This is a genomic window from Bartonella sp. TT119HLJHH (assembly GCF_042193385.1).
In the GTDB taxonomy this organism is placed as follows: Bacteria; Pseudomonadota; Alphaproteobacteria; order Rhizobiales; family Rhizobiaceae; genus Bartonella.
This window is the reverse complement of record NZ_JBHILS010000006.1, coordinates 57,672-115,342: the sequence shown is the minus strand read 5'-3', so window position 1 is coordinate 115,342 and position 57,671 is coordinate 57,672. Positions and strand designations below refer to the sequence as shown.

48 protein-coding genes, 1 other RNA gene and 1 pseudogene (1 of these 50 only partly in view) are annotated in these 57,671 nt (G+C 37.6%); 32 read left to right on the top strand and 18 right to left on the bottom strand.

The features are described from left to right. Positions 1 to 446: 446 nt before the first annotated feature. The 12 genes from ACFIJL_RS04970 to gshB all read right to left on the bottom strand — a co-directional run bounded on the left by ACFIJL_RS04970 (position 447) and on the right by gshB (position 14,778). Entirely contained in the window at positions 447 to 776 is a 330-nt protein-coding gene (locus tag ACFIJL_RS04970) for a hypothetical protein (RefSeq protein WP_375623093.1), read from the bottom strand. Between the two features lie 1,442 nt (positions 777 to 2,218). Further along, positions 2,219 to 2,839 (bottom strand): ribonuclease D, encoded by a 621-nt coding sequence (locus ACFIJL_RS04965; RefSeq protein ID WP_375623091.1) that lies wholly within the window; start codon positions 2,837 to 2,839, stop codon positions 2,219 to 2,221. Then, on the bottom strand, positions 2,832 to 4,226 hold the full coding sequence (locus ACFIJL_RS04960) for a M20/M25/M40 family metallo-hydrolase (protein WP_375623089.1): 1,395 nt from the start codon (positions 4,224 to 4,226) through the stop codon (positions 2,832 to 2,834). The genes ACFIJL_RS04965 and ACFIJL_RS04960 overlap by 8 nt, the downstream gene beginning before the upstream one ends. An 84-nt stretch (positions 4,227 to 4,310) precedes the next feature. After that, a complete protein-coding gene (gene mutM / locus ACFIJL_RS04955) occupies positions 4,311 to 5,186 on the bottom strand; it encodes a bifunctional DNA-formamidopyrimidine glycosylase/DNA-(apurinic or apyrimidinic site) lyase (protein WP_375623087.1) in 876 nt (291 codons plus the stop codon). Positions 5,187 to 5,457: 271 nt separating this feature from the next. After that, positions 5,458 to 6,705: an aminopeptidase gene (locus ACFIJL_RS04950; RefSeq protein WP_375623085.1), complete on the bottom strand. Its 1,248-nt coding sequence runs from the start codon at positions 6,703 to 6,705 to the stop codon at positions 5,458 to 5,460. Positions 6,706 to 6,882: 177 nt separating this feature from the next. Next, complete coding sequence (locus ACFIJL_RS04945) at positions 6,883 to 7,719, bottom strand: cell wall hydrolase (RefSeq protein ID WP_375623083.1); 837 nt, start codon at positions 7,717 to 7,719, stop codon at positions 6,883 to 6,885. Positions 7,720 to 8,270: 551 nt separating this feature from the next. Then, positions 8,271 to 8,993: a phosphate signaling complex protein PhoU gene (gene phoU, locus ACFIJL_RS04940; protein ID WP_375623081.1), complete on the bottom strand. Its 723-nt coding sequence runs from the start codon at positions 8,991 to 8,993 to the stop codon at positions 8,271 to 8,273. Between the two features lie 21 nt (positions 8,994 to 9,014). After that, positions 9,015 to 9,773, bottom strand: a complete 759-nt coding sequence (gene pstB / locus ACFIJL_RS04935; protein WP_012230692.1) for a phosphate ABC transporter ATP-binding protein PstB — start codon at positions 9,771 to 9,773, stop codon at positions 9,015 to 9,017. A 51-nt stretch (positions 9,774 to 9,824) separates the two neighbouring features. Further along, on the bottom strand, positions 9,825 to 11,117 hold the full coding sequence (gene pstA / locus ACFIJL_RS04930; RefSeq protein ID WP_375623078.1) for a phosphate ABC transporter permease PstA: 1,293 nt from the start codon (positions 11,115 to 11,117) through the stop codon (positions 9,825 to 9,827). Continuing rightward, a complete protein-coding gene (gene pstC, locus ACFIJL_RS04925; protein ID WP_375623076.1) occupies positions 11,114 to 12,574 on the bottom strand; it encodes a phosphate ABC transporter permease subunit PstC in 1,461 nt (486 codons plus the stop codon). The genes pstA and pstC overlap by 4 nt, the downstream gene beginning before the upstream one ends. Positions 12,575 to 12,650: 76 nt before the next feature. After that, positions 12,651 to 13,697: a PstS family phosphate ABC transporter substrate-binding protein gene (locus tag ACFIJL_RS04920; protein ID WP_375623074.1), complete on the bottom strand. Its 1,047-nt coding sequence runs from the start codon at positions 13,695 to 13,697 to the stop codon at positions 12,651 to 12,653. Between the two features lie 133 nt (positions 13,698 to 13,830). Then, on the bottom strand, positions 13,831 to 14,778 hold the full coding sequence (gshB, locus tag ACFIJL_RS04915) for a glutathione synthase (RefSeq protein ID WP_375623072.1): 948 nt from the start codon (positions 14,776 to 14,778) through the stop codon (positions 13,831 to 13,833). 87 nt (positions 14,779 to 14,865) lie between these two features. On the opposite strand from gshB, the gene ACFIJL_RS04910 reads away from it, so the two are divergent. Further along, positions 14,866 to 15,660, top strand: a complete 795-nt coding sequence (locus ACFIJL_RS04910; RefSeq protein ID WP_375623070.1) for a molybdopterin-synthase adenylyltransferase MoeB — start codon at positions 14,866 to 14,868, stop codon at positions 15,658 to 15,660. Between the two features lie 337 nt (positions 15,661 to 15,997). Here ACFIJL_RS04910 and ACFIJL_RS04905 read toward each other — a convergent pair. After that, positions 15,998 to 16,216, bottom strand: a pseudogene (locus ACFIJL_RS04905) (Arm DNA-binding domain-containing protein); the annotation flags it as partial. A gap of 726 nt (positions 16,217 to 16,942) precedes the next feature. Further along, entirely contained in the window at positions 16,943 to 17,518 is a 576-nt protein-coding gene (locus ACFIJL_RS04900) for a c-type cytochrome (protein WP_375623068.1), read from the bottom strand. 104 nt (positions 17,519 to 17,622) lie between these two features. Between ACFIJL_RS04900 and ACFIJL_RS04895 the strand changes: the two genes are divergently transcribed. From ACFIJL_RS04895 to truB, 24 genes are all read left to right on the top strand, one after another. Next, the gene (locus tag ACFIJL_RS04895; RefSeq protein ID WP_375623066.1) at positions 17,623 to 18,354 is read left to right on the top strand and encodes a 3-deoxy-manno-octulosonate cytidylyltransferase; all 732 of its coding nucleotides are present in this window, start codon (positions 17,623 to 17,625) and stop codon (positions 18,352 to 18,354) included. Then, on the top strand, positions 18,351 to 19,214 hold the full coding sequence (locus tag ACFIJL_RS04890; protein WP_375623064.1) for a prephenate dehydratase: 864 nt from the start codon (positions 18,351 to 18,353) through the stop codon (positions 19,212 to 19,214). The genes ACFIJL_RS04895 and ACFIJL_RS04890 overlap by 4 nt, the downstream gene beginning before the upstream one ends. Before the next feature lie 434 nt (positions 19,215 to 19,648). Then, positions 19,649 to 20,056, top strand: coding sequence for a hypothetical protein (locus tag ACFIJL_RS04885; protein WP_375623062.1), 408 nt, complete (start codon positions 19,649 to 19,651; stop codon positions 20,054 to 20,056). Between the two features lie 864 nt (positions 20,057 to 20,920). Continuing rightward, positions 20,921 to 21,018, top strand: an RNA gene (ffs, locus tag ACFIJL_RS04880) — signal recognition particle sRNA small type. A gap of 221 nt (positions 21,019 to 21,239) precedes the next feature. After that, positions 21,240 to 23,180, top strand: coding sequence for a DNA polymerase III subunit gamma/tau (locus ACFIJL_RS04875; RefSeq protein WP_375623060.1), 1,941 nt, complete (start codon positions 21,240 to 21,242; stop codon positions 23,178 to 23,180). A gap of 14 nt (positions 23,181 to 23,194) precedes the next feature. Beyond that, positions 23,195 to 23,518 carry a YbaB/EbfC family nucleoid-associated protein gene (locus tag ACFIJL_RS04870; RefSeq protein WP_273790576.1) on the top strand — a complete coding sequence of 108 codons (324 nt, stop codon included), beginning with the start codon at positions 23,195 to 23,197 and terminating at the stop codon, positions 23,516 to 23,518. Positions 23,519 to 23,548: 30 nt separating this feature from the next. Continuing rightward, complete coding sequence (gene recR / locus ACFIJL_RS04865; RefSeq protein ID WP_273790577.1) at positions 23,549 to 24,154, top strand: recombination mediator RecR; 606 nt, start codon at positions 23,549 to 23,551, stop codon at positions 24,152 to 24,154. A gap of 66 nt (positions 24,155 to 24,220) precedes the next feature. Further along, entirely contained in the window at positions 24,221 to 25,249 is a 1,029-nt protein-coding gene (locus ACFIJL_RS04860; protein ID WP_375623057.1) for a YeiH family protein, read from the top strand. A gap of 919 nt (positions 25,250 to 26,168) precedes the next feature. Next, a complete protein-coding gene (gene tsaB / locus ACFIJL_RS04855) occupies positions 26,169 to 26,855 on the top strand; it encodes a tRNA (adenosine(37)-N6)-threonylcarbamoyltransferase complex dimerization subunit type 1 TsaB (RefSeq protein ID WP_375623055.1) in 687 nt (228 codons plus the stop codon). After that, positions 26,855 to 27,346 (top strand): ribosomal protein S18-alanine N-acetyltransferase, encoded by a 492-nt coding sequence (gene rimI, locus ACFIJL_RS04850; RefSeq protein ID WP_375623053.1) that lies wholly within the window; start codon positions 26,855 to 26,857, stop codon positions 27,344 to 27,346. The genes tsaB and rimI overlap by 1 nt, the downstream gene beginning before the upstream one ends. A 31-nt stretch (positions 27,347 to 27,377) precedes the next feature. After that, positions 27,378 to 28,754, top strand: coding sequence for a tRNA (N6-isopentenyl adenosine(37)-C2)-methylthiotransferase MiaB (gene miaB / locus ACFIJL_RS04845; protein ID WP_375623051.1), 1,377 nt, complete (start codon positions 27,378 to 27,380; stop codon positions 28,752 to 28,754). 159 nt (positions 28,755 to 28,913) lie between these two features. Beyond that, positions 28,914 to 30,038 (top strand): PhoH family protein, encoded by a 1,125-nt coding sequence (locus ACFIJL_RS04840; protein WP_375623107.1) that lies wholly within the window; start codon positions 28,914 to 28,916, stop codon positions 30,036 to 30,038. After that, complete coding sequence (ybeY, locus tag ACFIJL_RS04835; RefSeq protein ID WP_375623049.1) at positions 30,035 to 30,526, top strand: rRNA maturation RNase YbeY; 492 nt, start codon at positions 30,035 to 30,037, stop codon at positions 30,524 to 30,526. The genes ACFIJL_RS04840 and ybeY overlap by 4 nt, the downstream gene beginning before the upstream one ends. 85 nt (positions 30,527 to 30,611) lie before the next feature. Then, positions 30,612 to 31,637: a hemolysin family protein gene (locus tag ACFIJL_RS04830; RefSeq protein WP_375623047.1), complete on the top strand. Its 1,026-nt coding sequence runs from the start codon at positions 30,612 to 30,614 to the stop codon at positions 31,635 to 31,637. Continuing rightward, entirely contained in the window at positions 31,600 to 33,234 is a 1,635-nt protein-coding gene (lnt, locus tag ACFIJL_RS04825) for an apolipoprotein N-acyltransferase (RefSeq protein ID WP_375623045.1), read from the top strand. The genes ACFIJL_RS04830 and lnt overlap by 38 nt, the downstream gene beginning before the upstream one ends. Before the next feature lie 147 nt (positions 33,235 to 33,381). Further along, positions 33,382 to 33,795, top strand: coding sequence for a helix-turn-helix domain-containing protein (locus ACFIJL_RS04820; RefSeq protein WP_012754634.1), 414 nt, complete (start codon positions 33,382 to 33,384; stop codon positions 33,793 to 33,795). 130 nt (positions 33,796 to 33,925) lie between these two features. Then, positions 33,926 to 35,194: a methionine adenosyltransferase gene (metK, locus tag ACFIJL_RS04815; RefSeq protein WP_375623043.1), complete on the top strand. Its 1,269-nt coding sequence runs from the start codon at positions 33,926 to 33,928 to the stop codon at positions 35,192 to 35,194. Then, positions 35,191 to 35,892, top strand: a complete 702-nt coding sequence (locus ACFIJL_RS04810; protein WP_375623041.1) for a tRNA (guanine(46)-N(7))-methyltransferase TrmB — start codon at positions 35,191 to 35,193, stop codon at positions 35,890 to 35,892. The genes metK and ACFIJL_RS04810 overlap by 4 nt, the downstream gene beginning before the upstream one ends. 150 nt (positions 35,893 to 36,042) lie before the next feature. Beyond that, positions 36,043 to 36,669, top strand: coding sequence for a ribosome maturation factor RimP (gene rimP, locus ACFIJL_RS04805; RefSeq protein WP_375623039.1), 627 nt, complete (start codon positions 36,043 to 36,045; stop codon positions 36,667 to 36,669). Between the two features lie 47 nt (positions 36,670 to 36,716). Continuing rightward, positions 36,717 to 38,348, top strand: coding sequence for a transcription termination factor NusA (gene nusA / locus ACFIJL_RS04800; RefSeq protein WP_375623037.1), 1,632 nt, complete (start codon positions 36,717 to 36,719; stop codon positions 38,346 to 38,348). Then, the gene (locus tag ACFIJL_RS04795; protein WP_375623035.1) at positions 38,349 to 38,984 is read left to right on the top strand and encodes an RNA-binding protein; all 636 of its coding nucleotides are present in this window, start codon (positions 38,349 to 38,351) and stop codon (positions 38,982 to 38,984) included. Continuing rightward, positions 38,981 to 41,500, top strand: coding sequence for a translation initiation factor IF-2 (infB, locus tag ACFIJL_RS04790; protein WP_375623033.1), 2,520 nt, complete (start codon positions 38,981 to 38,983; stop codon positions 41,498 to 41,500). Before ACFIJL_RS04795 ends, infB begins: the two co-directional genes overlap by 4 nt. 123 nt (positions 41,501 to 41,623) lie before the next feature. Then, positions 41,624 to 42,031, top strand: a complete 408-nt coding sequence (gene rbfA, locus ACFIJL_RS04785; protein WP_375623031.1) for a 30S ribosome-binding factor RbfA — start codon at positions 41,624 to 41,626, stop codon at positions 42,029 to 42,031. A gap of 4 nt (positions 42,032 to 42,035) precedes the next feature. Beyond that, positions 42,036 to 42,998 carry a tRNA pseudouridine(55) synthase TruB gene (gene truB, locus ACFIJL_RS04780; RefSeq protein ID WP_375623029.1) on the top strand — a complete coding sequence of 321 codons (963 nt, stop codon included), beginning with the start codon at positions 42,036 to 42,038 and terminating at the stop codon, positions 42,996 to 42,998. Positions 42,999 to 43,463: 465 nt separating this feature from the next. Here truB and ACFIJL_RS04775 read toward each other — a convergent pair whose 3' ends face one another. Continuing rightward, positions 43,464 to 45,092 (bottom strand): MFS transporter, encoded by a 1,629-nt coding sequence (locus ACFIJL_RS04775; protein ID WP_375623027.1) that lies wholly within the window; start codon positions 45,090 to 45,092, stop codon positions 43,464 to 43,466. A 313-nt stretch (positions 45,093 to 45,405) separates the two neighbouring features. Between ACFIJL_RS04775 and rpsO the strand changes: the two genes are divergently transcribed. The 3 genes from rpsO (at position 45,406) to ACFIJL_RS04760 (ending at position 49,189) form a co-directional block, all read left to right on the top strand. Then, the gene (gene rpsO / locus ACFIJL_RS04770; RefSeq protein WP_005774142.1) at positions 45,406 to 45,675 is read left to right on the top strand and encodes a 30S ribosomal protein S15; all 270 of its coding nucleotides are present in this window, start codon (positions 45,406 to 45,408) and stop codon (positions 45,673 to 45,675) included. Positions 45,676 to 45,925: 250 nt separating this feature from the next. Beyond that, positions 45,926 to 48,121: a polyribonucleotide nucleotidyltransferase gene (pnp, locus tag ACFIJL_RS04765; protein ID WP_375623025.1), complete on the top strand. Its 2,196-nt coding sequence runs from the start codon at positions 45,926 to 45,928 to the stop codon at positions 48,119 to 48,121. A 72-nt stretch (positions 48,122 to 48,193) separates the two neighbouring features. Next, a complete protein-coding gene (locus ACFIJL_RS04760) occupies positions 48,194 to 49,189 on the top strand; it encodes a class I SAM-dependent methyltransferase (protein WP_375623023.1) in 996 nt (331 codons plus the stop codon). Positions 49,190 to 49,208: 19 nt separating this feature from the next. Here ACFIJL_RS04760 and hslU read toward each other — a convergent pair whose 3' ends face one another. Further along, positions 49,209 to 50,519 carry an ATP-dependent protease ATPase subunit HslU gene (hslU, locus tag ACFIJL_RS04755; protein ID WP_375623021.1) on the bottom strand — a complete coding sequence of 437 codons (1,311 nt, stop codon included), beginning with the start codon at positions 50,517 to 50,519 and terminating at the stop codon, positions 49,209 to 49,211. After that, positions 50,520 to 51,101 carry an ATP-dependent protease subunit HslV gene (hslV, locus tag ACFIJL_RS04750; protein ID WP_375623019.1) on the bottom strand — a complete coding sequence of 194 codons (582 nt, stop codon included), beginning with the start codon at positions 51,099 to 51,101 and terminating at the stop codon, positions 50,520 to 50,522. A gap of 238 nt (positions 51,102 to 51,339) precedes the next feature. Between hslV and ACFIJL_RS04745 the strand changes: the two genes are divergently transcribed. The 4 genes from ACFIJL_RS04745 to ACFIJL_RS04730 all read left to right on the top strand — a co-directional run bounded on the left by ACFIJL_RS04745 (position 51,340) and on the right by ACFIJL_RS04730 (position 55,851). Further along, positions 51,340 to 52,329 (top strand): asparaginase, encoded by a 990-nt coding sequence (locus ACFIJL_RS04745; RefSeq protein ID WP_375623017.1) that lies wholly within the window; start codon positions 51,340 to 51,342, stop codon positions 52,327 to 52,329. Positions 52,330 to 52,451: 122 nt separating this feature from the next. Further along, positions 52,452 to 53,450, top strand: a complete 999-nt coding sequence (gene coaA / locus ACFIJL_RS04740) for a type I pantothenate kinase (protein WP_273790598.1) — start codon at positions 52,452 to 52,454, stop codon at positions 53,448 to 53,450. Positions 53,451 to 53,463: 13 nt separating this feature from the next. Then, the gene (locus ACFIJL_RS04735) at positions 53,464 to 54,831 is read left to right on the top strand and encodes a M17 family metallopeptidase (RefSeq protein ID WP_375623015.1); all 1,368 of its coding nucleotides are present in this window, start codon (positions 53,464 to 53,466) and stop codon (positions 54,829 to 54,831) included. 165 nt (positions 54,832 to 54,996) lie between these two features. Continuing rightward, positions 54,997 to 55,851: an NlpC/P60 family protein gene (locus ACFIJL_RS04730; RefSeq protein WP_375623013.1), complete on the top strand. Its 855-nt coding sequence runs from the start codon at positions 54,997 to 54,999 to the stop codon at positions 55,849 to 55,851. Positions 55,852 to 57,310: 1,459 nt separating this feature from the next. Here the strand turns inward: ACFIJL_RS04730 and mutT are convergent. Next, positions 57,311 to 57,671, bottom strand: partial view of an 8-oxo-dGTP diphosphatase MutT gene (mutT, locus tag ACFIJL_RS04725; RefSeq protein WP_375623010.1) — the 3' portion only. Its footprint extends 53 nt past the window's final position; 361 of the gene's 414 nt are visible here — the last part of the coding sequence; the start codon falls outside the window, past its right edge — the gene reads right to left on this strand; the stop codon is at positions 57,311 to 57,313.

Sequence of the window (57,671 nt, the reverse complement as noted above, 5' to 3'; positions counted from 1 at the left end):
ATTATTTTTTCATCATTGTAAAGAATGCTTGTACCCTACAGAACAAGATCTTCACTACCCTATGAACTGCAACAAGATTACATGCAATTTCATCACGCTTGCTCTTTGTTTTTAATTTAGGCATTTATTCCTTTTTGACATACTTACCATTTTTTTCTTCTCTCAACCTTATAGTAAAGTCTTTTTCAGAGCTTCAGCCTTATTTGTAGGCTATCATTTCATACTCCTTTACAAGACGAAATTGAAAAAAATACCTAAAGACAGACAACCGGTATGATAAACATTAAAACTTATATAGAAATCTCCTTAAAGCTGAAAAAATGAGAAATCTTTCTTAAAGTTTTCAAACCACCCCTTGCTTTAAAAATCATGAATTTGGCAGAAAAAATATCCCTCTTTTTCAACTTCAAAGCATATATTATACTTCTTTATGTTTTTTTCACTTTTTAAAAACTCATTGGACCTCGTGCAAATAGGTTTGGCCGTCCTCTTTTCCCTGGTCTTTTTTTAGGATAATGATCTCTTTTTTTACCAGAATGTAACACAGGTACTAACTTAGCTGCTGTTATGCATTCGCTGTTATTTGTGCAAGAAAGTTCTATCTGAAAAACTTCAGATAATAACTTGCAAAGCTGTTCACCAGAAAAAAAACCTATTGGAGGAATAGTCGAAGATGCTCTCTGTACAAGGTTTTGAGACGCTAAAAAACTCGCACTCTGAGTGATAGAGATTGAAGCAAAAGTAGCAAAAGTTGTAATAAAATATTTTATATTCATAAATTTAACCTCATTAAATATCCATAATGGATTTTATCTAGTGCCTTCATTGCAAATTTCCAGAGAAAAATAATGTGTTTATAGATAAAAAGTGAAAATCCTTTAAAATAAAGCTTTGGAGAATTTTGCTTTTAAAATAAAAGAAAATTGCCCTGCTCTGCCAACATAGAAATTACTTATCGAGTAATAAATAAAGGCACGAAGTATCGTCTGAAAATAATAAACTATACGAATTTTACACCAACATATTGATTTATATATATAATCTATATTTTCCATATTGAATACCCCCCTCAAATATTAGAATATTATCTCATTTCAAACTTGTTCATTATACATTAAGCAAATTTATTCGCTTACACATCATAAATAAGGTTTGTATATGGATAAAAGTCTTGAAAAAAGGAGAAATTCTTACGAATCTGCTTAAATACAAAAGCTATTGCAACATTTTGATTGAGTAAAAAGCGCTCTTGCTGACTTGTTTCTAACAAATTTTTCTAGGAATCGTTCTTTGCATTGTTCAGTATAATCGTGGTTATCTTTATACATTAATCATATAGTATATTGATTTATAATGATAGTTTATCGTTATTCATATTGAATAAGAACCCTAAATACCATAAGATTCTCTCATTCCAAATCTTTTTCATGTTGAATCAATCAAAACCATTTGTTTGCACGTTATAAGTGGGGAAAGCTGTGTGGATAAAAAACACTAAAAAGACTAAAAATGTCTCTTATGAACCGTACCAAGGGCTAAGGACTTACACAACATTGGGAATTGGCACAGTTGTGTGGATGGTAGCGGCTTGTTACTCCATAAGCATGAAGATGGTAGTGTTCAATAGATTTTATATCATATTTTTGAGGGCGTTATCATTATACCATTCATAAGCGCCGCCGTAAAATGGACTTGGGTGCCGGTTTCTTTAAAAAAGCACATGAATTAGCAACACAAATATATTCCGTTTAGGGCGTTCTGTTTTACACGAAGAACGTAAATCCATTAAAAACATGAGAAACAAAAACATGAGGCAATGCGTAATCTCTATTATTTAACAGATATTGCTTTAAATACTTTTGAAAGCTATAAAGCAGAATTAAAAATGATGGTAAAGATGAGATTTGGTTTTACATTTACACATTCATATTCTCCCCCAATTAGGCTGTATACCGGTTTCAGAGATTTAAGTCTTCCAACCGACCGTATGTTTCCAGCCCCTCCTCAAAATTGCTTTGTTTCAAATAAAAGCTGTTACAAAAATAAAAAAATATGAATTCGCAAAAGTACTTTTATTACCTAAACTTCAAATGAAATAGCACTTAAGAATTTATTATAATTCTTATCAGAAAAGATGAGAGGATAAAATGCCCATAATGTACAAGCATTTTGTCCTCTCACATCAATAATTAACTCTATTTAAAAGCCAATTTTAAAGTTAGCTATGCGCAAAAATATCAACTTCCGCCCATCCTAAAAGATCAAGCCTAGCTCTCATAGGCAAAAATTGAAAGCATGCCTTGGCAACATTTTCTCGCTCTTCACGTCTTAAACGTTCTTCAAATATAACTTTTAAACGATGTAAATATAACACATCCGACGCAGCATATTCAATTTGTGCCTGTGATAACGTTTCTGCCGCCCAATCCGAAGATTGTTGCTGTTTAGAAATATTCACATTCAGCAGTTCATTACAAATTTCTTTCAAGCCATGACGATCCGTATAAGTGCGCGTAAGTTTCGAAGCAATCTTTGTACAAAAAACAGCTTCTGGCATAACACCAAATGTATGCGCTAAAATAGCAAGATCAAAACGCCCAAAATGGAATATTTTGGTAATTGCGTTATCCTCAAGCAATTTTATCAAATTGGGTGCACTCTTTTGTTCTTTAGCAATCTGTATAACGTCAGCAGTACCATCTCCAGAAGAAAGCTGAACAACGCATAAACGATCACGATAGGGTTGTAATCCTAAAGTCTCGGTATCAATCGCAATGGCATCAGTTTTATAATTGTCTAAGTTTGGTAAATCACCTTGATGAACGCGAATCTCAGCCATTTACCCTCCTGCTTGCTAAAGCAGCAAGAATACGCGCCCAAGACCGCTGCCCCTTATGAAACGATTTTAAATTATACTTTTCATTAGGAGAATGAATACGGTCATCAGCCAGTCCAAAACCAACCAAAAGAGTTTCCATACCAAGAATTGATCGAAAATCTGCTACAATTGGGATCGATCCCCCCATGGCTGTCAAGACAGCAGGCACTTCCCACTCTTGTGATAAGGCATCCTTCGCCTCCTTGATAAAAGATGAATCATCAGAAATCTGAAGTGCCGGAGAAGAACCGTGATTCTTAAATTCAACCTTACAATCAGCAGGAATTGAGCTACGTACATAATCACGCAACGCTTGGCGTATTTTCTCTGGATCTTGCTTATGCACCAAACGACACGATACTTTTGCACTCGCTTGAGAAGCAATAACCGTTTTCATCCCTTCCCCTTCATAGCCGCCACTAATACCATTAATTTCCATGGTAGGACGTGCCCATACAAGCTCTAAAATGCTCCGCCCTTTTTCACCAGCTGGAACGGAAAGTCCTATAGGACCAAGAAAATTTTCAGCAGTACAATTAAGCGCATTCCATGATTGTAAAATATGTGGAGGTGTTTCTTCTACTCCATCATAAAAACCAGGAAGTGTTACCCTATTATTTTCATCGTGAAGTCCTGCTAAGATTTTCGTTAAAATACGAATGGGATTAGCTGCTACTCCTCCAAAATAACCAGAATGCAAATCACGATTAGCTGCTGTGATAATAATCTCTTCTGCCATAATTCCCCGAAGAGAAAGAGCAATAGATGGTGTATTCGCATCCCACATTGACGTGTCACAAACCAATGCATAATCTGCCTTAAGTTCATCTGTATTTGCTTTTAAAAAAGGAATAAGGGAAGGAGAAGCACTCTCTTCCTCGCCTTCACATAAAATAGTAACTTTAATAGGAAGCTGCCCTGTTTCTTTCTTAAATGCACGACATGCTTCAATAAAAGTCATCAACTGACCTTTGTCATCTGAAGCTCCACGAGCACAAATAACTTTCTCTCCATCTCTCTCTTTTAAAGAAGGTGTAAATGGATCATCCTCCCATAAACTCAATGGATCAACAGGTTGAACATCATAATGTCCGTAAAACAACACATGCAAACAATCATCTGAAGGTCCTGGATGATGTCCAACAACCATTGGATGACCTGGTGTATCGCGCCGTGAAGCCTCAAAACCTATTGTTTTTAAATCTTCTACCAACCAATCAGCTGCTTTACGACATTCATCCTTATAAGCTAAGTCGGTAGAAATCGATTGAAAACGTAAAAGAGAAAAAAGGCGTTCAAGGCTCTTCTCTATATTTCCATCAAGATGTGTTAGTACTTTATTCAGCATAAAAAAAACCTTTCAAGCCTTGTGTAATTATATTATAGATACGATGACTTTAAGCCTCTTGTAAGATTTTGCAAGACGCCTTATTCATTTTTGACATTGTGAGCAGTAAAAACTTGAACGTCCAGCCTGTAAAATGCGCATAATAGGCGCTCCACATTCCAAACATTGCTTGCCTTCTCGTCCATAAACTGAAAAAGCATGCTGAAAATAACCAAGTGAACCATCTATACGCATATAATCACGTAAAGAAGAGCCACCAGACAAAATGGCTTCAGAAATCACATTGCGTATATTTTGTGCTAAAGAATCTGCAAATTCACATGCACGTGTCGTTTTTGATGCCAATGTAAATGCACCACGTTGTGGAGACAAACGACTCCGCCAAAGTGCTTCGCAAACATAAATATTCCCAAGACCTGCAACAATAGACTGATCAAGTAAAACACCCTTGAGAGACATTTTTTTATTAACAAAAGCCTTTTGTAAATAACGACCAGAAAACGAATTACTCATAGGTTCAAGACCTAGCTTATTTAAAAGTGGATGTTCATAAAGCTTATCCGTATCGACTAAAAGCATAAACCCAAAGCGACGCACATCATTATAAATAAGACGATAAACGTCACCATTCTTTGTCTGAATATCCATGACAAAATGATCATGTTTAACTAATTTACTTGACGCTGAGCAAGTTTTTCTTAAAAAATCATTCTCTATACGCCATGAACCAGACATTCCTAAATGGCTTAAAATCGTTTCATCCTGAGAAAGATGAAATAATAAATATTTCGCACGCCGACCAAGTTCTATAATTGTTCTGCCAATAAGGCGCTCAGAAAAAGCCTCAGGAAAAGGAAAGCGCAAATCTCTACGATTAAGTTTGACAGATACTATTTTTGCATCAGTTACAACGGGCTCAAGTCCACGACGAACTGTCTCTACTTCAGGAAGCTCAGGCATTACTCTTCTTTAATAATTATACACTTTCCAATCGTATCACTGATAAATTGACTTCTTCCCCCCTCAAAAAACGAAGACTTCCTCTACATCTACTAAACAAATTCTTGATGAGTGGATTTTACTCGGATTCCTACTCATGTGAGTCATTTAACTAAAGGCTTTATGGTCAAGCCCTGCCTTGAATATATACCACACACTCTAAAATACTTAACGTATCAATGAGACTTACATCCCACCCCACCTCAAATGACGGTGTTTTATGGTAACAAAATTAAGCCCATTCACCCTTACGAAATACAGGAACTCTTACACCATCTTGGGTAATGCCATCTATGTCAATTTCACCAGAACCAATCATCCAGTCAATATGAATGATACTTTTATTCCCACCACGCGCTGCAATCTCTTCTGCTGTCAATGACGCTCCATCTAAAAAGCATTTGGAATAACACTGCCCTAAAGCAATATGACATGCAGCATTTTCATCAAATAAGGTATTATAAAAAAGGAGGTCACTCTTAGAAATTGGTGAAGAATGGGGCACAAGGGCAACTTCGCCCAACCGGCTTGCACCCTCATCACTTTGCAAAACCTGCTGTAAAACTTCTTGGCCTGTTGATGCACGAGCCTCAACAATACGCCCTGCTTCAAAACGTACTTCAATATTATCAACCAGAGTTCCTTGATAGGAAAGGGGCTTTGTTGAGCGAACGAAACCTTCAACCTTATGAGCATGAGGAGTCGTGAAAACTTCTTCTGTCGGAATATTCGGATTGCAAATAACACCATTTTGAGCAATGGATGCACCACCATGCCATTCATGATCATCTGCCAAACCAACAGTTAAATCAGTCCCTGGCCCTGTAAAGTGTAAGGCAGAAAAACGCTGCTCATTAAGCCAAGATGACCGTTTCTTCAAATGTGCATTATGGACAGTCCACGCCTGCACCGGATCTTCTCCTGTAACACGTGAAGCAGAAAAAATTGCATCAGCTAATTTTTTAATCGCCTCATTAAGTGGTAAAGAAGGAAACATTGCCTCAGCCCATCCTGCTGTTGGATAAGCAACAATCGACCAATTCATAGCAAAATTTGATATTTGCTTGAGTGCCGGCTGGTAAGCTATTGAAGTGGCTTTATTTAAACGTGAAACCTTATCAAAATCCTGATTGGAAAGGAGCAAAGGATTATCACCAACAATCGCTAAACGCGCTGCCCCATTTTCAAAAGCCTTTGCCATTCCCTCATAGAGCCAAGAAGGGGCACAATCAAAACTAGCTGTATGGGCATTTTCAAACCGTGTAAGTGATAACATATCATCACTAAAAATTGGTGTAATGACACCAGCACCAACCTTATAAGCATGATATGCAATACGCCGAACAAAAGGTAACGCTGAAACTGGAGCAGTTAAAACAAGATCCTGCCCCTCTTGTAAATTCAACCCCACTTTCACTGTAATTTCTGCAAGACGATTAAGCATTTCAGGCGAAATTGTCTCATGAATATCAAAGTACATTACCAATACCCTTCTTTAAATAGAATGCGTTCTTTATGTCGTCATATTATAAATTGTTTTTCAGATCCTTTGAATTTACTTTCCTCACCTATATTTGTAAGTGTTATCATCGCCAAAGGATTTACTTAATTCATAAACCGCAAGGGATGATAAAACCCTTCTTTGGTCGTGCAAAAATTATCGGATTGTGTACCGCTTTTCTAACATTGCAACAATTGCATTTAACTGATCTGATGAAGGCAACGCCATAACCGATTTATTTTCCTCTTTCCTAGCTGGATGTTGAGGCGCATAGGCGGGAATGGGAACTTTATCAAGCTGTACCATCGCAAAAGACGTAGGATGGTCCGTCTTGGACTGTGCTACCTGTGTAGAAGAAGATATACTCTTTTCTGTTCTTATTTCTCTACTTTCTAAACTTTCATCTACAAAGCTTGGCGTATTACCAGAACGTTCTTGGGCAAAGGCATAAGCAACATCATAAGGGCGATTATTCGTAGGAATTTGAAGCGACCCATCACGTGATCGTTTTTCATAAAAAGCATTTCCCCCTGCAACCTGAACATAATGCATGTTTTTATACGGAAAAGACAAACCAGCGGTATGAAAAAACTTAGCGTTTTTAACTTTCTTATCTCGTTCACCCCGTAAAACAGCATCAGCCGCCTCTCTTACACGAGCAACAGATGCTTTTTCCGTCATAGGACGCGTTAAAACACCAGGAGCAAATTGCCTATATTGACCAACAACACCACAAATTGTCTTAGGATAGGCGGTTGAATTAACACGATTCATAACAACCGTTCCAACGGCAATCATCCCTTCTCGGCTTGTGCGATTTGATTCAAAATACATCGCTCTCATAAGACATTGACGCTCTGTCAATGGATACGTAACCGTTTTTGTCTTATTATTATTTACTTTTCCAGTATCTAAATGACTTGAAGCACATCCCACAACAACTAATGGCGCTACACAACAGGTAACAAAAACATTCAAACGATTTTTTTTCATCTTATGCAACACATTCCTATAATCTCTGAGCTATTCAAGTTTTGAAATGAGCTTTAAATGTATCTCTCAATAAAGTACATAGCTAATTGTTACCACTCAGCAAAATTTTAATACAAGAGGTAATCAAAAAGTATCTATGCAAAATAAAAAATAAAAAACTCTTAATTTACAGATCAATATTGTTATTCTTCATGGTTCAATATAGGCTATAATAACCTATACGTTTCAATTATAATAAAATAACACTATCCATTTCTTCTACATACGAAAAAAATAATACAGATATCCCCTTTGAATATAAAATTTTAACAAAATGATCTGAAAGGAAATTCCCCTAGAAAACTCCCCTCCTGCCACAATACGAGTGATGATATCATCTAATATACAAATATGTCAAACAAAGAGTTAGCAATCTGCCATGCTTCTCTGAAAAAACTCTTTGTTGCTTCTTTGTGCTTTTCCATAAGATGGTTATCTTATTCTTTCTATAGCTGCACTGTAAGAAAATACTCACATATCTACAAACTTATTTTATACATATAAGAAAAATTTTAATTTATTTTCTTCTCATCTACCCCAACTTTATAAGTAAGGTCATCGCGAGGACGATCAGAGGACATATGGTAACCCGTTATGATATAATGCAGCATTTCAGCAATATTAGTAACATGATCACCAATTCGTTCAATATTCTTTAAACAAAACAGTAAGTGCGTACAAACCGTAATATTGCGCATATCTTCCATCATATACGTCAAAAGTTCACGAAAAAGAGAAGTATACAAAGCATCAATCTTCTCATCACGCTCACGCACCGCGTCAACACGCTCTAATAAGCGACTCGTATAAGCATTTAAGACTTCTTTTAATTGATTGAGAGCTAAAGCTGTAATCGCTTCAAGCCCATGATAAAAGGAAGTAGATTGACGTATTTCTGAAAGTGCAACAGTCCTCTTAGCAATGTTTTTGGCCATGTCCCCAATCCGCTCAAGATCAGAAGAAATACGAATGGCTCCAATAATTTCACGCAAATCTACAGCCATCGGTTGACGTTTGCAAATAATAGCAACCGCTTTTTCATCAATGTCACGTTCTGCTTCATCTAAAAATACATCATCGGCAATCACTGTCGTTGCAAGTTGAAGATCACTACACACAACCGATGCGACAGAACGTTCAATCATCCTTTCTGCATGGCTCCCCATTTCTGTAATCCTTGCTTTTAAATATTTTAGTTCTGCATCATAAGAACGGACAGTATGATTCATAGACATATCTTATACTCCTCAATTCACCTATCCAAAACGTCCCGTAATATAATCTTGCGTCCGTTGTTCTTTTGGTGAGGTGAAGATCATTTCAGTCGCACCAACTTCTACCAAATGCCCTAAATGAAACATAGCTGTATATTGAGAAACACGTGCGGCCTGTTGCATGGAATGCGTTACGATAACAATTGTATAATTCTGCCTCAATGCATCGATAAGCTCTTCAATCCGTGCTGTCGCAATGGGATCAAGAGCCGAACAGGGCTCATCCATCAAAATAACTTCAGGACTAACCGCAATGGCGCGTGCAATACACAAACGCTGTTGTTGTCCTCCTGATAAACTTGTTCCAAGATCATGAAGTCGGTCTTTTACTTCTTCAAACAAACCTGCCTGCCTCAAACTCTTTTCAACGACATCATGCAATTCAGAACGCGTTTTAACTAAACCATGAATGCGTGGTCCATAAGCAACATTCTCAAATATAGATTTTGGAAAAGGACTAGGTTTTTGAAAAACCATTCCTACACGTGCACGCAATTCTACAACATCAATCCGTGTGTCATAAATATTCTCCCCATCTAAAGTAATAAGACCCGTTATTTTAGCGCCTTCAATCGTATCATTCATACGGTTAAAACAACGCAAAAAAGTCGACTTCCCGCATCCTGATGGACCTATCAAAGCCGTCACTTGATGTTCAGGAATATCAAGTGTAATACCATGGAGTGCTTCTTTGTCTCCATAAGAAACCTTCACATCCTGACCACGCATTTTAATTTTCATTATAAAAATTCACCTTACAAAAATCTTATCGAAGTTGTTATTTTATTAAAATTACTGGCGGCGTTCAAATCGTCGACGTAAAAAAACCGCAGAAATATTCATGATCGCCAAAAAAATCATTAATACAATAATAGCCCCCGACGTCTTTTCAACAAAAGCGCGCTCTGCTTCACCCGCCCACATAAAAATTTGAACAGGCAAAGCTGTTGCTGGATCCATGGGGGTCGTAGGAATATTAACAACAAAAGCAACCATTCCAATCAAAAGCAAAGGCGCAGTTTCACCCAAAGCCTGAGCTACTCCAATAATTGTGCCTGTCAAAATACCAGGTGCTGCTAAAGGAACAACATGATGAAAAATCATTTGTGTTTTTGATGCCCCCAACCCTAACGCTGCGGCACGAATAGAGAGAGGAACAGCACGCAAAGCAGAACGTGTCGCAATAATGATCGTGGGGAGTGTCATGAGCGCTAAAACAAGACCACCAACCAAAGAAGCTGAACGTGGTAACCCCAAAAAATTAACAAAAACCGCGAGTCCTAAAAGACCAAATACAATCGAAGGAATAGCAGCAAGGTTATTGATATTAACTTCAATAAAATCTGTAAATTTATTTTTGCGTGCATATTCTTCCAAATAAAGAGCCGTCGCTATGCCTATCGGGAGTGAAACCAATAAAACGATGCCTATCATATAAAGAGAACCAATGATCGCAACACCTAAGCCCGCAGTTTCAGGACGACTTGAAGCGCCAAATGTAAAAAAACCAACATTAAATGTTTTATAAAGCGTACCATCATGCGCTAAACGCTTTATCCATTCTACTTGTCGATTAGAAACTTTACGGTTTTTTTCTGCTACATGCAGATCAATCTGCCCCTTATAAGCAGAATCGATATCCGCAGCTGCCAAAACTTTGATTTTTTGCATTGTGCCAATCAGTTTTGGATTCTTTGTCACCATTTCACGAAGTTGAACACGGACGCCATTTGAAAACATACGATTAACATCCCGCAGAGAAGCTCGATCATTTTGATCGATATCAAGTTTCTTTGCTAAAGCATTGCGTACAAGAATCGGATAATTCGCCGTTATGAGAACCTGTGGATTTGTTTTACGTTGACCACCTGGATCAATGATCTTTTCATCCAAATAAATTGATAATGTCATTTGACTTTGAAAAAAAGCTGTATAACCTTGGCTAATAATAGAGCATAAAAGTGCAAATAAAAAAAACAAACCAATAAAAATGGCAATTAAACCATAGGCACGAAAACGACGTTCAGCCCAATACCGACGTTTGAGGCTAATATTGCGACGAGGAAAAAGAATTTTTTCATTCATTCATATTGTTCCCGATATTTACGCACAATATAAAGAGCTAGAATATTCATCAAAAGTGTCATAACAAAGAGTGTCATTCCCAAGGCAAAAGCCACCAGAGTTTGTGGAGAGTTAAACTCAAAATCACCGGTTAATTGATTAACAATCTTAACAGTCATCGTAGTCATTGCTTCGAAAGGATTGAGTGTTAAGTTTGCTGCAACACCTGCCGCCAAAACCACAATCATTGTTTCTCCAATTGCACGCGATGCCGTCAACAAAATTGCTCCCATAATCCCTGGAAGCGCTGCAGGTATAACGACTTTCTTAATCGTTTCAGACTGCGTTGCTCCTAAACCATAAGAACCTTCACGTAAAATACGTGGAACAGCTGTTATAACATCATCTGACAAAGAGGAAACAAAAGGAATTAACATAATTCCCATCACAACTCCAGCAGTCAAAACACTTTGCGCCATAATAAAACTAACCCCGTCTGAGAGAGAAGCAGAGAGATCACGTAAAAATGGTCCTACAACCTTCAAAGCAAAAAAGCCATAAACAATCGTTGGAATGCCAGCAAGAACTTCTAACAATGGCTTCACAATTGCTCGCAATCGCGAAGAAGCATACTCGGCCATATAAAGAGCTGAAAATAATCCTATAGGTACAGCAAAAAGCATGGCAACAAATGCAATATAAAGCGTACCAGCAAGAAGCGGTATTAAACCAAATTGTCCTACTTCATTGCTTGAACCGCTCGCAGAAAAACGTGGATCCCAAACCGTTCCTAAAAAGAAATTCGAAAAGGATACAGACTGAAAAAAGCTTATTGTCTGAAAAAACATAGAAAGTGCAATGGCTATTGTCGTCAAGATAGCAACGATAGAAGCACAAGCCAAGCCAATAATAATCAAAGATTCAACCTTATTACGCGCACGCTGTTGAGGAGCAATTTGCATCATTCCACAGATAAAACCAAAGAACGCAATAGCAAAAAGGAAACCATGACCAATAAACTGAAGCTTTTCAGAAGAAAATACCCATGATTGTGCTATTTTGAACACATCATCCGATGCTTCATGAGGTAAAACAAACCCTTTCGTGAGTAATTGTTCCTGCACTTTCTTATAGGAAACGGTAGAAAGGTCCCCTTCAAAGTGATGAAGCATTTTGACGAGACTTCGAAGTGTCTCCCAAAGTAGATCATGATTTACAGGCTCTGTTACATGCGCACTATACGCCCCAAGCTCTTGAGAGGCATTATATTCTAAATAAATTGTACTCCCCGCATCCCAAAAAATTAAAAAAATAAAAGCTGGAATAACAGTAATCAAAAATGTCCACCAGCCATAATAATACGCACGAGAATGCATTTTATGTTGTCTGTCTTCAAGAAAGCGTGCTCGCATATAAGAAATACAAAAGCCACAAAATCCAAGAGTCAACAACAGCAAAACAATGAAGGAAATGCGCATTTTATCTTTCAGTTCTTATAAAAAAATAGCAACAAAAACTCTTACTTTGGAAATCCAACAAATTATTCCCAGCCAATTATTTCAATGTCATTACTCGACCAGCAGAAAAATCAGAACGCTGTGCTTGACGTTCCTTTTCAGGAGAAACAATCAAACCATATTCAGCCAAAGGACCCTCTGGACCAATCATTTGATCAGAAAGAAAAAAATCAACATACTCTCGCAAACCTGAAATAATACCTAAATGTGCTTTCTTAATATAGAAAAAAAGCGGACGAGAAACCGGATATTGTCCACTAGAAATCGTCTCAACTGTTGGCGCAAAACCGTTAATATCGGCAACCTTTAGCCTATCGGCATTATTTTGATAAAAAGACAAACCAAAAATACCAACCCCTGTTTTATTAGAAGTTAGACGCGCAAATGTTTCAGAATAATCACCATCAATATCAACCGCTTTTCCATCCTTACGTACTGCAATACAAGCAGCGTATATTTCCTTATCATCCATCCCTAAAGACTTCATCGTCTCAACCGCTCCACTCTCTTTACAGCCTACAGCAAGTAATTTTTCTTCAAAAACTTCACGCGTTCCATGCTTCTCTCCAGGAATATACGCTGCTATCGTCCAGTCAGGAAGAGCACTATTGACTGCACTCCATTTCAAAACATTATTCGGTTGCAACTTTCCGTCTATAATAATTCGAGCAGCAAGGGCTTTATAAACATCTACTGGCTGTAATTTCCAATCAGGTCCCTTAATATCAGTTGCAAAAACAATGCCATCATACCCAATACGTATTTCCTCAACATCTTTTACACCAGCATCAAAACAAGACTGTAATTCACTCGGTTTCATTGCTCGCGAAGCATTAACAATATCAACAGTGTTCTCCCCAATACCACGGCAGAATTCCTTAATACCAGCTCCTGTTCCTCCCGATTCGATAACAGGAACCTTAAAATGGGGATAAATTTCTCCAAATGTTTCAGCAACAATCTTTTGATAAGGTAAAACTGTAGATGAACCAGTAATCTGTATTTGATCGCGCGCATTGCCTCCATTTGCTGACAGCAGTAGCGCAAAAATCAATCCCACTCCAATTGATAATACTTTGTTCATCTATAAACTCCCTAAAAATTGAAAACAAAGCCTCTTAATTTATATTATACGGTCATTCTAGTTCACATTTGCAACATAACAAATATAAAAAACAACATGGATCATTTTTTTAAAACCATGTTTTTGTCCTCTGTCAAATAAATTCATTTGAACGCTTGAACTCAATAACATCCCAAAACAAATGAGCAACATCTGTACCGCAGAAGCGTTTAATTTCACGAATTCCTGTAGGAGACGTCACATTAATTTCTGTTATATAATCTCCAATCACATCAATCCCCACAAAAAGAAGACCGCGTTCCTTTAAAGCTGGACCAATGCGTTCACAAATCTCATAATCACGTTTTGTTAACTCAACATTTTCCGCGCGACCTCCAACATGCATATTAGAACGAACATCTGTTTCTGTCGGAATTCGATTAATAGCTCCAACAGGTGTACCATCAAGCAAAATAATCCTTTTATCTCCTTTTCGTACTGCCTCTAAATAGCGCTGAACAATAAACGGTTCGTGATAAATTTCTGCAAACATTTCCAACAATGATGCTAAATTGCGATCATCTTGTTTTAAATAAAAAATACCAGCGCCCCCATTTCCATAAAGTGGTTTAACAATAATATCGCCAAATGTCTCTCTAAAAGCTGTTATTTCTTCAATATCTTTGGTAATTAATGTTTCTGGCATCAGATCGGAAAATTCAGTAACAAAAATTTTTTCTGGACTGTTGCGTACCCATGCCGGATCATTCACAACGAGTGTTTTAGGATGAATACGTTCTAACAAATGAGTTGTTGTGATATAATTGAGATCAAAAGGTGGATCTTGGCGTAAAAGAACCACATCCATATCTGTTAATTCAGTGCGAACAGGCTTTTCTAATTGATAGTGGCTTCCCTCTTTATCATGTACAATCAATGGCTCTAGTCGTGCAATCACACAACCATTACACAGAGATAAACGATCTGGTGTATAATGGAAGAGAGAGTGTCCACGTTCTTGTGCTGCTAAAGCGAGTGCAAATGTCGTATCTCCTTGAATCCGAACTGTTGAAATATGATCCATCTGAATGGCAATTTTCATCAATAAATCCTCCCTATCCTAAAAGCAGACTGGTCTATGCACCATAAACTTAGTAAACAATAAAAGAACTATGACAAGAGAAAATTTATGACACAAGAAACAGATATAAAATTAAACAACAAAGAAATCGAACGCTATGCACGCCATATCATTTTGCCTGAAATTGGTGGCGCAGGACAACAAAAGCTAAAAAAAGCACGCGTTCTTGTTGTGGGCGCCGGTGGTCTTGGTGCTTCTGTCTTAACCTATTTGGCTGCTGCAGGTGTTGGAACCCTTGGAATTGTCGATAACGACATCGTTTCACTTTCCAATTTACAACGCCAAGTTATTCATAAAACAAATGCAATAAACAAAAGCAAAACAGACAGTGCTGAAACCACTATAAAAGCAATAAATCCCCATGTTGTAGTTGAAAAACACACCCTACGCTTAGATAAAAGTAATGTGGATAAACTGCTCAATGCTTACCACATCATTGTTGATGGAAGTGATAATTTTACGACACGCTATCTTCTTGCTGATCACGCTGCCCAATGCAAAAAACCTTTAATAAGTGGTGCTGTAGAACGTTTTAATGGCTCATTAACCGTCCTTATGCCGTATAAAGACAATAATCCTCACTATCGCGATTTATTTCCCACCCCTCCAGCTCACGGGACTATCCCAACATGCGCTGAAACTGGAATCATCGGTGTTTTACCTGGCGTTATTGGGACCCTACAAGCAATGGAAGTTATTAAAATGATCACAAACATCGGAGAGCCATTAGTAGGAAAGATTCTTCTCTATAACGGATTATTAGCGCAATTTAATGTTATTACCTATAAACGCTCAAATTATAAAGAAAATGCCATAGTTATTAAGAAGCTTGGAGAATCATGATGATGTCCTCTCTTCCACTAATTTTTAGCACTCTCGCAACATATATTGAAATACTAGTATTTTATCGCAAATCATCGAAACACTGTAACCCATGGAAACTATTAGATTTATCACAAATATGGAAAACCTTTTGTGAAAAAATAATTCTCTATAATGGATTATCGACATAATTTCATGTCATCGTCTATAAATGGACAGAGACTCATGCAAATGTAGCGGCCATCAGTGTTCTTGTGTAAAAAATTTTCGGCGTAGATAAAAATACAATCAGCGGAATTCTATTCAGCTATTTTACTATTCACACATAAAAATTGTTTCACATGGCAGTGCTTACTTCAGACCGCCATGGGTTTTCCAATTCACGGGTTTGTTTTAAAGAGACATGTCTTAAGGCACCCAAGCTCATTTCGCGGCGCCGACCGTGAATGGTATAACGATACAGCCATTGAGCACCTCCATCTTTACGCTTATGAAGAAGCAAGCCGGCACCATCATTATATTTGCCAGCCCCCAATGTTGCGACAGATCTTGCATTAAGCCGATTCATCAGAATCATTTTTACTCCTTTCTTTTATAGTTTTTACCCACACGCCAGCCCCGCTTGTGACGTGCAAGCAAGTGATTTTGATTGATTCAAGATACACAGATTTGAAATGAGAGAATTCTACGTTATTCGGGGTTCTAATTCAATGTGAATAACGCTAAATTATAATTATAAATCAATGTCTTATACAGACAACAACCTATAAATAATCTAAGTCATATTTTAGTGACCGATACTATAAAAGGTCAACGATCTGTACCTACACCTCTAACCTTAAGAGAAAACGTCTATTCATCAAGCATCATAAAATGCAGCTTAGGATCATTGCACGTATAAGAACAATCAATTGTCTCTGTTCATAAAAAAATACATGGGGATTGATGTGTATAGAAGGATTAAGATAAACTTCATGGAGAGCTTTAATTACATAATTATTACATTCAGAAGCAGAAAGCTGCGGCTCATGAATTGATAATCCTTCAGCTATAATTTTACAGACAAGTATATGTAGAAAAAGTGAAGCCCACAAATCTTGAAAACCAATCCGCAGATGACAGCGTAAAGAGTGCATTTTTATAAAAGATCTCTTTAAAATAAGCGAGTAAACATGCAACGTTAAATGTGTTCTGCTTTACGTGAGGGGCGTTCCCCCCCTAACAAAACATCAATAAGAGCTCTTTTTATAAAACCGTGAAACTAAAATTACAAAAAAATCAGACTTCTTTCTAAAATTAACATCTATGGTATAAGTGAGTTTGGCTCGTTCGCTTTATTATTATCCGTTGGTAAAGGAACAGGATGATCGGACAAACTGCGTAAATAAAGCAAAAGATCGGCACGATCTTGGTCATTTTTAATTCCACGAAAAGACATAATGGTCCCAGGAAAAGCTTCACGTGGAGAATGTAGATAACGATCCAAAGTGATAAAATCCCATTTTTGGTCAGAATGCGCGCGCAATGCCCGTGAATATGCAAAACCTGCTGCTGATGCTAAAGGGCGATCAACAATCCCCCAAAGAACTGGACCAACACGCCCTGCTTCATTGCGTCCAGAAGTATGGCATATGGCACATTGGCGAAAAACTTTACGGCCATTTTCAAAATTGCCTTGTTGAAGGCGGCTATTTAGTGATAAGGAAACATCAGGTGCTTTTTGTTTTTCTTGAAATATATCATTCTTGGCAACTGTATGATGATATTGGACTGATGTAGGATGATCGTAAATTATATTGCTGAGTGTGGAAATCCCCACAATAATGACCAGCACACATAAACAAGCACAAATAAAATAAATAAATCTCGGGCGATTCATAAAAACTCAAATGTTCACGGTTTCATTACCATTTTTAGTTTAAGCTTTTTCTTTATAACACACAACATCATAAATGCATCACAGATGACATTGGGAATCTTACAATGGCTCTTGAACCAATTATTCTTATTCCTGCCCGTATAGGCTCAACCCGTCTTCCTCAAAAAGCTCTCGCTGAAATTGGTGGAAAGCCGATGATTGTTCATGTCGCAGAACAAGCCAAAAAAGCCGCAATAGGACGTACAATCGTTGCAACAGATCATCATGATATTGCTAAAGCTGTTGCAGATTATGGGCATGAATATATCATAACACGAGGTGATCATAAGTCTGGATCTGATCGTATTTATGAAGCTTTAATGCGCATTGATCCTGCACAACGCTACAACGCCATTTTAAATATACAAGGTGACCTCCCAACAATAATGCCTCAGGAAATCATTCGTGCGCTATGCCCTTTAGAAAATAGCCTTACTGATATTGCAACCTTGGGTGCTCAAATCATTGAAGAAAATGAAACAAGAGATCCCAATGTTGTCAAAATCATTGGTACACCGCTTTCTCAAAATCGCCTTCGTGCTCTTTATTTTACGCGCGCCACAGCACCCTATGGAGACGGTCCTCTTTATCACCATATTGGAATATACGCCTATAGGCGCGAAGCACTTGAGAAATTTGTATCATTCAAACCCTCACCACTTGAGCAACGTGAAAAACTTGAACAATTACGCGCATTAGAACACAATCTGCGTATCGATGTGGAAATAATCGATACAATTCCCTTAGGTGTGGACACACAACATGATCTCGATAGAGTTTGTGAGATTTTAGCATGAAAATATTTAAAAAAACCAATAAAATTTCTTTCCAAGGAGAATACGGCGCTAATTCCCATATTGCTTGCTCCAATATGTTCCCCCATATGGATACTATTCCCTCTGCTACTTTTGAAGACGCCCTTAATTTAGTGGAAAGCGGGAAAGCTGATCTTGCTATGATCCCTATTGAAAATACTCTTGCGGGACGCGTTGCAGACATTCATCATCTTTTACCTCAATCATCTCTTTATATTATTGATGAATATTTTTTACCTATCCATTTTCAACTCATGGTTTTGCCCGGCGTTACACATGACGAAATTAAAACCGTCCACAGCCATACGCATGCTCTTGCACAATGCCGAAAAATTATACGAAACAACGGTTGGAAACCTGTTGTTTCTGCCGACACCGCTGGAGCTGCAAAATTTATTAAAAAAAATGCTAAACGTTCACAGGCTGCTCTAGCACCTTTAATCGCAGCAGAACTCTATGGACTTGATATTCTTGAAAGAGATGTTGAAGATAACCCTCATAATATTACCCGTTTTGTCATCCTTTCACGCTCCAAACGACATGTCCCTAAACCTCAAAATGGCGAAAAAATCATCACCAGTCTTCTTTTTCGCGTGCGCAATGTCCCCGCTGCTCTCTATAAAGCTATGGGAGGATTTGCAACGAATGGTATCAATATGACAAAATTAGAAAGCTATCAAATTGGTGGAAATTTCAATGCAACACAATTCTTTGTTGATATTGAAGGACATCCTGAAGACCCGATGATGAAACTTGCCTTAGAAGAATTATCTTTCTTTTCTGCAGAACTGCGTATTATCGGTACTTATCCAGCACAAAACGATCGAACATCGTATATATAAAAGCAATTAGGCTGCTATCATTCTTTGCTGATATCAAAGAGCATCGTAAAAATTTCATAATGCAACGCATCTTGAAAGATCTCGTTTTTTCTACTCAACACCCTTCATAAACACTGAAGAAGAAAAAACAGTAACCAAAAATAAAAACGCTTGTACCATCTATTTCCCTTTCCACATTAAAGAGAGGTTCTTGAGAAAAGTCATTTCCTATGACAATTTATTCCAATAAAGATAACAAACTTCTAAATTGCTCTCAAAACAATTCAAATTATTATACATAATAGAGCACTCAAATCTCTTAGATTAATATCATTTTAAACATGGTTTAAAACTAGAAAATGCAACTTAGCCCTGATTTTAGCGTTAAGTTTGAACTTTTATCTTTATAAAAACTGATTTATATTCCACCTAACTTTAGAAAAAAGGAGAGGATAATGAAAAAAATCTTCACGCAAGGATTATTAGCTGCCAATATTCTCGTCTACTCTAGTGTTGCATTCGCTGGCTTTGGTGAGAAAAAATGGAATTTTGGGCTGGATGAAAGTGTTGTGATCATACCATCTGATACAATCCATCAAGGAGCTGAATACTCTTGTAGTATCTTTAAGCCGAAGAAAGTATCCTTTACTTTATCATACTCTGCCCCTTCTGATTTAAACAAATTGAGAATTTTTGTTGATGATGAAAAGAAAATAACCCATGATAAAGAAAAGAAGATCTTTACCCTAAAAAATATAAAATCTCTTCATATAAGTTTTCCTTCGTCAGGACATTATATTTTTAAAAATATTACGAAGAAAAAAGTTATTGGAACAAATTGTGACACAGGAGATTATGATTAATAATATTTCTAATAGCATCTAAATGTGAGTAAAATTATTCTTTTGTTCAGGTGTTTTTTTCAAAATAGGTTATAATGAGCTATTAAAACTTATCTCTGAAGAGGTGTTTTGTAATGATATGGAAAACCTTAAGCTACTCATAAAATTAGATATTAAAGAACTTTTGCGACAACTAAATGACTAAACTTAAATTGTTCTTTACTCTCTACCATCAGAGCTAATTTTTAAATAAGAATATAACTTTTACCTTCGCAAATGCTTCATTTTAATTACTATAAAGTACATCGTACCCAAATCATTTATAGATTAAGAAGAGAAGTAAAAATTGTTTTATAGAGGCATTCCTCATTGCATTTTAATCATATTCATTCAAGATTCTTGTAAAAAATTCATCTTGCTTTTCTCTTATCGTCAAAAAATATAATTATTTCAAGCTATAAAATGTCGTGTATATAAAATACCATTTTTACAGTTATGAAATCATAAATCTGTGCCATCATTATTATTTTATAGCTTTTAAATTGCATCGTCTCTTGTAAGAGTACAGTCCTTAAAAGATATGTGAAATCTTTTCTCCAATAATGGGAACGCATATATTGATCCATCTGGTGATGAACCCAACGTCTTTAATGAAGAAAATCAGCACTCAAGAAAAAAGAGCGATAATATCTACTCAAGATTTACATTCATAGATGTTAAAAGAAAAAATATGAAGAGCTATTGTTATGAAAACTGATAAATCCTCAACTTCTTTGTTGTTTATATGTTAATAAATTAAACGCAAAGGAAAATTCTTCATCGTTCTTATAATATTTTTTGTTTCTGAGCTTGATTTTTCATTCTAAATCGACAATATGGATTTTGGGAGGTTGGTGGTGGACGAACTACTCGCCAACTGGGTCAGGTCTGGAAAGAAGCAGCCCTAACGAGTTCTGGTACGGGTCATCGTGCCAGCCTCCTGTTTTGCTGAAGAAATTATTTTTATGCTATCTTTTAGCGAAGTATTTTAAATCTTCAGAGCAGCGTTTGTATGCAGCGGTAAAGGGATTTGGTTGTCTTTAAACAAATTGTCCCATAAATAATTTGATTAAGAAAAAATCCTTTTATATGAGAGTACAGTATTGACCTATGCTTTTGTATTATCAAAATGTATGCATAAAGAACTTTGAAGTTGGAAACATTCATGGAAAATGTACCGGTAGAAACAGCCTATCGTGTTCTTGCTCGTAAATATCGACCACAAAACTTCTCTGACCTCATTGGTCAGGAAGCTATGGTGCGTACTCTCACCAACGCCTTTGAAAAAGGTCGCATTGCACAAGCATGGATGTTAACAGGGATTCGTGGCATAGGAAAAACCACAACAGCACGTATTTTGGCACGTGCGCTCAATTATAAAACAAAAGATATTGACCAACCAACAACCGTATTGGACTCTCTTGGTGAACATTGCACACAAATTATCGAAGGACGCCATATTGATGTTATAGAAATGGATGCCGCTTCTCATACAGGCATTGACGATATTCGTGAAATTATTGAACAAATACGCTATCGTCCTGTTTCTGCACGCTATAAGGTTTATATTATCGATGAAGTCCATATGCTCTCAACACAAGCTTTTAATGGTTTGTTGAAAACTCTTGAAGAACCACCATCCCATGTAAAATTTATTTTTGCCACAACAGAAATTCGCAAAGTTCCTATTACAATCCTTTCACGTTGCCAACGTTTTGATTTGCGACGTATTGAATCAAAAGCTTTGTGTGCACATTTGCGCCAAATTGCGAAATATGAAAAGGTAGAAGTAGAGGATCAAGCACTCTCTATGATTGTTCGCGCTGCAGAAGGCTCTGCACGTGATGCATTATCCATTTTTGATCAAGCGATTGCCCATAGTAATGGCAATGTTAATGCTATTGCGGTGCGTACAATGTTAGGACTCGCAGATCAAGCACGTATTATTGATCTTTTTGAATTTATTATGAAGGGCGATATTGTCAATGCATTACATGAATTACGCAGTCAATATGAAGCAGGGGCTGATCCTCTTACTATATTGACAGAACTGGCCGATTTTAATCATTTGGTCACACGTTTACGTTTTACACCAGAAATAGTGGAAGATTTTTCGCTAACTGAAGAACAACGTTTAAAAAGTGTAGACTTTTCAAAAAAACTTTCCGTTCCTATTTTATCTCGAAACTGGCAAATGTTACTCAAAGGTTTACAGGAAGTTAATCAAACTGCACGTCCACTTCAAGCTGCTGAAATGCTTTTAATTCGTCTTGCTCACACGGCTGACCTTCCAACTCTTGATGAAGCTTTAAAAAAGCTTACGCAAGAAAAAACACCTCTCACACTGGTTAAAAACTCTTCTCATCAAGAATCTACAAATGCAAATAATATACCAAAAGAAACAATGGTCGATACCCATGTTTCCTCGAGCATTTCAAATACATTACCCGATCAATCAGATTTAAAAACATCTTTGAAAAACCAATTAGATCATTCCTTACAACCGGAAAATTTAGTTAAAAATCAAACTTCTGAAAAAACCAACGCTCAAGAAGTAACAGAGGTTCTAGAAACTTCTCAATCTACTGATCTTTCTGGAAAGATTGCAAATTTATCGCATTCTGTCACGCAAACAACAGAAGAGATTACTGAACCTAAAACTCTCGTGATTAATTCTTTGCACGATATTATTAAATTAGCCGAACAGCATGATGATGTTCCTTTCAAACTCCTTGTTAAAGAATTTGTTCATCCTGTTTCTTTTGAAGCTGGGCATATTACCTTGAGACTTTCTGAAAATACCCCACAATTTCTTGCTCATGATATAGAAAAAAAGATATCTCAATGGACTGAAAAACGCTGGACAATAACTTTTGTTAATGAAGGAGGTGGCCCAACCTTACAGGAGGAAAGTATAGCGATTCAAAAGACTCTTTTTTCTAATGCAGAAACAGATCCTGATATCGCGAAAATCCTCAATCATTTCCCAGAAGCAAAAATTGTCGATATTCGACTCAATAAAGAAGAAAATGATCTTGATTTACTCTCCAATACCTTTAAAAATGCTGATATTTTTAAAAATAAAAATGATATCAATGATGAATAAGGATACCTATTCCTATGCGTGAAATGATGAGCATGATGAAAAAAGCCAAAGAAATGCAAGAAAAAATGCAGAAGATTCAGGAGGAAATAGCTAATCTACAAGCTGTGGGTACTGCAGGGGGTGGTCTCGTCAATATCACTTTAAATGGCAAAAATATTATAACAGCAATTCAAATTGATCCTTCATTACTCAAACCTGAAGAAGCTGAAATTCTTGAAGATCTCATTATGGCAGCTTATAATGAAGCAAGAACAAAAATCGAAATCGCAATAGAAGAAAGAACCAAAAGTATAACGGCAGGGCTACCACTCCCATCAGGTTTCAAGCTTCCATTTTAATGAAACGGATTTTTTCCGTGGGACAAAAATATGTCTAAATACATTGCAGGACCTGAGATTGAACGTCTCATTCAGATTTTATCACGGTTACCAGGTCTTGGTCCACGTTCAGCGCGTCGTGCTGCACTGCATCTTATCAAAAAAAAGGAGACTTTGCTGGAGCCTTTAGGAGCAGCTATACAAGCAGCTATCGAAAAAGTCGGCATTTGTTCTGTTTGTGGAAATGTCGATACCATTGATCCTTGTTCAATTTGTACAGATTTGCGCCGCGATGATACAACAATCATCGTTGTTGAGGATATTGCTGATCTGTGGGCTCTTGAACGTGCAAAAACTTTAGCCGCACGTTACCATGTGTTGGGTGGACGACTCTCCCCCTTAGATGGAATAGGTCCAGACGAACTCAACATTGCCACCTTAATACAACGTGTTGTACAAAATCCTATTACGGAGATTATTCTTGCTGTCAATGCGACTGTCGAAGGTCAAACAACTGCTCACTATATCACTGATCAGCTTTCTAATTTTCCAGTTAAAATTACGCGACTTGCTCATGGTGTGCCTGTAGGAGGCGAGCTTGATTATCTTGATGATGGAACTTTAGCAGCAGCTGTACAAGCACGAACAAATCTTTAAAACTTTTTCTTATCTGTTATCTCTTTTTGTTTGCTATCATTTCTTTGTTATGGGGGAAATATTAAAATGATAAAGAAAAAACTTTCACTTTTAAACGACTTTGGTCCTGGTATTTTAGTATGTTTACTCATATCAGCCTTAGCTTATGGCTTAGAAGTTGTAGAAAAACAGCTTTTTGGACAAGCATGGCTTGAAAGCCTTGTTTTGGCAATTCTTTTAGGATCGATTATCCGTAGTTGTTTTTCTTTGCCAACATATTTTCAAAAAGGTATCACCTTTTCTGCAAAAACACTTCTTGAAATTGCTATCGTTCTTCTAGGAGCAAGCATTAGCATTAACGCAGTCCTTTCAGCTGGTTGGAATTTGCTTGCTAGTATCATATTCGTGATATTCGTAACGATTATCCTGAGCTTTGCTATCGGCCGACTTTTCGGGCTTTCTACACATTTGGCAATGCTGGTCGCTTGCGGGAATGCTATTTGTGGCAATTCAGCTATTGTCGCTGTTGCACCTGTCATTAAAGCAAAGCATGACGAAGTAGCCGCATCAATTGCTTTTACTGCTCTTTTAGGAATTCTTATTATTTTATTTCTACCCTTTTTACATCCATCTTTGAATTTGTCATTTAGCCAATATGGCGTGCTTGCTGGTATGGTTGTTTATGCTGTACCGCAAGTTTTGGCAGCAACAGCATCTATCTCTTTTGTAAGCGTCCAAATTGCAACAATTGTTAAATTGGTACGCGTTCTCATGTTAGGTCCTGTTATTTTTATTCTATCAATTATCTATCATCGCTCAGCACAAACACGTTTTCGTCTACATACTCTTGTGCCATGGTTTATAATCGGTTTTATTATCATGATGCTTATCCGCTCAAGCGGACTTATTCCTGAAACGGCTATAAATCCGATCAAACTTATTGCTCAGGTATTCACTATCATTTCAATGGCAGCATTAGGTTTAGGTGTTGATATACGATCATTAAAAAAAGCAGGATGGCGCGTCATTTTGACTTCAACCTGCTCCATAATTATTCTCGGTATTTGTAGCCTTATCATGATACAATTGAATGATTTAAATCATATAACATTTTGAAATATGCATTGATTGTTTCTTTTTTCAACGGAGTATACAATCAATCCAAAGTCTTACTACTACTAAAATCAGCTCTTTCATAAAACCAGCAAAAATTCTAAAAATTTGCCTATTATTCTATACAAAAATTGAAAGAGCTATAATATGAAGCGCAAACTGCCAAAATTACTTTTTAACCCATAATAATTTGCAGCGATATAGTATTAAATACGTAAATCATACAAAATAATGCTATTTCTTTCATCTCTAATCTCATTAAATTAAAGTTTGTATAAAAGATTGATAAATATACACTTTAATGGGGTTACGTCTCTCACGAAGAACAAAACGCCCAAAACAGAATATATTTATGTTGTGCATTCACGTTCTTGTAAAAAAACACCTCTCAACGCACTTGAGCTCCCTTTCACGGCAGTGCCTATGAATAACATACTGTAAAATCCCCATGACGTGTATAAAATACATTATACTCCCCATCTTTTCGCTTGTGAAGTACAAGCCGGAACGTTATACTATCGGCTCTATTTCTAGCTCCCAATGTTGCCGATAGCGCTTGCATCAAGATGATTCATAAGAGCCATTTTTAGTCCTTTCTTAATAGTTTTTTACCTACACACCAGCCTCGTTTGTGGTGTGCAAGCAAGTGATTTCAATTGATTCAAGATAAGCAGATTTAAAATAAGAAAATCTTACAATGTCCAAGGATCTTATTTAACATGGAAATAATAAATATCATTATAAATCAATGTATTAACAATAAAAACAAATAAGAATCAAATCAATAGCTCATTCTATTCTATAAAAGATATTGTTGCTTATTGGCACTAGTAACTTTCTTATAAATGGAATATACAACAGTAAAAAGATTAAAAATATAACAGGCCTTTTGTTTATCGTTTTATTCAACTAAACTATTTTTATGCTTATCCTTGCTATAGATACTGCTTCAATTTATTGTGCTGTTGCACTCATTTGCCATAAGTCTGTTATTGCGCGCATCAATGAGCGCATGAACAAAGGACATGCTGAAAAACTTATTGGGCAGATTACACAAATAATGACACAAGCCAATATGACGCTTGATCAAGTTGAACGTATTGCTGTCAATATTGGACCTGGATCGTTTACTGGTGTACGTGTCGGTGTTGCAACAGCGCGCGCTTTGGCATTAGCACTTGAGATACCAGCTGTTGGAGTGAGTGCTCTTGAAGCATTAGCCGCACAAGTAACAACCAATGAAAATTCTACATCGGCAATTACTGTTGTTATTGAAGCAGGAAGAGATATGTTTTACCATCAAAATTTCCATAAAGATCTCACACCTTTGGGAGCGCCGGGATTAAAAACAATTGAAAATATCCTCGAAGATTTGCCAAAAAAAACCCGACTGACTGGCTCAGCCGCTGATGTCGTTGTACAGTATATTAAAAACCATAAAATAAACGAAAAAATTGTTCTAGAAAAAATCCCCTGCGAAGCGGCTGATATTGTAAGCTATGCTTATCTTGCTGCCAACAAACAACCACAAAACTCACCTCGCCCACTCTATCTTCGCAGTGCTGATGCAAAACAACAAACCGATTTTGCTTTACCACGAAAAAAATAATGTCCAAATTTTCATTGACAAAAAAAAATTTTGAGATTGCTCCGCTACAAATTAATGATAGTGCTGCTCTTCATCAAATTCATCAACATTGTTTTACCCCTGCTTGGACAAAACAAGCTTTTGATAATTTCTTAACAGATCACTCTATCTTCGGGTACAAAGCTTTTCTCCTTGATCACCCTGATCAAATTTTAGGCTTTTGCCTCTGCCGTCTCATCCTTGATGAAGCAGAAATCATCACAATTGCTGTCCACCCTCATTATCGTCAACAAGGAATTGCTACCCTTCTTGTCGATCGCACAGTTTGCCATCTTCACAACAAGCGCGCTATAAAATTATTCTTGGAAGTAGAAGCTACAAACCTTTCTGCTTTGAACCTTTATCAACGCTTCAAATTTCAAAAAATTTCTGAACGTCTTGCCTACTACCCGTCAAAAAATGGTCGCGGTGATGCAATTATCATGCAAAAAACTTTTAAGCAAATAGATTGAGATTTGTGTAAAAAACATTTAGACATGCGCTATGAATAAAGTAAATCCTAAAAATACGCCTCCTGTTGCTCCTAAAAAGGTTTTCATCAAAACCTATGGATGTCAAATGAATGTTTATGATAGCCAACGGATGACTGATAGTCTCAGTTCACAAGGCTATGTGACAACACAAACTCCCAATGATGCCGATCTTATTCTTGTTAATACCTGTCATATTCGTGAAAAAGCAGCAGAAAAACTTTATTCTGATCTTGGTCGTTTGCGCGTTATGCGTCAAGAACGCACACCTGATAAACCCTTGACAGTTGGTGTAACAGGTTGTGTTGCACAAGCTGAGGGAAGTGAAATTTTGCGCCGTGCTCCAACAGTGGATCTTGTTATTGGTCCGCAAATGTATCACCGCTTGCCAGAATTGTTAGAACAAGTCAAACAAGGAAAAAAAATTATCGAAACAGACTATGCTGTTGAAGATAAATTTGCTCATTTGCCGCCTCACAATAAACATGCAGTAAGAAAACGGGGTGTTAGCGCATTTCTAACAGTACAGGAAGGGTGCGATAAATTTTGCACTTTTTGTGTTGTTCCCTATACGCGGGGTGCCGAAATATCACGGTCCGTCGAGCAAATTACCGAGGAAGCCCGCCAACTCATAGAAGCAGGAGTTAAAGAAATTACGTTGCTTGGACAAAATGTTAATGGTTGGCATGGACAAAGTGTTGATGGAAAAACTTGGCGTCTTGGCGATCTTCTTTACCATCTTGCAAAACTTGATGGTTTAAAGCGTTTGCGTTACACAACCAGCCACCCACGTGATATGGATGATAGCCTTATTGCCGCGCATCGAGACCTTGATATGTTAATGCCTTACCTCCATCTGCCTGTTCAATCAGGTTCAGATCGCATCTTAAAAGCCATGAACCGACAACACAAAAGCTCTCATTATCTTCATCTTATCGAAAAAATTCGAAGCGCACGGCCAGATATTGCCTTTTCAGGCGATTTTATTGTAGGGTTTCCAGGAGAAACAGATGAAGATTTTGAAGAAACTATTAAACTTATTCAACAAGTGCAGTACAGTTCAGCTTATTCTTTTAAATATTCCCCCCGTCCTGGAACAGTGGGAGCCACAATGAAAAATCATGTTGATGAATCTGTAAAAGATGCCCGACTTCAACATTTACAGCTCCTTCTCCTTGAGCAACAAGATGCATTTTTGCGTTCTAAAATTGGTCAAAAAACGAACGTTCTTATCGAAAAACCTGGACGTCACTCAGGGCAAATGGTAGGACGTTCCCCTTGGCTTTTACCTGTTGTCGTCGATACAGAAGCCTCTACAGGTAGCGTGATAGAAATTCATATTAAAAATGCAAGCTCAAACAGTTTTGTTGGTGAAATGATAGATAGATAAATATGCCTCTAAAACCTTGTTCAAAAATAAATATTTTGGAAAACTCTTTTATTTTAAAAGAAAATGATTACATCTAAAGCGTGCACTTTTTGTAAAAAATTGTCTTTTATAAAGTTTACTTAACAAAATGTGCAATATTTATATAGAATGGAGAATAGGCTGAAAGCTTCAACCGAAAAAATAAAGCGTATTAAAGAAAAAGTAAATACGTCCCTTGAAAAAACTGATACCTTGAAACAAACAAGCGTTTCAGATGTGAGCCAAGTTGTTTTGATTTTCGAAAATAATAAATATGCAAAAGCAGTTTTTGGTAAATTTGACGAAAATCTCGCTTATATCGAAAAAAAACTCGAACTTCGTATTCATCCGCGTGGTAATGAAGTCTTAATCCGTGGAAATATTTCTGTTATAAAACGTGCGCAATATGTATTGCAGCAACTTTATGAACGTGCCAAAACACATCAAGAGCTCACTTTATCAGATATAAAAGGAGCGATTGCTATGGCAGATATACCAAAGAAGCAGAAAGAAGATACCATAACACACAAACCTGCAACGAAAACTATACCAGCACGGTTGAGTACCCATAAAAAAATAATTCATCCAAGAACTCCAACACAAGATGCTTACATAAGCGCTATGGAGCATACTGAACTTGTATTTGGTGTAGGACCAGCAGGAACAGGAAAAACGTATCTTGCTGTTGCTCATGCTGCAATGCTTCTAGAACGTGGTATCATTGAGCGAATTATTCTCTCACGTCCAGCTGTGGAAGCTGGAGAACATCTTGGTTTTCTTCCCGGTGATCTCAAAGAAAAAATCGACCCATATTTACGACCACTTTATGATGCCCTTTATGATATGATGCCCGCTGAAAAAATAGAACGTATTTTAGCTTCTGGTGTCATAGAAATTGCTCCTCTTGCCTTTATGCGCGGACGAACACTTGCCCATGCTGCTGTTATTCTTGATGAGGCACAAAATACTACGCCCATGCAAATGAAGATGTTTCTCACACGTCTTGGAGAAGGAACGCGTATGATTGTTACCGGTGACGTAAGCCAAATTGATTTGCCTACAGGGCAAAAATCAGGTCTCATTGAAGCAATTCGCATTCTTTCAAATGTAGAAAATATTGCAATCGTGCATTTTGATGAAAAAGATGTTGTACGCCATCCACTTGTTGCTGCTATCGTTCGTGCTTATGATCGTGATTCAGAAATACAAAATAAAAAAAAATCATTCGCATGCGATGCATTAAAAAATGAATTTGATTCATCATGATTATTATTGATATAATGATTAAAAGCGCAGGGTGGAATGATGAGAAAATGCTTTATAATATCACTGAAAAAGCATTAATGGCAACTATGCATCATGTTTCATTGGCAAATGTTGTAAGCGAGATTAGCTTGCTTTTTACGGATGATGAACATATGGCACAAATCAATGCACAATGGCGCAACAAAAACAAATCTACTAATGTATTATCCTTTCCTGCTTTTCCACTTAAAGCTGGAAATCGACCTGGTCCCATGCTCGGTGATATTATTATTGCCCGAGAAACTGTTGTTTTCGAAGCAGAGAAAGAAGGAAAAACATTTCAAGACCATTTAACACATATGATTGTTCATGGTATCTTGCATCTGCTTGGTTATGACCATGAAACTGATGATGAAGCATATAAAATGGAAAAGCTCGAAAGAGAAATTCTTCAAAAGCTTTCCATAAAAGATCCTTACGCTGAATTGTCTATCAATGATAAAATTTAACTTTTAAAATTAATATTATAAGCATACCATTTAAAGCCTCTTATTTATCTATTATAAGAAAGAAAGTTTAGAAGATTTCAAAACCATGGACAACAAAATAAATACACAAAATAATAGTCAAACATCTTCTAACAATGAAAAAAAAACTTCTCAACAGACGAATCATACAGAAAAATATTCTCTGATGAATCATTTATTTTCATTCTTACGTGGTCGTAATTGTGCACCTACGTCACTGCGCGATGATCTTACCGTTGCCCTCACGACTAACAATGAAAAAGATACCGCCCCCTTCTCGCCTGAAGAACGTACTATGCTGCATAACATTTTACGCTTACGTGAAGCACGCGTGGATGATGTTATGATACCTCGTTCTGAAATCGAAGCATTAGAAATAAACACTTCACTTGGAGAAGCACTTAAATGTTTTGCAAAAATTGGTCATTCTCGCATACCCGTTTATGCTGAAACTTTAGATGATCCGCGCGGCATGATCCATATCCGCGATATTCTTAACTATATGATTCGCTTTATTATCAATCCAACAAAAACCGAACAAAAATCCGATTTGCTTCAATTAAACCATACAGACTTACATACTCCAATCGGTGAATTGGACTTAATCCGAACAGTTCTCTTTGTTCCCAGTTCTATGCTTGCAAGCAAATTATTAACACGGATGCAAACGACACGAACTCAAATGGCTTTAGTTATTGATGAACATGGAGGAACAGATGGTCTCGTTTCAATGGAAGATATTGTTGAGTTAGTCGTTGGGGATATCGAAGATGAACATGATAATGTCGACAATGCTATCGTACGTGAACCAAATAATAAATGGCTCGTTGATGCAAGAACTGAACTAGAAGATGTGGAGAAAGCTCTTGGTCCTGATTTTATCGTAGGGGAATATGGTGATGAAGTTGATACTATTGGTGGTTTGATCGTCTCCATTCTTGATCGCATTCCTGCCAAAGGTGAAATTGTTGAAGCTGTACCTGGCTATAGATTTCGTATTTTAGAAGCTGATAAACGCCGGATTAAACGGTTGCGCATTTTTCGCATTCCAAAAAATGAGAATCTTGAAAACAATGCCATCCCTAAAGAATAGTCCAGCGTTTTTACACAATTTCATCGTTTTTTTGTTCTCTGTTACAGGCTGGAAACGCCAAGCATGGATATTTCTGTGTGGTGCTCTTACTTCTTTTGCACTTCCACCCTTTTATTTAACACCTCTTTGCTTTTTAACTTTCCCTCTCTTTATTGTTTTACTTGACTCAATACAGGCCACAAAAAATAATAAAAAACATTTTTTTACTTACGCTTTAAGCTGTGGAACCTTTGGTTTTAGTTATTTTATTTGCGGACTTTGGTGGCTATGCAATGCTTTGTTAACAGATCCAGATTCTTTTGGTTGGGCCGTCCCATTAGCCATTTTATTCCCTCCACTCTACCTTTCTCTTTATTGGTTTTTTTCTGGTTTCATTGTCGGTTTATTATGGACAAAAGGAATAGCACGCTTTTTTGTTTTAGCCTTTGCATTAGGATTGTCCGAGTGGTTGCGTGCGTTTTTATTCACAGGATTTCCATGGAATTCTCTTGGCTATACAGCCATGCCAACCCCAATGTTCATGCAATCTGATGCAATCGTAGGACTTTACGGAATGAATATTCTTGCTGTCTTAGCCTACAGTTTGCCAACTGTTTTATTAACGGATGAAAAAAAGAAAGTGGCACTTTCTCTTTGCTTATCACTTATCTTCATTCACTGTGGTTTTGGGTTTTATCGTCTTCATACTATAGAAAACACAGCTGAAGATCAAAAAAGTGCTTATTGGGTGCGCATTGTTCAACCGTCCATCCAACAAAATATAAAGTTGCGTGATAATACACGAGAAGCTATGTTGGAAGCGCATATGAAGCTAAGTGCAACACCAACAACCGATCAAAATTCAGAACCTGATTTTATCATATGGCCTGAAGCTTCCGTTCCTTACCTTCTTTATGATAACTCATCTATCACAATGCACATTGCCTCTCTTTTAAAACCTAAACAATGGGCTATTATCGGAGCAATACGCGCCAGCAATGATCTACCTCATTCTCAAACACAATATTTTAATACAATTGCAGTCATTAATGCTCAAGGTAATATTTTAAATACTTCTGATAAACTTCATTTGGTTCCTTTTGGTGAGTATCTTCCTTATCAGAATTTATTGAAAAAAATTGGATTGCGTACCCTTGCCGATACTATTGGTGGATATAGTGCTGCAAGTGTGCGCAAAATTGTTACAATGCCAAACGGATTTTCTTATCTACCCTTGATTTGTTATGAAGCAATATTTCCCCATGAAATGACTTTTAAAGGTTCCCCACCTCAAGCAATTATTAATATTACAAATGATGCATGGTTTGGTGTAACGCCTGGACCCTATCAACATCTTCAACAAGCACAGCTTCGTGCCGTTGAACTGGGAATCCCCCTCATACGGGCAGCCAATAATGGCATATCAGCTGTTATTGATTCTTATGGACGAATCGTTGTAGCTCTTCGACAAAATGCTGTGGGCATTATTGATTCACAAGTTCCATCATCCATTACCCCTATAGGAAGCAATGAATACAGAACTTTCTCTACTTTTATCTTATTCATCCTTATGCTATTGTGTCGTATTGGTTTTGGTTTTACAAAACAGCTTAAATGATTCAAGTGCCCTTTGTACGGTATTATGTTGCGTGTACCAGTAATATTGGGAAAAAATATTACATATTGTTTTAATTATATGATAAATCAGCTGCGCATAAATATGATGTTGATTTAGAAAAAAGTGCTGGAAATAAAGAGTTGCATTATGACCGAAACTAGAAAAAAACCTGACCCTATAGATATCTATGTTGGAACTCGTATCCGTTTACGTCGTAATATTTTAGGACTCACTCAAGAGAAACTAGGTGAAAAATTAGGAATTACTTTTCAGCAAATCCAAAAATATGAAAAAGGAACAAACCGTATTGGTGCCAGTCGTCTTCAAGCGATAGCGGAAATTATGGATGTTCCTGTTTCTTACTTTTTTGATAAAGGTATTACCTCCCAACAAGTAGAGGGTTTTGCCGAAAGTGATCACAATTTTATAGACTTTTGTTCTAGCAGCGAAGGGATTCAGCTCATGCGCGCTTTTACAAATATATCTGATGCTAAAGTGCGTCGAAAAATTATTGACTTAGCAAAAGCACTTTCTGAGGAAGATTTGACAAATAAGTTATAAATTAAAATTATATCTTTTCTCTTTTATTCATATAAATTTGCATTGACTATTTGCTGTAGAATTAGCAAATGGTGACGACTTTAGTAAGCAATTGATTAAATCGTTGGTTTTCTTTTTTGAAGGAGTTCCTATGCCGCATGAAGATTATCTTTTTACGAGCGAATCGGTATCGGAAGGACATCCTGATAAAATTTGTGATCGTATTTCCGATGAAATCGTTGATATGATCTATAAAGAAGCTGAAAAGACTGGTACTGATCCATGGTTAGTACGCGTTGCCTGTGAAACTCTCGTTAGTGTCAACCGTGTTGTTATCGCTGGTGAAGTACGTGTTCCTGATACGCTATTAAAAAAAGATAAAAATAAAGAATTCATCTATGATGAAACTAGCTTTCCACTCATTAATCCTACACGTTTTCGTACAGCAGCGCGCCGTGCTATTCGTACCATTGGCTATGAACAAGCAGGATTCCATTGGAAAACTGTTAAAATTGATGTTCTTTTGCGCCCTCAATCAGCTGATATAGCAAGAGGGGTTGATAATGCTACGGATCGGCATGGTGAAGAAGGAGCAGGTGATCAAGGCATCATGTTTGGATATGCTTGCCGTGAAACACCTGATCTCATGCCTGCGCCAATTTATTATGCGCATAAAATTCTCAAACTTCTTGCCGCAGCCCGTCATAAAGGAGAGGGAGAAACTGGAAAATTAGGACCAGATGCTAAAAGCCAAATAACCATACGCTATAAAAATGGAAAACCGATAGAGGTCACATCCATTGTTCTTTCAACGCAGCACCTTGATGAAAGTTGGGATTCCAATAAAGTACGTACAGTGGTTGAACCTTACATTCGCCAAGCTTTACATGACATTCCCATCGCAGCTCAATGTAGGTGGTATATTAACCCAACAGGAAAATTTGTCATTGGAGGCCCTCAAAGCGATGCCGGATTAACAGGACGCAAAATTATTGTGGATACTTACGGAGGTGCTGCACCCCATGGAGGCGGTGCTTTTTCAGGAAAAGATACAACAAAAGTTGATCGTTCTGCTGCCTATGCGGCACGCTATCTGGCTAAGAATATTGTTGCTGCTCATTTAGCAGAGAGATGCACCATTCAACTCTCCTATGCAATTGGTATTGCACAACCTTTATCTATTTATCTTAATCTTCATGGAACAGGAAAAGTCGATGAAAAAGTTATTGAAGAAGCCATCCGCAAAATAATGGACCTTTCACCTACCGGCATTCGAAAACATCTTGACCTCAATAAACCTATTTATGCGAAAACAGCTGCCTATGGTCACTTTGGCCGTAAACCAAAACACGATGGTTCGTTTTCATGGGAAAAAACTGATCTCGTGAAAACGCTTCAAACAATGATCCAAATCCCATGATTAAACATAATATACGCAAGAGTGAAGCATTTTTTGGACGCCGACAAGGAAAACAACTTCGAAACAGTCAGCTTACACGTATAAAAATGCTTCTCCCCAAATTTAATATTGATTTAAATGTTCCTCCTCCCCCAAACCTTACATCCTTATTTTCAAGCAAAGTAAGAGAAATTCGACTTGAAATCGGCTTTGGTGGAGGTGAACATTTACTTCATGAAATGGAATATTTTCCAAAAACCGGTTTTATCGGCGTCGAGCCCTTCATCAATGGCATGGCAAAAATATTGTTGTCTCTTGAACAGTATCAAAACCATCAAAATCGTCTTCGCCTCTATAATGATGATGCGACACGCTTCCTTGATTGGCTCCCTGATAACTCGCTTGATGGAATAGACCTCTTCTATCCTGATCCTTGGCCGAAAAAGAAACACTGGAAACGACGCTTCATCAACATAAAAAATCTTAACCGTTTTGCTCGTGTTCTTAAAATAGGGAAATTTTTTCGCTTTGCTAGCGATATCGACAGTTATGTAAACTGGACTTTGTACCATTGCGCACAACATGATCACTTTGAATGGAAAGCAGAAAGCCCTCAAGACTGGAAACTCCCTTATCCACTATGGAGTGGGACCCGCTATGAAGCAAAAGCTTTACGCGAAGGACGAACGCCTGCCTATCTTATCTTTATCAAGAAATAAATGATCAAGCGCTTTTCTCATAAACAACTTGAAAAATTTTGAATTTAAGAGTATCAATAGTTAAATTCTTGGTCTTATGATGAAGAGTGGGCCGTTGGACCCGCTCTTTTTTAATATCATAAAACTGATGAAATAACTTGGATAAAATGTATGAACGAAGCTGAAAAAATAAGCAATCTTGACGAACCGCGCTTGTTTGAAGAAGATGGTATCGAAGCACAGGTTGCTGCTCTTGTCATACCACTACTTAAACCTTTAGGTTTTCGTTTGGTTCGTGTAAAACTCCTTGGTCAAAATGGTTTAACACTTCAAATTATGGTTGAACGTGCCGATGGTTCTATGACCATAGAAGATTGTGAAACTGTTAGTCGAACTGTTTCCCCACTCCTTGATGTGCAAAATGTTATTGAACGCAAATATCATTTAGAAATCTCATCACCTGGAATTGATCGTCCATTGGTAAGAAAATCTGATTTTTTTCATTGGCAAGGGCATCTTGCAAAAATTGAAACTAAAATAACAATTGATGGGCGCCGAAAATTTCGTGGGACACTTACGAATATCACGCAAGATGGATTTATTTTAAACACTGACAAAGCAGCTTATGGAGAAGCCATGTACACCCCTATTTCCTTTTGTGATATCATAAATGCGCATTTAGTGCTTACCGATGAGCTTATTCGTGATGCATTGAAACAAAATAAAAATTTAAGTCAACAATTCATTGCCGAAGAGAACGCTAACGACTCTATACAGACGCTCAATTTCAAAAAATAATATCACTGGGAAATACCCATCGTGTGACACAAAGAAGGAGAAAATTGATGGCTACAAGCGCTAACAGGCTTGAGATTCTGCAAATTGCAGATGCTGTTGCACGTGAAAAGTCGATCGACCGTGAAATTGTCATTTCTGCGATGGCTGACGCTATTCAGAAAGCAGCACGTTCTCGTTATGGTCAAGAGACCAATATCCGTGCTGAAATCAATTCCAAAACAGGTGAAATTAAATTACAACGCTTGCTTAAAATTGTTGATGTCGTTGAAGACTATACAACGGAAATTACTTTGTCCGATGCACTCAAACGTCAAGCAGAAGCAAAAGTTGGTGATTTTTTTGCTGATCTTTTACCTCCTATGGATTTTGGACGTATCGCAGCGCAATCTGCTAAACAGGTTATTGTACAAAAAGTACGTGATGCAGAGCGTGATCAGCAATATGAAGAATTCAAAAATAAAGTTGGTGAAATTATTTCTGGTACAGTTAAGCGTGTGGAATATGGTAACGTCATCGTTGATCTAGGGCGCGGTGAAGCTATTGTGCGCCGTGATGAATTAATTCCTCGTGAATCATTCCGCTATGGAGATCGTATTCGTGCTTTCGTCAATGATGTACACCGTGAAACGCGTGGACCACAAATTTTCCTTTCACGCACACATCCCCAATTTATGGTAAAACTTTTCACTATGGAAGTGCCAGAAATTTATGATGGTATTATAGAAATCAAATCTGTTGCTCGTGATCCAGGTTCACGGGCTAAAATCGCCGTTGTTTCACGCGATGGTTCCATTGATCCTGTTGGAGCATGCGTTGGAATGCGAGGAAGCCGCGTACAAGCTGTTGTTGCTGAATTACAAGGCGAAAAAATTGATATTATTCCTTGGTCGCCTGATGCGGCAACATTTGTCGTTAATGCACTTCAACCTGCTGAAGTTTCTAAAATCATCCTTGATGAAGATGCTGAGCGGATTGAAGTTATTGTACCAGATGATCAACTTAGCCTTGCTATTGGACGACGTGGGCAAAATGTCCGCTTGGCTTCGCAACTAACAGGATGGAACATTGATATTTTAACGGAAAAGGAAGAATCTGAAAATCGTCAAAAAGAATTTACTGAACGCAGTAAATTGTTTATGGAAGCCTTAGAGGTTGACGAAATGATCGGACAGGTTATGGCATCAGAGGGTTTTTCTTCTATTGAAGAAATCGCCTATATTGATCTTGAAGAAATCGCTTCTATTGATGGTTTTGACAATGATACCGCCGCTGAAATCCAAAGTCGTGCCCGCGAATATCTTGATCATCAAGAAAAAGAACTTGATGAAAAACGCAAAAAACTCGGAGTTTCTGACGAATTACGAACACTTCCCGGAATGACAAGTGCTATGTTGGTTGCTGTTGGTGAGGATGGTGTAAAAACAATAGAAGACTTTGCTGGCTATGCCGTTGATGATTTAGCTGGTTGGAGAGAACGTAAAGAAGGTCAAACACAGAATTTTTCTGGTATTCTGACCCCTTTTGACATTACACGCGCTGATGCAGAAGCTATGGTTTTAGCCGCACGTGTACAAGCAGGCTGGATAGACCAAGCTGATCTTGTTACAGAAAATCCTGTAGAAAATGAAAATTCTACAGAAAATGAAAAAACAGATGATTTGGATGTGGATACACTTTAAATGAATGAACGGACTTGCATTGTGACCCGAAAAAATGCTTCAGCACAAACGCTGATCCGTTTTGTTATTGGTCCCAATAACCAAATTGTTCCTGATCTTAAAGCGAATTTACCAGGGCGTGGCGTTTGGATTTCTGCCCATCACGCTGTTATTGAGAAAGCAATTGAACAAAAAGCTTTTCATAGAAATTTTAAAACAGATGTTGAGGTTGCACCAAATCTTGTGCATGTTGTTGATACGCTTTTACTAAAAGCCGCTCTTTCAAGCCTTTCCATGGCACGAAAAGCGGGAGCAATTGTTATGGGAGCAACAAAGGTTGACGCTGCTATCCGCTCTGGTAAAGTTATTCTTGTACTTCATGCTAAAGAAACAACAGAAAATGGGAAACAAAAAATTGCACAGGCCATCCATTCAATACAACAACAAACAAATCAGACTATAAAAACCATATCTTTATTTACAAGTGATGAAATGCGCGTGGCTTTTGGCTCTAATCCTGTAATGCACGCCGCTTTATTGGACACAAAAGCTGCTGAAGGATTTCTCAAAGCGACATGTAAATTGATCAGCTATCGTGACGACAAGCATAGTAAGTCTAGTGAGATGACGGCACAAGCCGTGAAGGAAGTACAATGAGTGAAAATAACAACGACAAAACAACCGTCAAGAAGACACTAACTCTCAAGAGGTCTGTCTTGGAAACGAGCACGGTCAAACAAAATTTTAGTCATGGCCGTACGAAGGCTGTCGTTGTCGAAACCAAACGGCGTAAAATTACGCGACCTGATGAAAAAACTGAAACCCTACAGCCCATTACAAAGCCGCATGTGGCCCCCCAGCGTTCTAAACCGCGTTTTGAGGGAAAAAAGCCTCAAGAATCTGTGGCCAAAAGCAATCTTTCATCAACTGAAATGGAAGCAAGACTTCGCGCATTAGAAGAAGCACATATCCAAGAAAGAATAACGCGAGAACAAGCCGAAGAAGAAGCAAGACGCGCTAAAGAGCGTGAAGAAATTTTACAGCAAGAAATTAAAGAAAAAGAAATACATCTCCAACAAGAAGAAGAAATATCGCTAGTACAGACTCCACCTGTTCCCCCTCTCATTGAACAGACAGATATTCCTATTGCGCCTAAAAATACAACCGTGGTTGAAAAACGCAAAATAGATGACAATAAAGAGGAAGAACGGCATAGTCGACGTGCTAATCCTGCTAAATCAGAAATACGTGTACCAAAAGTTGTCAAAGGAGCTGATGAGCGGCGACGCGGAAAACTAACTCTGAATAGTGCACTGGATGAAGAAGGAAGCGCACGTGGGCGCTCAATGGCTGCAATGCGGCGTAGACAGGAAAAGTTTAAGCGTGCACAAAATCAAGAACCAAGAGAAAAAATTTCTCGCGAAGTTGTTCTTCCTGAAACGATTACCATTCAAGAGCTCGCACAACGTATGACTGAGCGTTCTGTTGATGTGATTAAATTCTTGATGAAACAAGGACAAATGATGAAACCTGGCGATGTTATTGATGCAGATGTTGCCGAACTCATCGCTGTTGAATTTGGACATACTGTTAAACGTGTTTTAGAATCTGATGTAGAAGAAGGTATCTTTAATATAACAGATAATCCTCAAAACATGCAGCAGCGTCCCCCTGTTGTGACCATTATGGGCCATGTTGACCACGGGAAAACTTCTCTTTTAGATGCTATTCGCAAAGCAAATGTTGTTTCTGGCGAAGCAGGAGGTATTACGCAGCATATTGGTGCCTATCAAGTAGAACAAAACGGTCAAAAAATTACCTTTATTGATACACCAGGGCATGCTGCATTTACGGCTATGCGTGCACGTGGAGCTCGTGTTACTGATATTGCTGTTCTCGTTGTAGCCGCTGATGATAGTGTTATGCCTCAAACGATTGAATCAATCAATCATGCGAAGGCCGCTGGTGTACCTATCATTGTTGCTATCAACAAAATTGATAAACCAGCTGCAAATGCACAAAAAGTACGTACAGAACTTCTACAACATGAAGTGTTTGTTGAAACTATGGGCGGAGAAACTTTGGACGTTGAAGTTTCTGCTAAAACTGGTCAAAATCTTGATAAACTTCTCGAAGCTATCCTTCTTCAGGCTGAAATGCTTGATCTGAAAGCAGATCCTCAACGAACTGCAGAGGGCGTTATCATTGAAGCCAAATTGGATCGCGGACGCGGATCTGTTGCAACAGTTCTTGTTCAAAAAGGTACATTACACCCTTCTGATATTATAGTTGCCGGAAATGAATGGGGGCGTGTGCGTGCTTTGATTGACGACCATGGCCGCCATGTCAAAGAAGCCGTTCCCTCTACACCAATTGAAATTTTAGGCATGCAAGGTACACCACAAGCTGGAGACCGTTTTGCTGTTGTCACACATGAAGCAAAAGCACGTGAAATTTCTGAATATCGTCAACGATTAGCACGTGATAAAGCTGTTGCACGGCAAACTGGTTCACGTGGTTCTCTTGAACAGATGATGACAAAATTGCAAACGACTGGTGTTAAGGAATTTTCTCTTATTATAAAAGGGGATGTACAAGGATCAATTGAAGCAATCGCTTCAGCATTAGAAAAACTCGGAAATGACGAGGTTCGTGCGCGTATTGTACATTCTGGTGCTGGAGGAATTACCGAAAGTGATATTTCCCTTGCGGAAGCTTCTAACTCTGCTGTAATTGGCTTTAATGTTCGAGCCAATAAGCAAGCACGTGATTTTGCTAAAACACAAGGAATTGAAATTCGTTATTACAACATCATTTATGATCTTGTTGACGATATCAAGGCTGCTATGTCTGGATTACTCTCACCAGAACAGCGTGAAACTTTCCTTGGTAATGCTGAAATTCTAGAAGTCTTTAACATTACAAAAATTGGAAAAGTTGCAGGATGTCGTGTTACAGAAGGTAAAATAGAACGAGGAGCCGGTGTTCGCCTTATCCGCGATAATATCGTTATTCACGAAGGAAAGCTGAAAACACTCAAACGCTTTAAGGATGAAGTCAATGAAGTGCAAAGTGGTCAAGAATGTGGAATAGCCTTTGAAAATTATGAAGACATGCGCGCAGGAGACATCATTGAGACCTTCCGTATCGAACATATTAACCGCACATTATAAAATAATCCAATAACTTTCCTCATTTCACGACAGAGTTAAAGTGATTGGATTTTATAAACAATGTCTCTTTTTTCCTTATCTTGATGATTAAAAAAGAGATCTTGTAGCAGGGATAAAACTTTGATGAAAAATGCAGGGCCATCACAACGACAACTTAGAGTAGCAGAGCAAGTACGTCACGCAGTAGCGCATATACTACAGCGTGGTATTTTACTTGATGATGTCTTGAAAGATATTGTTATTTCTGTCTCTGAAGTACGCATGTCACCAGATTTAAAAATTGCTACTTGCTTTGTATCACCTCTCAGTACTCTTAAAAATGCTTCTCATACCGATGTTGTTGATACCCTCAATAAACATAGTCGTTTTCTCCGTGGAGAAATCAGTCATGCGTTGCGACAAATGAAATATATGCCAGAACTGCGTTTCCGACTTGATAATAGCTTTGATAATTTTTCAAAAATTGATGCCCTCCTTCGCTCGCCTGAGGTTGCACGCGATCTTCACCATAGTGATACAGATGAGGATTAAAGATATGGCGCGGCAACACAAGAAAAAAGGGCGTCCTGTTTCTGGCTGGGTCATATTTGATAAACCAAAAGGAATGAAATCAACAGAAGCTGTCTCACAAATCAAATGGCTCTTCCATGCTCAAAAGGCAGGACATGCGGGTACACTTGATCCTCTTGCTTCTGGTCTCCTTCCCATTGCATTGGGCGAAGCAACCAAAACCGTCCCTTACGTGATGCAAGGCAAAAAAACTTACCGTTTTCATATTGCTTGGGGGCAAGAGCGCTCAACAGATGATCTAGAAGGAGAAATAACGAAAACTTCTCTCAATCGTCCAACACAAGAAGAAATACTTGCTCTTCTTCCTCAATATACAGGTGTTATTTTACAAACACCTCCACAATTTTCAGCAATCAAAATTGCCGGAAATCGTGCCTATGATTTAGCGCGTGAAGGAGAAGTTGTTGAAATTCCGCCCCGTGAAGTGGAAATAGAAACTTTCAAGTTATTAGAAATGCCTACCAAAGAGCATTCTGTCTTTGAAATAACCTGCGGAAAAGGAACTTATGTGCGCTCTTTAGCACGCGATATGGGACGTGATCTCGGTTGCTATGGGCATATTGCTGATTTAAGACGTATTGCCGTTGCACCTTTTGATGAAGAAGATCTCATTACATGGGAGGAACTAAAAGCGGCCATTCCGCCAAATAAAAACACTACAGATGAGAATAATCGTTCTTTTGAAAAAAACTTCTCAACACTCGATGGGCTCTTAATTGACACAAGTGCCGCATTGGATTGCCTCCCTCACTATATCCTTAATGAAACTCAAGCACAGAGAATTATAAATGGTCATTCTATCCTCTTGAATCATCATAAAATACCTCTTGATGAAGAGGAAGTTTGTGTCCTCTATAAGGAACAACTTCTTGCTATTGGCATTCTCGACAAAAGTCTATTTAAACCAAAGCGGATTTTCTCAATTTAATCGATTCTTTTCCACAACCACCTTTTGCGGAAAGATATTTTTCTCTATCAATTAAGAAAAATATGGTGCTTTTCATTGTCTATATTTACCGTATTCATATCAAAATTTAAGTCAGTGCTATAAGCTAATACCACCACACACTTTTTCCTCTTAATGTCGCAATAATCCTTGCATTTCAAGAGATTCATAAGTGGTTTTTTATTTCTTTTTCAATCGTTTTTTACTCACATTTTAATCCTCGTTTGTAATGTGCAAGCGAAGATGTAGACTGATTTACTCTAAACAGATTTGAAATGAGAACAGCTTAAGATTTTTAAGACTATCACTCAACATGAAAATGGCAAATAATCATTATAAATCAATTAATTAACTATTAAAACAGCAATTTTTTGTTATTGTACTTATGCTAACAAATTAATCGAAATAACATTAACATAATTAATATTTACAAAAACTGTTTTAACCTTAAGGGAGATGATCAGAGGAAACTTTTAAAAGCATCTCATTGGCTTGCGGTATTGTTTGGCGTTCAATCATGCGGTGCACTCTTATACCATTAGGAGCACAATTTAAATGGCGCAGACGCTTATTGACTTCTGCATCTGCTTTTGTACGACGATGATTATGGCGTAAATAGTCTACCCATGTTGGCATATGATAAGCCTCTGTCCAATATTCAGGTCTTTCAAGATCTCGTAACAGGACCCACTGACGCGCACCATCACGTAATCGAATATGGCGTCGACGCGTCATCACTTTGAGAAACTCTTCAAGATCATTTTCATGAATTTTATAATCGATCATTATCATGATCGGGCCACTTCTTGCTTTGAGGTCAAGTAATAATTCCGGTTCTCTAAAATGATCAAGAGGATTTAAATCTATCTGAGGAATTTCTTGAATGCTAAATTTTACCCCCGCAAGAGCGCCAAAAATCAAGAATAGAGAACAAACGCTCAAAGCAATTGTTGGAGAATAACCATCAGCCAAAACTCCCCAGATTGCACTTCCAATAGCCATCCCCCCATAAGATGCCGTTTGATAAAGTGCTAAAGAACGTGCAACAACCCAGCGTGGTGTAGAGAGTTGTACAGATGTATTAAACAATGATAATGCCAAAACCCAACATAACCCTGCAGGAAATAAAGCAATATGGCTTATAATCAGGGAACGGCTGATTCCCAATAAAAAGCAAGAAAAGGCAAAACCAATAAATGCACTTGCAATAATTGTTTCTGAACGAAAATGATGCCGTACAACTGCATTAATAATACCTGCGGTCATGGCTCCTAACCCAAAACAACCGAGCAATGTACCATAAAGAAGGGCACTTCCTCCAAGAACTTTATGTGCAACAATTGGCAAAAGTGCTAAAATCGAAATTGCTCCTATACCGAAAAGGAACGCTCGAACCATAATACTTAAGAGATTAGGTGACATCGCAACATAACGCAAACCATCTGAGACAGCTCCTAATAGCCTTTCTCGTGGTAATGAGTTGTTTTCATAATTCGACTTCCAGAAAAATAACGCACCAATAAGAGGAATATAGCTTATAGCATTAAACAAAAAAGCAGCAGATGCCCCCAAAGTTGCAATGATGGCACCACCAATAGCAGGACCAACACTCCGCATTAAATTAAAGCCGACACTATTCAAACTAACAGCAGCAGGAATATTTTCCCTGCTCACAATATCTCCTATCGTAGCTTGCCAAGAAGGATTATAAAAAGCTGTGCCACATCCAATCAAAAACGTAAAACATAACAAAAGCCAAGGTGTTAGAAATCCCATATAGGCTAAAACAGATAAACTCATGGATATGACCATCATCATAATCTGTGCACACAACATAATTTGACGCCGATTAAAATTATCAGCTAATGCCCCTGCCATCAAAGAAAACATAACAAGTGGTAATGTTGTGGCACTTTGAACTAGCCCAACCATGGAATGCGAAGAACTAATCAACGCCATTAACCACCCTGCTCCAACAGCCTGTATCAGCCCCCCTAAATTAGAAATAAGAGTAGATGACCATAAATTTCGAAATACCGCATTACGAAAAAGTTTTAATGTTGAAATGCTCTGCATCTTTTTCCTCCAACGGTATTTATCACTTTTGTTACCACACACACACGCTCATAATCTTTGTATCAAAAGGATGCATAATTCTTTAAAAACTTCTCATAAAACTCTATTTAAATCAATATTTCAAAACAAAAGCTTTTATTTAAAGAAAGACTTCAAAATGCTGTCAAGGACTAGTATTTTAACCTTCTTTCCTATATAAGAACGAAATTAGGTAAGAGTCTTCGACTTTTCCTGTTTTCTCACAGACCCTTGCTGAACGACATCTCGGCTATGGGTGACTTTATGTTTCTTCGTTTTTGGAAAGGATAATACGATGTCGATTACAGCTGAACGTAAACAAGCTCTTGTCGCAGAATACGCAAACAAAGTTGGTGATACAGGATCACCAGAAGTACAGATTGCTGTACTTTCTGAACGTATTTCTAATTTAACAAACCATTTTAAATCTCACAAAAAAGATAATCATTCTCGTCGTGGTCTTTTGAAGATGGTGTCTCAACGCCGGCGCCTTCTTGATTATCTTAAAGGAGTTGATCAAAATCGTTATCAGACACTTATAAAGAAGTTAGGTTTACGTCGCTAAAAGAAAAATGGAGGTGGTATTAAAAAAACCACCCATTTTTTCAATGTGTTGCCTTTAATTAAAAATTTTAAAAACTGATAAGTTATTATGGGATAGGACTGCTCATCGTTTCACATTTAATACGATTTACTTCTCTCTTCGTCGTAACAAAGGAAGTAATTTGTTGTTCACCCCAGAATTTGCAAATATGCTATGCACAACCAGAATGTAAGCAATCAAAGATTTAAACACTGGTCATTAAGGATAAAAAATGTTCAAAACGCACAAGATAGAAATTGAATGGGCTGGGCGTCCTCTCACCCTTGAGACAGGGAAAATAGCGCGTCAAGCTGATGGTGCAGTGATTGCTACCTATGGAGAAACTATTGTCTTAGCAACCGTTGTATCGGCCAAAAGCCCAAAACCAGACCAGGACTTTTTTCCACTCACTGTTAATTATCAAGAAAAATCCTATGCTGTTGGTCGAATACCTGGAGGCTATTTAAAACGTGAAAGTCGACCAAGTGAAAATGAAACTTTGGTTTCACGTTTGATTGATCGCCCAATTCGTCCCCTTTTCGTTGAGGGATATAAAAATGATACACAAGTTATTGTTTCCGTTATACAGCATGATCTCGAAAACAATCCCGATATCCTTGCGATGATTGCATCTTCTGCCGCATTGACCCTGTCAGGTGTTCCTTTCATGGGACCTATAGCTGGTGCACGCGTTGGCTATTGTAATGGACAATATGTTCTTAATCCTCATATCGATGAAATGCCCGAATCAAAACTTGATCTTGTTGTTGCTGGAACAGAAAGTGCTGTTTTGATGGTTGAATCAGAAGCACAAGAATTACCAGAAGATATCATGTTGGGGGCCGTGATGTTTGGTCACAAAGGCCTTCAACCTGTCCTTGATGCCATTATAAAGCTTGCTGAAGTTGCTGCAAAAGATCCTCGTGATTTTGTTCCTGAAGATCTTTCTGAACTTGAAAAAGCGATGCAGAAAATGGCAGAAAAAGATATACGAAAGGCTTACACAATTACTGATAAGCAAGAACGTTATGCTGCAATTGATGCACTAAAAACAGAAATCATCAATAAATTTATGCCAGAAACAGAAGAAGACTGTCAATTCAGTACAGATCAGATTGCAACGGTATTTAAACAATTGCAAGCAAAAATTGTTCGCGGGAACATTCTTGATACACAAAAGCGTATTGATGGACGCGATCTTTCTACTGTGCGCCCAATCCAATCAGAAGTGAGTATTTTACCCCGTACACATGGATCAGCACTCTTTACTCGCGGAGAAACGCAAGCTATTGTCGTTGCAACACTGGGAACTGGCGAAGATGAACAATATGTTGATGCCTTAACGGGTATGTATAAGGAAACGTTCCTTCTCCATTACAATTTTCCACCATTTTCAGTGGGTGAAACAGGACGCCTTGGTTCTCCTGGTCGTCGTGAAATTGGACATGGCAAATTGGCATGGAGGGCAATTCACCCCATGTTGCCAACGAAAGAATCTTTTCCTTATACCATTCGTGCTGTCTCAGAAATCACTGAATCCAATGGATCTTCTTCTATGGCAACGGTTTGTGGAACCTCACTTGCTCTCATGGATGCTGGTGTTCCTCTCGCACGCCCTGTTGCTGGTATTGCTATGGGTTTGATTAAAGAAGGAGAACGCTTTGCTGTTCTTTCTGATATTTTAGGGGATGAAGATCATCTTGGAGATATGGATTTTAAAGTCGCAGGAACAGAAAATGGTATTACTGCCTTGCAAATGGATATCAAAATTGATGGTATTACCGAAGAGATTATGAAAATCGCGCTTGAACAAGCCAAAGGTGGCCGAATCCATATCCTTAATGAAATGGCGAAAGCTTTAACCAGTGCACGTGCTGAGCTGAGTGAATTTTCTCCGCGAATCGAAGTTATGAATATTTCTGTCGATAAAATCCGTGATGTTATCGGCTCTGGTGGTAAAGTTATTCGGGAAATCGTGGAACAAACGGGAGCAAAAATTAATATTGATGATGATGGTACCATTAAAATTGCTTCTGCTGATGCTAAAACCATTGAAGCAGCAAAACGTTGGATCCATTCTATTGTTGATGAACCTGAAGTTGGTGCTATCTACCAAGGAACAGTTGTAAAAACTGCAGAATTTGGTGCATTTATAAACTTCTTTGGTTCTCGTGATGGGCTTGTTCATATCTCTCAACTTGCATCAGAACGCGTTGCCAAAACAACCGATATTATTAAAGAAGGTGATAAGGTTTGGGTTAAATTAATGGGCTTTGATGAGCGTGGAAAAGTTCGGTTATCAATGAAGGTCGTTGATCAAACAACCGGAAAGGAAATCACCGGTGATAAAGCGATGAATGAAGAAAAGTGCGTGGATGAAAAAAAACAACCTGAAAATAAGCGCCGTCGTAAGAAACAAGAAGAGTAAATTTTTTCTCTTATCGTATCATGAAATGCCATCCCAATATTGGAGTGGCATTTTTCTTTGAAAGAGCCCTATGTGTTATTATTTTTGCCTTTTGAAAATCATGAACTCCCGTATCCTGACCCAAACCAGTGTTGGCTAAGTTTTGGTTTAACAGAAATCCCAGCTCCAGAATGGGCACAAAATTTAAAAGTTATTACGCCTTGGCGACCAGATTTTTTAAAATTTGTCGATACTCAATTTCACTGCTCTCCTCAAATAGATAAAACCTTCAGCTATGATGGTGCATTTTTACATTTGAGCAAATATCGTGGTTTGAACCAAAATTGTTTTCTTGATTTATTAGAATGCGTTAAACCCAATGGATGGATTGTAATCAGTGGGAATAAAACTGCTGGCGCTGCTTCAATGATGAAATGGGTCAAAACAATTGTTCCCATCACCAATAAATTATCTAAAAATCATGGTCTTGTATTTTGGTTACAAGTTCCTCCACAAATTGAGAGACATAACATTGCGCAATTGCGCTCACCACCGCTCACTTTTGGTAAATTTCAAACCGCTTCTGGTATGTTCTCACACGGTCGCATTGATCCAGGATCTGCTGCCCTTGCTTCTTATATACCCAAAGTTATTTCTGGAAAAACAGCTGATTTTGGTGCTGGCTGGGGCTTTCTTTCTCACGTTGCACTTGAAAGCAATGTAAAACTTACGTCCCTTGATCTTTATGAAGCAGACTACAACGCTTTGAGAGCAGCAAAATGGCACCTTAAATCCATAACAGCTCCTTTTCCAATTCATTTTTATTGGCATGACCTGGTGCATGAGCCTGTCACAAATCTGTATGATACAATTATTTCAAATCCACCGTTTCACACACAACAAACAACAGATGTTTCATTAGGAAAAAATTTTATTATAAATGCTGCAAAGTGCTTAAAACCAAGCGGCAGTCTGCTTTTTGTTGCAAACCGCCACCTGCCTTATGAAACATTATTAAAAAATATTTTCCGCACAGTGTTGATACATGAACAAGCCCATGGTTTCAAAATTATCGAAGCGCGCAGATAAACAAAACAAGCAATAACTTTCAAAGAATAAAACGGGAAAGATCGATATCAGCAGCAAGCTCGCCAATAGATTTTCTTACGTAAGCAGCATCAATTTTAAACGATGTTCCAGCTTTATCAGGCGCCGTAAAAGAAATCTCATCCAAAACGCGCTCCATCACTGTTTGCAAACGACGTGCCCCTATATTTTCAATCCTTGCATTTAAATCTACAGCAATATCTGCTAAAGCATCAATTGCATCATCGGTAATTTCTAAATGAACCTCTTCCGTTGCCATAAGAGCAATATATTGTTTAATCAAACTGGCTTCTGGTTCTGTTAGAATGCGTCGTAAATCTTCCCTTGTTAAAGGATTGAGCTCCACACGGATGGGCAAACGCCCTTGAAGTTCCGGTAATAAATCAGATGGCTTGGAAACATGAAATGCACCTGAGGCAATAAAAAGAATATGATCTGTTTTGATTTGCCCATATTTTGTAGCAATTGTTGTTCCTTCCACCAAAGGCAAAAGATCACGTTGAACGCCCTCACGCGAAATCGCAACACTTGCTCCACCATCTCTGGTTGCAATTTTATCAATTTCATCAATAAAAACAATACCATCATTTTCAGCAACACGAAGCGCCTCTTGAATAATTTGCTCCTGATCAAGGAGTTTTTCAGATTCATCATCAATGAGCGGTTTAAAAGAATCCTTTACTGTCGTTTTACGGACTTTTGTACGACTGCCCATTTTGCCCAAAATATCTGATAAATTCATAATACCCATTTGTGCCCCAGGCATACCAGGAATATCAAAGGTTGAAGCACTATTGCTATTATTATCGGCTACTTCAATTTCAATCTCTTTCTCATCCAATTCACCTTCACGCAATTTTTTACGAAAACTATCACGGGTAGCAGGACTTGCTGTTTTACCAACAAGGGCGTCTAAAACGCGCTCTTCAGCATTCACGTGAGCCTTTTCTTTTATTTCATCCCGTTTCTTTTCACGTACAAGAGAAATGGCAATTTCAACAAGATCTCGAATAATTTGCTCAACATCACGTCCCACATAACCAACTTCAGTAAATTTCGTCGCTTCTACTTTCACAAAAGGTGCTCCAGAAAGTTTTGCTAATCGACGTGCGATTCCTGTTTTACCAACACCTGTTGGCCCTATCATTAAAATATTTTTTGGCATAACTTCTTCACGCATCGGCTCATCAAGCTGTTGCCTACGCCACCGATTGCGCAGTGCAATAGCTACAGAGCGTTTGGCATCATTTTGGCCAATAATAAAACGATCAAGTTCTGAAACAGTCTCACGAGGGGAAAATACAACACACATTTAAATAGCTTTCTCTAAAGAAGATAATTCTGCATCCAATGTTTCAATCGTAAAATGATCATTGGTGTAAACACAAATTTTAGCGGCAATAGCCATAGCTTTACGAGCAATAGTTTCTGCATCCAAATCCAAGTCCATGAGTGCCCGCGCAGCCGAAAGAGCAAAATTTCCTCCAGAGCCAATTGCCATAACCCCATCTTCTGGTTCTAAGACATCACCAAGCCCTGTTAGAGCCAAAGTTACTTTCTTATCAGCCACGAGCATCATCGCTTCAAGACGACGCAAATAGCGATCTGTTCGCCAATCTTTTGCAAGTTCTACACATGCACGCATAAGCTGATCAGGATATTGCTCAAGCTTTGTTTCCAATCTCTCCAGTAATGTAAAAGCATCTGCCGTAGCACCTGCAAAACCAGCAACAACCACTCCGCTTTTTCCAAGACGACGGACTTTACGTGCATTGCCTTTCATAATCGTTTGTCCAAGAGAGACCTGACCGTCGCCAGCCATCACAACTTTGCCACCTTTTCGTACCGTAATAATCGTTGTACCATACATTATATCTGGCTTATGTTCTGTCATAAGGAGACTCCTTAATATTAACTTTACTTTTTAATATTGATTTCTTTTCATACAATGTAAAACTCAATTACTATTGTCCTATTTAATACTATTGTCCTATTTAAGAACATATACAGAAAAACACAATGATTCAGCATAACTCAATTTTTTAAAATTGAAAAAATGATATCATTGTTGTCAATGTAAATTACTGCTAAATAGCTTTATTTAAACAGTTTGTACCCTTTAGAGGAAAATTATGAAAAAAATAGCCATAGGAACCTTAGGTGGAACAATTGCAATGACTGCTGATAGTTCTGGCCATATGCAACCGACTTTAACCTCAGATAACCTCATAAAAAATGTTCCTAATTTAAATGACGTTGCTGATATTCATGCACAAACATTAATACAAATGCCAAGTGGATCTTTATCTTTTAAAATTCTTTTTGAAATAATCGCTTGGGCAAAACAACAAATAAACGCTGGTGCAGAAGGTATTGTTTTAACGCAAGGTACTGATACTCTGGAAGAAACAGCTTTTTTTCTTTCTCTTTACTGGAAGGAAGCTGAACCACTCATTATAACTGGTGCTATGCGTATGCCTCATGAAGCAGGCGCTGATGGACCAGCTAATATTTTAGCAGCAACTCGTGTCGCGGCAGCCCCACAAAGTCGTAACAGGGGCGTTCTCGTTGTCATCAATGACACAATTCATTCACCTTATTGGCTGTATAAAAGCCATACCGTCAAAATTGAAACATTTCAATCAGGCCTCGCAGGTATTTTGGGAACTATTTTAGAAGGAAAACTCATTTATTTTAATGATCGAAAATTTTTCCCAAAAACGTTTGATCTTCCCCAAAATCACGATCATCAAATTGCACTCCTCTATTCCTCTTTATCATCTGATGCACAATTAATGAGATTCTGCCTTGAAAGTGGGTATTATGCTGGGCTTGTTATAGCTGGTTTTGGTTCAGGACACTGTAGTTTTCAAGAAGCAGACCTTGTACAACAATATGCACAAAAAATACCAATTATTATTGCTAGTCGTTGTTGTAATGGCTCAACAACTCGTATAACTTATGGCTATAAAGGCTCAGAAATCGATATGATTGCTTCTGGTGCTCTCATGTCTGGTTATTTATCAGCTGTAAAAGCGCGTCTACTTTTATGGGCTTTTTTGGCGCAAGGGTACTCATTAGAACAAATCCGTGCAAACTGGAATGACTGGACTGTAAGTTAATGAAAAATGATCTATTATCTTAAAAGAAGAGAGCATGCAAAACAAAATTTATTTGAAAATAAAGCCGCTCATCTGTCTGCTCTTAATCAATTGCTGCTGCAAAAAAATCTCGACAAATACAAATGATTGATACGACTATACAAAAAATTAATCAGAAAGATAATCTGGTCAAATCCGTTTCTGACCGATATTCACCCTATCGTGTTTTTACTGCACAAGAATGGTCAGAGTTTCGTGAAGACACACCTCTTACTTTGACTTTTGATGAAATTAAGCGTTTACGCTCTATTGATGATCCTATCGATCTTAAAGAAGTCCAACGCATTTATCTTTCTTTATCGCGTCTGTTATCATGCCATGTTGAAGCAGTACAGGAACTTTTTCACAAACGTCAGCAGTTTCTCCATCAAGAAGAGAGTAGAAAAACGCCCTTTATTATTGGAATTGCTGGTTCTGTAGCTGTAGGAAAATCAACCACGGCTCGCATTCTTCAAGAACTGTTGAAACGTTGGACATCTAGTCTTAAAGTTGATCTAATCACAACGGATGGTTTTCTCTATCCTAACGCAATCTTACAGCAAAAAAATCGTATGAATCGTAAAGGATTTCCTGATTCCTATGACATTAAAAAACTGCTGTGCTTTCTTTCGGCTATAAAAGCAGGTATCGGAAATGTCCGTGCCCCACTTTACTCACATATGACCTATGATGTTCTAGAAAATCAGACAATTACCATTGATCGTCCTGATATTTTAATTGTTGAAGGTATTAATGTATTACAGGTCAGTGATCTTCCTAAAGATGGAAAAGCTATTCCTTTCGTATCAGATTTTTTTGATTTTTCAATCTATGTCGATGCCGAAACAGAAGTCATTCGTCACTGGTATTTGGAGCGCTTTAAACGTTTGCGTAAAACAACTTTTCAAAATCCTGAATCCTATTTTCATCGTTATGCCCACCTCAATGAAAAAGAAGCCTCAAAAATCGCTGAGGATCTTTGGCAAACGATTAATTTAAAAAATTTACAGGAAAATATATTGCCAACACGACCACGGTCCAATCTCATTCTACGAAAGGGAAAAAATCATTTGGTCGAATATGTCGCACTTAGACGACTATAAGGATCTCATAACTATGCAGCACCACCACATTCATTTTACCTCAACGCGTATCGATAACAGTTGCCCTATCATCTTGGTAAACCAAAGAAGTCTTGCTAACTTATCACTTGATGCATCAACAACAGCATGGATAAAAGTTAATGACTTTACTGGCAAAGCAGGACAAATACTCTTTGTTCCTCACGAAACGGGGCATTTAAAAAAAGTTTTATTTGGAATTGGCGATGGTAACGATCCTTTTATCACAGGAGTTCTTGCTCAAAAACTTCCTGCTGGTCAATGGCATTTAGAAGGTACAACCTCTGATGAAATAAATACCTATCTTGGATTGGCATTTGGTAGCTATCAATTTAATCGCTATCGTCAAAATTCTTCTTTCAAATCATTATCCATCCATGTCAATGAGGCCGTTGATCTTAATGAACTCCAACGAATTTATGAAGCTGTCTTTTTCGTCCGTGATCTCATTAATATTCCAGCCAATGATATGAACACTGACGCTCTCGAAGAAGAAACTCGCCAACTAGGGAAAATTTATGGTGCTCATGTCCAAAGTATTTGTGGAGATGATCTCTTAACCCATAACTTTCCAATGATTCATGCCGTGGGACGAGCAGGCAGTACTGCACCACGATTGATTGAGTTACTCTGGGGGCAAGAACATCATCCTAAAATAACGTTGGTGGGCAAAGGCGTAACTTTTGATACTGGAGGACTCGATATTAAATCAGCCAATAACATGTTGCTTATGAAAAAAGACATGGGGGGTGGGGCAAACGTTTTGGGATTGGCTAAACTTATCATGGATGCAAAATTGCCTTTCCGTCTCCGTGTTTTGATTCCAGCTGTAGAAAATGCAATTTCTGCGAATGCTTACCGACCAGGCGATATTCTCAAAAGTCGTAAAGGCTTAAGTGTTGAAGTAGGCAATACAGATGCTGAAGGGCGACTTGTTCTTGCCGATGCACTCACCTATGGTGATGAAGAAAGTCCACAATTCATGCTTTGTATGGCTACTTTAACAGGGGCAGCCCGTATAGCATTAGGACCAGATCTTCCCGCATTTTATTGTAATGATTCAATATGGGCACAACAAATTTCTGAATCTGCTCATGCTGTCTTTGATCCTCTTTGGCAAATGCCCCTTTGGAAACCTTACCAAGAGATGTTATCATCACCAATTGCTGATCTTAACAATGTAACTGGAAATAGCTTTGCTGGTTCTATAACAGCTGCTTTATTTCTTAATTCTTTTGTTGAAAAAGCTGAACATTTTGCGCATTTCGACCTTTATGGGTGGGTTCCAAAAGAAAAACCAGGGTACCCTATTGGTGGATCAGCACAAACTATTCGTGCCCTTTATAATATTTTTAAAAAATGAATTTTGACACAAAATATCCACAAAAATGGACAATTTTGCAATTTCAAGAACAATTGCTATCGTTTTAAACTGTGTTCTTAGTTGTGTTTGAAGATAGAAACCTTACCAATAGAGTTTCCATGAGTTTATTTAAAGGTGAGAAACAAAAAAATGGAAAGCAAAAAGATGAACTCTAAAGACCCAAGACTCCATGCATTCAGAGATGATCTAGCAGATCAACGTCTTGAAACAGAAATTACCGCTCAGCGCTTTGTTCAAGGTGAAAAAAGACGCGTTAATACAGCGATTGCTGGACTTTTTAAAGAAAATAATAAAAAAAGTGAAAGACAAACAGAATGCTTATTCGGAGAAGAACTTCTCATTTTTGAACAAGGGGAAACAATGTCGTGGGGACAATCACTCAAAGATGGTTATGTTGGTTATATTGATACAAAAGTTCTTTGTACATCAACCATAAAACAAACGCATGTGGTTTCGGTACCACGCACATTTAAATATTTACAAGCTGACTTACATGGACCGATAGAGTTCCCTTTATCTATGGGAAGCAAAGTCAGTGTTGCTGATGAAATTGAAATCCGTGACACACAGTATTCTATTCTTGAAAATGGAACAGCAATCATTACGAACCATCTCAGCCCCATTGGACGCGTATATGAAGATTATGTTACGGTTGCAGAAACCTTTATCCGTACACCTTATCTTTGGGGTGGGGTCAGCGGTTTTGGAATTGATTGTTCAGGACTCATCCAACTCTCGATGATGATGACCGGTCAAATAGTTTTACGTGACACTGATATGCAGCAAAAAACTATAGGCAAGCTTCTTACAGACACTGATAAACTTCAACGAGGCGATTTGATTTTTTGGAAAGGTCATGTTGCTATTATGGTTGATCATGAAAATATTATTCATGCAAGTGGTTTTTCTATGGACGTTATGATCGAGCCATTGGAACAGGCAATTACGCGTATCGCTAAAAAAAATCAATATCCCATCGCAAAACGCCGTCCAATTTAGGAGACTTAATATATACCTCTTATAAAAAATTAATTGAATGTTTTTATTATACAATAAATTGATTTATAAGGATAATTATCCATCATTCACTCTGCGTCAAGAATTCTAAATATCGTAAAATTCTCTTATTTCAAATCTGTTTTTATGTTGAATCAATCAAAATCGCTTGCCTGTTTATCGCAAGCGAAATTGATGTATAAATAAAAATATCCCTTCTGAATGCTCTCAAATACCAAGAGCTATCATAATAACATTGGGACCAGCTTACTCCTTCATAAGCGTAAAGATGGTGGTGCTCAATGGCTTTATCGTTATACCATTCAGGCGCCAGTGTGAAATGGACTTGGGTACTTTAAGAAATGCCTTTTTAAAACAATCTCATAAATATGCAACGCAATAGCGTTCTGTATTATATGAGGAGTGTGCCCCCATTGTTCGAAAAGAGCATTTTTGATCTTTTCTTAAAGCTCATATCCAATATTCATTTAGAAGTCTTTATTAATATTCGCCTATCTTTAAATAGTGTAAAGACTCATCAACAGGCTTACTGAATAATATGTATTAAAATATCATACAGTTAATTATAATCATAAACTCGTATGACACCATTTGAATCAGCGTTTTCGATATTATCATATTTCACTGTTTCAAACACCTTTATTACAAACCAATAGAGAAATGAGCGTATTCTTTTCAAAAAAAAATGAAGATTGCACAATTCCTTATATTTTTATCTCTTCCATTCTGAATGAAATATATAAACTTCATAAAACACTCTCACATTAATTTGTATTTCTCATTTATATACTTAAGTCAGATAGCTTTTTCCTCATCTCTCATACTATAATACAATCCCCTAAGTACTCTTCTCTTCATGTTTTTCTTTTATATTTAATAGTTCATTAGCCATATATTTTATTCAGTTTAAAATTATTTTTCACATTACATACTACCCTTTTTATGAGTACGTTATTGAATTTTTTTGATTGAGAAACAATAGAGCATCAAGAGAAATAATGAAGCGATAATGTATAATTATCAATCATAAGCTATTATGAAATAAATACTCCTAATATTTTTTCGGTGCATCCAAGACAATCTCTCAATGATAATCGCAAAAAGTATAAATCCATTATCTACCACCATTTTTATGCTTATGAAGCGTACAAAGGAACCATTATACACTTTTGCCCATTCTCAATATTGCGATACCCCCTAGTTGTTGGAGAGCGTTTTTTCAGCACGTATTTTATTTTTTTCTTAAATAACTTTATCCACATGACCCTCTCCGCTTGGAACGGGCAAAAGAATGGTTTTGATTAATTTAACATAAAACAGATTTGAAATGAGAAAAATTTTTACGACTCTGAACTTCCTCATTCAACATGAAAATTTAAAATTATCATTTTAAATCAATATATTGAATTATATTTAAACAATATTTGCTTCTTATAACACATTAAAGAAGATGATTTTTCAATACCTGAACCAATGGTTTATCAGCATTAGGCATAGGGTATTTATCAAGATCATTAATAAAAACCCATTCTAAATTTTGCCCTTCTCGTCCTTGCGCAACGCCCTCATAATGGTAACAAAGATACAATGGCATTAAGAGATGAAATGTTTCATAGCTATGGCTCGCAAACGTTAAAGGGTGTAAATTATTTGGTTGAACATAAATACCAAGCTCCTCTTCTAGTTCACGAATCAATGAAATTTCTGGAGTTTCACCTTGCTCAACCTTTCCACCAGGAAACTCCCATAAACCAGCCAGTGATTTTCCTTCAGGACGCTGTGTAAGCAAAACACGATTATTC

What these genes read in the sequence shown, in the direction of transcription:
- ACFIJL_RS04970 (WP_375623093.1), bottom strand. Translation starts at nt 776, where the DNA reads ATGAATATAAAATATTTTATTACAACTTTTGCTACTTTTGCTTCAATC.
- ACFIJL_RS04965 (WP_375623091.1), bottom strand. Translation starts at nt 2,839, where the DNA reads ATGGCTGAGATTCGCGTTCATCAAGGTGATTTACCAAACTTAGACAAT.
- ACFIJL_RS04960 (WP_375623089.1), bottom strand. Translation starts at nt 4,226, where the DNA reads ATGCTGAATAAAGTACTAACACATCTTGATGGAAATATAGAGAAGAGC.
- mutM (WP_375623087.1), bottom strand. Translation starts at nt 5,186, where the DNA reads ATGCCTGAGCTTCCTGAAGTAGAGACAGTTCGTCGTGGACTTGAGCCC.
- ACFIJL_RS04950 (WP_375623085.1), bottom strand. Translation starts at nt 6,705, where the DNA reads ATGTACTTTGATATTCATGAGACAATTTCGCCTGAAATGCTTAATCGT.
- ACFIJL_RS04945 (WP_375623083.1), bottom strand. Translation starts at nt 7,719, where the DNA reads ATGAAAAAAAATCGTTTGAATGTTTTTGTTACCTGTTGTGTAGCGCCA.
- phoU (WP_375623081.1), bottom strand. Translation starts at nt 8,993, where the DNA reads ATGTCTATGAATCATACTGTCCGTTCTTATGATGCAGAACTAAAATAT.
- pstB (WP_012230692.1), bottom strand. Translation starts at nt 9,773, where the DNA reads ATGAAAATTAAAATGCGTGGTCAGGATGTGAAGGTTTCTTATGGAGAC.
- pstA (WP_375623078.1), bottom strand. Translation starts at nt 11,117, where the DNA reads ATGAATGAAAAAATTCTTTTTCCTCGTCGCAATATTAGCCTCAAACGT.
- pstC (WP_375623076.1), bottom strand. Translation starts at nt 12,574, where the DNA reads ATGCGCATTTCCTTCATTGTTTTGCTGTTGTTGACTCTTGGATTTTGT.
- ACFIJL_RS04920 (WP_375623074.1), bottom strand. Translation starts at nt 13,697, where the DNA reads ATGAACAAAGTATTATCAATTGGAGTGGGATTGATTTTTGCGCTACTG.
- gshB (WP_375623072.1), bottom strand. Translation starts at nt 14,778, where the DNA reads ATGAAAATTGCCATTCAGATGGATCATATTTCAACAGTTCGGATTCAA.
- ACFIJL_RS04910 (WP_375623070.1), top strand. Translation starts at nt 14,866, where the DNA reads ATGACACAAGAAACAGATATAAAATTAAACAACAAAGAAATCGAACGC.
- ACFIJL_RS04900 (WP_375623068.1), bottom strand. Translation starts at nt 17,518, where the DNA reads ATGAATCGCCCGAGATTTATTTATTTTATTTGTGCTTGTTTATGTGTG.
- ACFIJL_RS04895 (WP_375623066.1), top strand. Translation starts at nt 17,623, where the DNA reads ATGGCTCTTGAACCAATTATTCTTATTCCTGCCCGTATAGGCTCAACC.
- ACFIJL_RS04890 (WP_375623064.1), top strand. Translation starts at nt 18,351, where the DNA reads ATGAAAATATTTAAAAAAACCAATAAAATTTCTTTCCAAGGAGAATAC.
- ACFIJL_RS04885 (WP_375623062.1), top strand. Translation starts at nt 19,649, where the DNA reads ATGAAAAAAATCTTCACGCAAGGATTATTAGCTGCCAATATTCTCGTC.
- ACFIJL_RS04875 (WP_375623060.1), top strand. Translation starts at nt 21,240, where the DNA reads ATGGAAAATGTACCGGTAGAAACAGCCTATCGTGTTCTTGCTCGTAAA.
- ACFIJL_RS04870 (WP_273790576.1), top strand. Translation starts at nt 23,195, where the DNA reads ATGCGTGAAATGATGAGCATGATGAAAAAAGCCAAAGAAATGCAAGAA.
- recR (WP_273790577.1), top strand. Translation starts at nt 23,549, where the DNA reads ATGTCTAAATACATTGCAGGACCTGAGATTGAACGTCTCATTCAGATT.
- ACFIJL_RS04860 (WP_375623057.1), top strand. Translation starts at nt 24,221, where the DNA reads ATGATAAAGAAAAAACTTTCACTTTTAAACGACTTTGGTCCTGGTATT.
- tsaB (WP_375623055.1), top strand. Translation starts at nt 26,169, where the DNA reads ATGCTTATCCTTGCTATAGATACTGCTTCAATTTATTGTGCTGTTGCA.
- rimI (WP_375623053.1), top strand. Translation starts at nt 26,855, where the DNA reads ATGTCCAAATTTTCATTGACAAAAAAAAATTTTGAGATTGCTCCGCTA.
- miaB (WP_375623051.1), top strand. Translation starts at nt 27,378, where the DNA reads ATGAATAAAGTAAATCCTAAAAATACGCCTCCTGTTGCTCCTAAAAAG.
- ybeY (WP_375623049.1), top strand. Translation starts at nt 30,035, where the DNA reads ATGATTATTATTGATATAATGATTAAAAGCGCAGGGTGGAATGATGAG.
- ACFIJL_RS04830 (WP_375623047.1), top strand. Translation starts at nt 30,612, where the DNA reads ATGGACAACAAAATAAATACACAAAATAATAGTCAAACATCTTCTAAC.
- lnt (WP_375623045.1), top strand. Translation starts at nt 31,600, where the DNA reads ATGAGAATCTTGAAAACAATGCCATCCCTAAAGAATAGTCCAGCGTTT.
- ACFIJL_RS04820 (WP_012754634.1), top strand. Translation starts at nt 33,382, where the DNA reads ATGACCGAAACTAGAAAAAAACCTGACCCTATAGATATCTATGTTGGA.
- metK (WP_375623043.1), top strand. Translation starts at nt 33,926, where the DNA reads ATGCCGCATGAAGATTATCTTTTTACGAGCGAATCGGTATCGGAAGGA.
- ACFIJL_RS04810 (WP_375623041.1), top strand. Translation starts at nt 35,191, where the DNA reads ATGATTAAACATAATATACGCAAGAGTGAAGCATTTTTTGGACGCCGA.
- rimP (WP_375623039.1), top strand. Translation starts at nt 36,043, where the DNA reads ATGAACGAAGCTGAAAAAATAAGCAATCTTGACGAACCGCGCTTGTTT.
- nusA (WP_375623037.1), top strand. Translation starts at nt 36,717, where the DNA reads ATGGCTACAAGCGCTAACAGGCTTGAGATTCTGCAAATTGCAGATGCT.
- ACFIJL_RS04795 (WP_375623035.1), top strand. Translation starts at nt 38,349, where the DNA reads ATGAATGAACGGACTTGCATTGTGACCCGAAAAAATGCTTCAGCACAA.
- infB (WP_375623033.1), top strand. Translation starts at nt 38,981, where the DNA reads ATGAGTGAAAATAACAACGACAAAACAACCGTCAAGAAGACACTAACT.
- rbfA (WP_375623031.1), top strand. Translation starts at nt 41,624, where the DNA reads ATGAAAAATGCAGGGCCATCACAACGACAACTTAGAGTAGCAGAGCAA.
- truB (WP_375623029.1), top strand. Translation starts at nt 42,036, where the DNA reads ATGGCGCGGCAACACAAGAAAAAAGGGCGTCCTGTTTCTGGCTGGGTC.
- ACFIJL_RS04775 (WP_375623027.1), bottom strand. Translation starts at nt 45,092, where the DNA reads ATGCAGAGCATTTCAACATTAAAACTTTTTCGTAATGCGGTATTTCGA.
- rpsO (WP_005774142.1), top strand. Translation starts at nt 45,406, where the DNA reads ATGTCGATTACAGCTGAACGTAAACAAGCTCTTGTCGCAGAATACGCA.
- pnp (WP_375623025.1), top strand. Translation starts at nt 45,926, where the DNA reads ATGTTCAAAACGCACAAGATAGAAATTGAATGGGCTGGGCGTCCTCTC.
- hslU (WP_375623021.1), bottom strand. Translation starts at nt 50,519, where the DNA reads ATGTGTGTTGTATTTTCCCCTCGTGAGACTGTTTCAGAACTTGATCGT.
- hslV (WP_375623019.1), bottom strand. Translation starts at nt 51,101, where the DNA reads ATGACAGAACATAAGCCAGATATAATGTATGGTACAACGATTATTACG.
- ACFIJL_RS04745 (WP_375623017.1), top strand. Translation starts at nt 51,340, where the DNA reads ATGAAAAAAATAGCCATAGGAACCTTAGGTGGAACAATTGCAATGACT.
- coaA (WP_273790598.1), top strand. Translation starts at nt 52,452, where the DNA reads ATGATTGATACGACTATACAAAAAATTAATCAGAAAGATAATCTGGTC.
- ACFIJL_RS04735 (WP_375623015.1), top strand. Translation starts at nt 53,464, where the DNA reads ATGCAGCACCACCACATTCATTTTACCTCAACGCGTATCGATAACAGT.
- ACFIJL_RS04730 (WP_375623013.1), top strand. Translation starts at nt 54,997, where the DNA reads ATGAACTCTAAAGACCCAAGACTCCATGCATTCAGAGATGATCTAGCA.